The sequence below is a fragment of the Flavobacterium sp. genome (assembly GCF_027533505.1).
GTDB lineage: Bacteria > Bacteroidota > Bacteroidia > Flavobacteriales > Flavobacteriaceae > Flavobacterium.
In genome coordinates, this window is sequence record NZ_JAPZUB010000004.1 from 1 (window position 1) to 57,671 (window position 57,671).

Genomic DNA, 57,671 nt, shown 5'->3' on the forward strand with positions numbered 1-57,671 from the left:
GCTTTAGCACACAACTTAAGAAAGAAAATTGCAGCTTAAAGGCAATTTTAAACTCATTTTAAAATAGTAAACTTTTGATGAAAGTTTAATCAAATAAAAAAACCGTCTCAAAATTTTAGTATTGAGACGGCTTCTTTTTTATTGCTATGTTTTTGTTGTAAGCACCATAATGAGAAGTAAGGACACAAAAAAAGGAGCTGTTTACGAAAACAACTCCTTTTTATAATTTGTATTATGCTTTATGCTTTTTGTTTATTTCCTTTTAAAAGGTAGTATCCGTATACTAAAGAGATAAAAGTTAAAACATACAATTTTGTATCAATAGGGGCAGGTGCAGGGTCACCACCCTCCAATCCTCCACCGTCTTCATCATCCCCGGGCCCTTGGGCAAAGGTGGTCATAGTGTTGAATAAGACTATGCCTAAAACGGTTAAATAAACTAACTTGTTTTTCATCTTTTCAGATTTTGATGGCACAAAGATAGAATCATTTTTTAATAAAAACTTAAAATCATTAAAATAATCGTTTAAATTGGACTAAGAAACGATTAAAGTAATCCTTTACTTATTCTGATTCTGATGTAAAAAATAATTTCACACTAGGATATTTACTTTGCGTCATTTGTATGGTAAAATCAGAATCGGCCAAAAACACTAACTGTCCGTATTTGTCATGGGCTAAAAACTTTTGTTTGATGCGCTTGAACTCGGCAAATTCCTCGTTTTTAGGATCCTCAGGTTTTACCCAACATGCTTTATGAACGGGAAAATTCTCGTAGGAACATTTAGCGCCGTATTCATGTTCTAATCGGTATTGAATTACCTCATATTGTAAAGCACCTACCGTTCCAATGACTTTACGGTTGTTCATTTCCAAGGTAAACAACTGTGCTACCCCTTCATCCATTAATTGATCAATGCCTTTTTCCAATTGTTTTGCTTTCATGGGGTCGGCATTGTTGATGTATCGAAAATGCTCGGGTGAAAAACTTGGAATTCCCTTAAAATTCATTATTTCACCTTCGGTCAGGGTATCGCCAATTTTGAAATTTCCAGTATCATGTAAACCCACAATATCTCCTGGATAAGAGATGTCTACAATTTCCTTTCGCTCGGCAAAAAAGGCATTGGGACTCGAAAATTTTAACGTCTTTTGTAAGCGAACATGGGTGTACGGTTTGTTGCGTTCAAACGTACCCGATACAATTTTTACAAACGCCAAACGGTCGCGGTGCTTCGGGTCCATATTCGCATGGATTTTAAATACAAACCCCGATAACTTTTCTTCCTCAGGCTTCACCAAGCGGGTGTCGGAATCTTTGGGACGTGGACTTGGTGCGATTTCAATAAAACAATCCAAAAGTTCACGTACTCCAAAATTATTTAATGCCGATCCAAAGAAAACGGGTTGTAAATTCCCTTCGAGATAGGCTTCTCGATCGAATTCGGGGTAGACTTCTTGAATCAGCTCTAGTTCGTCTCGTAATTTGGCCGCCGCCTTTTCCCCAACCACTTGATCAAGTTCGTTGCTTTTTAAATCCTTTATTTCAACAACATCTTCAATGTTTTTTCTGCTATCACCACTAAAGAGATTGATATTCTTTTCCCATACATTATAAATCCCTTGGAAATCATAGCCCATCCCGATAGGAAAACTCATTGGCGTCACCTGAAGTCCGAGTTTTTTTTCCACTTCATCCATTAAATCAAAGGGATCTTTACCCTCACGATCCAATTTATTGATAAAGACTAAAATCGGAATCTTGCGCATACGGCATACTGAAACCAATTTTTCCGTTTGTTCCTCAACCCCTTTTGCCACGTCAATTACGACAATAACACTGTCAACGGCCGTAAGCGTTCGATAGGTATCCTCAGCAAAATCTTTGTGTCCAGGAGTGTCTAGGATATTGATTTTTTTATCCTTATAATTAAAAGCTAGTACGGATGTCGCTACCGAAATTCCTCTTTGGCGCTCAATTTCCATGAAGTCACTAGTGGCTCCTTTTTTTATTTTATTACTTTTTACCGCACCCGCCTCTTGAATGGCTCCTCCAAAAAGTAAAAGTTTTTCAGTGAGGGTTGTTTTCCCAGCATCAGGGTGAGAAATAATCCCAAAAGTGCGTCTCCGTGCGATTTCTTGTGTAAAATTCATAGCTTCAAAATTGGGTGCAAAAATAGTGTTTCTTTGCCAAAACCTTATGCAAACCTGGCGGAAAAACAACCTTGAATTGGTGTTAATAAATTTTTGTTAATAGTCGGTTACAACCTTGTGTAATAGTGCTGTTTTGTTACTTTTGTTGATTCATATTTACGCTCTTAAGCGCTTACGAAAAAATAATAATTTCTATGATGCGAATGAAAATAAGCTCTTTACTATTGGTGTTTTTTACCGTTTTGTCGGTACATTCTCAGCAACAAAATACAGCCAAAGAAGTTCTTTTTACCATTAATGACCAACCCTATTACACCGACGAATTTATTCGTGTATACCGCAAGAATTTAGATTTGGTAAAAGATGAGTCTCAAAAAGATTTAAATCAATACTTGGACTTGTACATTGGCTATAAGTTGAAAGTGAACAAAGCTTTTAAATTAGGACTACAGCAAGGAAGTGCTTATCAAAATGAGTTAAAATCGTACCGTACGCAACTTTCTAAGACCTATTTAATGGATTCAAAAGTTACCCAAGCCTTGATGGATGAAGGGTATGATCGTTTGCAAAAAGAAATAAATGCTTCTCACATTTTATTGATGGTAGATGAAAATGCAGCTCCCGCTGATACCTTAGCAGCCTATCAAAAAGCGATGGCTATTCGCGATCGTATTGTAAAAGGAGGGGAAGATTTTGGGGCGGTTGCGGAAGAAACTTCGCAAGATCCTTCGGCAAAAGAAAACAAAGGGAACTTAGGGTATTTTACTGCGTTTCGAATGGTTTATGCCTTTGAAAGCGGGGCGTACAAAACACCTGTGGGTAAAGTTTCAATGCCCGTGCGGTCTCGATTTGGGTATCATTTAATTAAAGTCAATGATATTCGAAATAATCGTGGCGAAATTTCAGTCTCTCATATCATGGTGCTCAAGCCAAAAGAAGGCGAAGATCCCTTAAAAGCCAAAACCAAAATCGATGAAATTTATCAAAAAATACAGCAAGGTGAAAGTTTTGAGGAATTGGCCAAACAATTGTCTGAAGACAAGTCGTCTTCTACGAAAGGGGGGCTGTTGAATAAATTTGCATCGGGTCAGTTGAGTTCTGAAGTTTTTGAAAATGAAGCATTTGCATTAAGCAAAGAACAGCCATTGTCCAAGCCTTTTGAAACGGCTTACGGTTGGCATATCGTTAAATTCAACGAAAAATATCCCTTGCGCAGTAAAGACGAAATGAAGTCTGAATTGGAAACAAAAATTGCACGTGACGACCGTTCGCGAAAAATTAGCGACGCCTTAGCGGTAAAATTGCGTCAAAAGTACCCGATGAAACGCGACAATAAGTTGTACAAAGAATTGGTCAAAACCCTTGACGATAATTTTTATAAAGGAGAGTGGAAAATGCCAGCTGATTTGACCAAATGCCAAGGCACGCTTTTCACCGTAGGGACGAAAGCGATAACAGGTGGCAACTTCTTGGATTTCCTCTACACACAACAAAAAAATGCAGCGGGGTTAAAACCGGTTGCCAAGTTGGCGGACTTTTATTTCGATCGTTTTGCCGATGAGCAACGCGCTTCTTACAATAATGAGAATTTAGAAAACGACCATCCCGAGTTTGCGGCTATCATGAATGAATATCGTGATGGTTTGCTTTTGTTTGATTTGATGGAAAAAGAAATCTGGCAACGATCGAAAACAGATACTTTGGGATTAAACGCTTTTTATGAAAATAACAAGCAGAAATATGTTTGGAAAACGCGTTATGATGCGGAAGTCTTTTCTTCAACACAACCTGATATCATGAAAAAAGTTATGGGGATGTTGAAAAAAGGAGCCACTGCTCAAGCGATTAAAGATAAGTTTAATACGGCCGAAAAATTAAATGTAATGATGTATGATGGGATTTATGAAGAAGGAGTGGATGCGCTTCCCAAAAATGTGAGTCCCGACTTAAAAGTTACCGATGTCTCTCAAAAAGGGGAGTATTATTATGTGGCACGCATACGAAAAGTCATACCTGCGGGGATAAAGACATTGGAAGAATGTAAAGGCCGTGTGACCAACGAATACCAACAATACCTCGAACAAAATTGGATCAACGAACTGAAGAAAGAGTTTACCATCAAGGTGAATAATGATGTTTTTGAACGGGTAAAACAACAAATTAAGAAATAAACATTCATGAATAGTACTTTTTCTATCTTTCGTATCCTCAGTGTTTTTCTTTTTTCCGTAGTAGCTGTATCGGCTCAGGAAATTATCCCCGAAAAACAGCCTGAAAAACCCGTTGAAAATCAGTTTCGAAAAAAACGTATTGACGGTATAGTAGCCACTGTAGGGGATTATAATATTTTGGATTCTGAAATTGATAAAACTTATCTTGAGATTGAAAGTCAAGGGCAATCTACCAAGGACATTACCCGCTGTCAGATTCTCGGGAAATTAATGGAGGAAAAACTGTATGCGCATCAAGCGATTCAAGACTCTATTCAAGTCAAAGATGAGGACGTTAAAGATCGAATGAACCAACAGATTGACTACATGGTAGAACAGTTAAAGTCGATGGATGCGGTGGTTAAGTATTTTAAGAAAGACAACGAAGATGAGTTTCGTACCGAATTGTTTGATATTTTGAAACAGCAACAGTTGGCTTCCGAAATGACTAAAAAAATTGTGAGTGCCGTTGAAATTACACCCGAAGAAACCCGCACTTTTTTTAAAAGTCTTTCCAAAGACGATCTGCCTCTTATCGGTGCTGAAGTAGAGGTTGCCCGAATTGTAATCAATCCCAAAGTGAGTGACGAAGAAAAAAAGGTAGTTATCGATCGCTTAAAGGAGATAAAAAACGAAGTGCTCAACGGTGCAAGTTTTACCACCAAAGCGGTTTTGTATACCGAAGACCCTGGCTCACGTTCGACAGGAGGGTATTACAAAATGAATAAGAAAACTCCTTTTGTCAAAGAGTTTAAAGATATTGCCTTTTCACTTCAAGAAGGTGAAATTTCGGAGCCTTTCGAAACAGAATTTGGATACCATATCATTTATTTGGAAAAAATTCGCGGTCAAGATTTAGAGATTCGTCATATTTTATTAAAACCCAAAGTAACGAGTGCTTCACTTAAAGAGGCGCGTGAAAAAGCGGAGTTGGTGCGTAAGCGTATCGCCGATAAAGAGCTGACTTTTGAAGAGGCTGCCCGTAAGTTTTCGGATGAGAAAGAAACCCGCGCTAACGGAGGGGTGTTAATTAATCCAAAAACGCAAGACACTCACTTTGAATTGACCAAAATGGATCCCGAAATGTACGGCCAAGTGTCCAATTTGAAGGGGGGCGAAATGACACCAGTGCTCTTTGACGATGACGGACGCAACGGAAAACGCTACATCATCATGTCAGTTACTTCCAAAATGGAAGAACATTTGGCTGATTTTAGTAAGGATTACACAAAAATTCGTGAGCTTGCACTAAAAGAAAAACAATTAAAAGCCATTGCTAAGTGGTTTGATGAAAAAATCAAAGAAACGTACATCAAAATCAATGCGGAATACCGCGACTGTAAATTCACCAATAACTGGTTAAAACAATAATTTAAACGCATTCCTATGTCAGACGTAACGGCTATTCAAAATCTTGTTGAAAAACGGAATCAGTTAAAAAACGAAATTGGAAAAGCAATTGTCGGTCAAGAGGCTGTAGTAGATCAAATTTTACTCAGTATTTTTTCGGGGGGACATGCTTTGCTCGTTGGGGTTCCCGGTTTGGCCAAAACATTAATGGTGAATACCATCGCTCAGGCGTTAGGATTGCATTTCAAGCGGATACAGTTTACCCCTGATTTGATGCCTTCTGATATTTTGGGAAGTGAAATTTTGGACGAAAACCGACAGTTTAAGTTTATCAAAGGCCCTGTTTTTTCCAATATTATTTTGGCGGATGAAATTAACCGAACACCACCCAAAACGCAAGCAGCTCTTTTAGAAGCGATGCAAGAGCGGGCAGTAACTATTGCCGGACACAATTACAAATTGGATTTGCCCTATTTTGTATTGGCAACCCAAAATCCCATCGAGCAAGAAGGAACTTATCCATTGCCAGAAGCGCAATTGGACCGATTTATGTTTGCCATCAAACTTGAATATCCCACTTTTGAGGAGGAAGTTCAAGTAGTTAAGTCTACCACCAACGACCAAAAGCCTGAAATTAATGCCTTATTTACGGCCCAAGAGATTATTGATTTTCAGCAATTGATACGACGCATTCCAGTGGCAGATAATGTGATTGAATATGCCGTAAGTTTGGTCAATAAAACTCGACCCAGTGGCGCTATGGCCGATGCTTATGTAAAGAATTATTTGGATTGGGGGGCAGGTCCTCGCGCTTCACAAAATTTAATCTTAGCCGCCAAAGCCCATGCAGCGTTTCAAGGAAAGTTTTCGCCCGATCGTGAAAATGTTCAGGCAGTGGCAGAAGGGATTTTACGTCACCGTATTATAAAGAATTACAAAGCTGATGCGGAGGGAATTACTGAAGAAATGATTATTCAAAAGCTGTTGTAATGGGACGTAAGTTGGTGGCATTGCTTCCAGAATTTCTCCTTTTTGGGGTTGCCCTTTTTTGGTTTCTAGAGCATTACTTGGGTTCGGGAACCGTATTTTATCCTGCTTTAATTGTAGGACTGTGTATTGGCATTAGTATTTTTTGGAAGCAACGAATCCTACGCCTTCTACTTGCAATGGGCGCTTTCGTTTTCGCAGGCTATTACACCTATGTGTTTTTTCAAATTTGGACCAATCGTTCAGAAGGACAAGGCTTAAATACGATGTTGTATTTTATGCTAATTCTTGTCTTAATCACACTATTTTCGGGGATTTCTTTAGTGTTTAAAGCCCTAAAAAAGGAAATGAATTTCTAGGGGTTTTCCCGTAGTTTGTTATTTTTAGTTAAAAAAATCAACTTATTTTAATTTTTCTTTTAATTATTCCCTTTTTAATAAAAATCATATAGCAATACTATGGTTTTTGCAAATTATTTCTTCTGATAAAGATATTTGATTAAAAATTTTTTAAAGAATATCGATTTCGTAAATTTGCGTTGCAAACAAATAAACCTTTATATATGGCTTTTGATATTGAAATGATTAAAAAGGTGTACGCCAACATGCCACAACGTGTCGATAAAGCACGTGCCTTGGTAGGTCGTCCGCTTACACTTTCAGAAAAGATTTTATATGCTCACTTATGGGAAGGAACTCCCTCGCAATCTTTTTCAAGAGGAAAAGATTATGTTGATTTCGCTCCTGACCGTGTCGCTTGTCAAGATGCAACGGCTCAGATGGCCTTGTTGCAATTCATGCACGCTGGGAAATCAAAAGTAGCCGTTCCTACAACCGTTCATTGTGACCACTTGATTCAAGCCAAAGTGGGGGCAAAAACCGATTTAGCGGTTGCCAATTCACAGTCGAAAGAAGTTTTTGATTTTTTATCTTCCGTTTCAAATAAATACGGTATCGGATTCTGGAAGCCCGGTTCTGGGATTATTCACCAGATCGTTCTAGAAAATTATGCATTCCCAGGCGGTATGATGATTGGTACTGATTCACACACTGTAAATGCTGGAGGTTTAGGGATGCTAGCAATTGGTGTGGGTGGTGCCGATGCAGTTGATGTAATGTCGGGTATGTCATGGGAGTTGAAGTTCCCTAAACTAATTGGAGTGAAACTAACCGGTAAATTGAACGGTTGGACGGCTCCCAAAGACGTAATTTTAAAAGTGGCCGATATCCTAACCGTAAAAGGAGGGACAGGAGCAATCGTTGAATATTTCGGCGAAGGAGCTATAGCAATGTCTTGTACAGGAAAAGGAACCATTTGTAATATGGGTGCCGAGATCGGAGCTACCACTTCAACTTTCGGATATGATGATTCGATGCGTCGTTATTTGATTGCCACAGGGCGCCAAGACGTAGTTGATGCTGCCGATCAAGTGGCCTCCTATTTGACTGCCGACCCTGAAGTATATGCAAATCCTGAAACGTACTTCGACCAATTGATTGAGATCAATCTATCGGAATTGGAGCCCCATATCAACGGGCCCTTTACACCTGATCGCGGAACACCTGTTTCAAAGATGAAAGATGAGGCCGCTAAAAATGGTTGGCCTTTGAAAGTAGAGTGGGGGTTGATTGGTTCTTGTACCAACTCTTCCTACGAAGATATGTCGCGCGCAGTCTCTATTGTGGAACAAGCTGTAGCGAATAATATTACCCCAAAAGCAGAATTTGGTATTAATCCGGGTTCAGAGCAAATTCGTTACACCATTGAGCGTGATGGTATTTTGGCTGCTTTTGAAAAAATGGGAACTAAAGTATTTACGAATGCTTGTGGTCCTTGTATCGGTCAATGGGATCGTGAAGGAGCCGATAAAGGCGAGAAAAACACCATTGTGCATTCGTTCAACCGTAACTTTTCGAAACGCGCCGATGGAAATCCAAATACCCATGCTTTTGTAACCTCCCCTGAGATGGTGGCCGCTTTGGCAATTTCTGGGCGTTTGGACTTTAATCCGATTACCGATACGCTATTGAATGATAACGGTGAAGCCATTAAATTAAATCCACCGGTAGGCGATGAATTGCCCAACCGAGGTTTTGATGTAGAAGATGCAGGATATCAAGCGCCTGCTTCTGACGGAAGTGCTGTTGAAGTGGTGGTATCGCCCACGTCAGAGCGTTTACAACTGTTGGATCCTTTTTCACCTTGGAACGGTCAAAACATTACGGGCGCAAAATTATTGATTAAGGCGTTTGGAAAATGTACCACCGACCACATTTCGATGGCAGGTCCATGGTTGCGTTTCCGTGGTCACTTGGATAATATTTCCAATAATATGTTGATTGGTGCGGAAAACGCTTTCAATGGAAAAGCAAATTCAGTGAAAAATCAGTTGACAGGCGCCTATGATGAAGTGCCAAAAGTACAGCGTGCTTACAAAGCGGCCGGTATTCCATCGATTGTAGTAGGAGACCAAAACTATGGTGAGGGATCGTCGCGTGAACATGCAGCTATGGAACCAAGACACTTAGGCGTTTCAGCTGTTTTGGTAAAATCATTTGCTCGTATTCACGAAACCAATCTTAAAAAGCAAGGGATGTTGGCACTAACGTTTGCTAATGAAGCTGATTACGATAAAATCCAAGAAGACGACACGTTCAACTTTGTGGACTTGACAGCATTCGCTCCAGGGAAGCCCTTAACCATTGAAGTAGTTCACGCTGATGGGTCTAAAGATACGATCATGGCGAATCACAGTTACAATGAGGGTCAAATCGAATGGTTTAAAGCGGGTTCTGCCTTGAATCTTATTGCTGCCGCTGGGAAAGCCTAAACGGTTAGTAATACATTTGCAATAAAAAAACGCCCCTTGCACAAGGGGCGTTTTTCGTAATAACCTAAAACAAAATATAATATGAGCATTATTCTTCAATGGCAATAGCACTTTGTGCTGTACTCGTGGGAACGTCGGGACGAACAGGTCTGTAAACCTCGGTTATGCCATTGCTCCGCACGACCGTATCATAATGAAATTCTACAGAGGTCAACCGATCGATTTCTTTGATGATACAACTTCCCGATACTTTAGCACCCTCAACTTCAAGCGTAATCCATGCGCCAGAGGTAGGTTTGTTTTGGGTAAAGTATTGAAACATCGCTTTGGAAATGGATTCCACCAAGTCTGCTCGTGCATGAAAGGTACTCACGATTACCGTGTGACCGCTCTGGTATCGAACAATGTATTCCATACCATTTTTACCATAAGCATAAGGCTTGATCGAATTACCTTGTGCAAAACTTTGTCCCATACTCATCATCCCCAGAATAAGAATGATAATGTATCGCATAGATTCGTAGGTTAAGTTACAATTCGATTTGGGGCAGAATTGTTTAAACTTGTTTACTTTCCTGAATCAAGTGTACGAACAAAATCGATAAAATACAAATAAAATCGACAAATGGTAATAAATGATATTATTTGTAATATAAATCTTATTTTTTACAAGATGAGGCAAAAAAAATCCCCCGACAAGGAGGAGTTTTCAATACGATTTAGCATAGGGATTACCCTTGATGCATTCGGTACAATTCGGTGATGCCATTCGGCCATTCGATTTTTTCAAAGTGAAATTCGACAGCCGTTAGTTTTCCTTTTTTAGTTACAATACATTTGCCCGTAACTTTTGCAAAATCACCATCGATAGTCACCGTCACGGGACCCGAATCATTATTTCGTAATTCATCCCAATAATATTGGTACACTTTATTGGCGATGTCTTCTTTGATACTTAGTTTGGAGTTGTACGTGCTTACAATTATGGTCTCTTTGGGAGAGGTGGCAATGAGTTCCATGCCATTGTAACCGTAGCGATACGTTTTGACACATTGTTCTTTACAAGTGCTTTGTGCTGATGCAAAGGTAGCAAACAACAGGAGCATTAGCGTGGTGCATTGTTTCATAGTTAAGTAGTTTGGGATCTAACTTGGGGCGAATTTAAAAAAATAATTTAGATAAAAAACAATAACTCGGTGAATTATAGCATTTTTCAGATTATTTTATGAAAAAAGTCCGACACTTCTTAAGCACCGGACTTTTTTTTTGAATTAATAACTATTAATAGTACGTATAGCGTCGTACTTTGGAAATGTATTTCGCTAGGCGTATCACCTGATGACTGTATCCATACTCGTTGTCATACCAAACGTATAAGACAATATTTTTTCCATCGCCTGAAACAATAGTAGCGTTGCTGTCATAAATGGATGGTGCTGAAGTGCCTACAATGTCAGAAGAAACCAACTCGTTGTTGAGTGAATATTTGATTTGCTCTACCAATTCCCCTTCTAAGGCATATTTTCGCATAATGTTATTGACTTCCGCTACCGTAGTCGTTTTTCCTACTTCCAAATTCAAAACGACCAATGAACCATTGGGTACGGGAACACGAATTGCATTGGAGGTTAGTTTTCCAGCCAAACTTGGCAAGGCTTTAGCAACAGCACTCCCAGCTCCCGTTTCGGTTATTACCATATTCAGGGCTGCGGCTCTTCCACGACGGTATTTTTTGTGCATGTTATCGACCAAATTCTGGTCGTTGGTGTAGGCATGAATCGTTTCTAAGTGTCCTTTTACCACACCAAGGGTATCTTCAATGGCTTTTAAAACTGGGGTAATCGCGTTGGTAGTACATGATGCCGCGGAATAAATTTTAACTTCATCCGGATTATAATCATTATGATTTACCCCGTGAACAATATTGGGTACGCCTTTTCCTGGCGCTGTAAGCAATACTTTTTCAACCCCTTTGGATGTCAAATGTCTTTTTAACGCTTCTTCCGTAGTAAACGCTCCTGTATTATCAATAACGAGCGCCTCTTCAATTCCGTATTGGGTATAATCAATTTCCTCGGGACCCGCAGCGGTAATGATATGCACTGTAGTTCCATTGATGATAAGGGCATTATTTTCGACATCGGCTGAAACAGATCCTTCAAAATCGCCATGAACAGAGTCGTACCGCAACAAGGAAGCTCTTTTTTCCAATGACTGTGCATCGTTGCGGTCACGGGTAACAATAGCACGTAAACGCAATTGTTCCCCTTTTCCAATTTTACTCATCATTTCTCGAGCGAGCAAACGACCAATACGTCCAAAACCATATAAAACCACATCTTTAGGCTTGATTTCCTGCGATTTTTTGGATTCCTTTAAACGATCAATCACAAAAGCACGCGGATCATGCACCGCATTAGTGTCCATGTGGAATTCGTAAGTAAGCTTTCCAATATCAATGCGTGAGGGCGGTAAATCAAGATTCGATAAGGCTTTGGCAATTTCAACAGTATCAAAAACATTTATTGGTTTTTGAATGAATTCCCCCGCATATTCATGCAAGTTCATTACATCGCTTACATTTCGATTCAACAAAGGATTGCGGAAGAAGATTAACTCTATGGATTTGTCATACCATAAATCACTCACAATTTTGATGATGTCGATGGCTGCTTTTCTTCGGTCAACTTGAAAAGCAAGTTCCTTTTCGTACTGTTGGTTTGTTGTCATGATTGAAAAGATAAGGTGGAGTTGTGTTTTAAAATTTGGTGCAAAAGTAATCAACTATAACGTTTTCGTAAAATAAATTGAAACATTTTTTTCAAAAAAAATAGCCACCCGTCTGTACGAATGGCTACTGCGTTTTTTTGAAGATTTTGGTTAGATTATAAAGCGTAAAATCTGACCGTTTTTGGTGAGTAAACGCACACTCGCTCCCTCGCGGTCATCTTTGTTTCCGAGCATTTTGGAAACCGCCTCTACATCCGCTGCATTCGTATTGTCAATGCTCAATATAATGCTTCCCACCAATTCATCTTTGTAGGGTAGTAATCGCTCATTGGTCACATTTTTAATCCGCACTCCCGATTCAATATTGTACCGTTTTTTATCGGCAGCCGACAGATTTTCCAATTCTAAGCCTCTAAATTCTGTATTAATCACATCGTTCTTGACTAAGGTTACCGGAATTACTTTGGTTTGCCCTTCACGAATCACCGTTACATTAATTCGGTCGTTGGGTCGTTTGGTATTCAAATACCCCGTTAATTCAGGATAGGTAGTTATCTTTTGGTTGTCCAATTTTACAATAACATCTCCTTTTTTGATGCCTGCTTTTGCCGCTCCCGAATTTTCAATCACATTAGTTATGTAATAGCCTTCCGTTTGCTTGATGCCCAACTCTTTGGCCCGAACCCCATTCAATTCATTTCCAACAGCGCCCAAAACACCGCGTTGTACATTCCCAAACTCCATGATGTCTTCAATGATTTTTCGGGTAATGTTGGAGGGTACAGCAAAAGAATATCCCGCATAACTTCCCGTAGGAGAAGAAATCATGGTGTTAATTCCAATCAACTCGCCACGCGTATTGACCAATGCACCTCCACTGTTTCCTGGATTTACCGCCGCATCTGTTTGAATAAAGGATTGAATACCATTGGTGTCCAAATTACGCGCTTTGGCCGATACAATCCCCGCTGTTACTGTTGAGGTTAAATTGTACGGGTTACCTACCGCCAACACCCATTCGCCAACACGAACTTGATCAGAATCGGCGAAGGTGGCATAGGGGAGTTTTTCATCGGCGTCAATTTTTAACAAAGCAATATCCATTTTAGAATCGGTTCCAATTAACTTCGCCTTATACACTTTTTTATTGTTTAAAGTGACTTCAAGTTGATTGGCATCTTTGATCACGTGGTTGTTGGTCACAATATAGCCGTCTTGCGAAATAATTACACCCGAACCGGTACCGATTTGCTCTTGTTGAATCCCGCCGCGCGCGCCATAGAAAAATTCACGAATCGGGTCGTAAACTGTGCGAACCGAAACATTTTTAACGTGAACTACCGTATGTACCGCTTGATCGGCTGCCGCAGTGAAATCTATATTTTCTGCGCCCAAGGTCACATTGCGTGAGCCATATTGGGGTGCCATGGTTACAATTGAATTCCCCTTGCGTTGGGATTCAAAAAACAGTTTATACCCTACCAACGTAGTGGCTCCACTTACAATGGCTATAAATAATAATGCACTATATCGTTTCATTTCTTTAATTTTTATCTACTATTTAACCTCAAAATTATAAAATTATTACCCGGTCATTTTTCCTTTAACGCTCGTTTAACATTGTTTGGCGTGCCTTTAATATTTGTAACTTTGTACTTTAGGTTCGTATAAAAATGACTATTCCCTTTTACAAATACCACGGCACAGGAAACGACTTTATACTGATTGACAACCGTCAACTCACGTTTCCCAAAAATGATACCAAAACCATCCAATATATGTGCAACCGACGCTTTGGCATTGGTGCCGATGGGTTGATTTTGTTGGAAAATGACAATTTGACCGACACGTCTGCCGAAAAGGTCGATTTTAAAATGGTGTATTATAATGCCGACGGACAAGAGAGCAGTATGTGTGGAAACGGAGGGCGTTGTTTGACCGCATTTGCCAAAAAGTTGGGCATTATCCATACTTGTGCTACATTTTTGGCAGTGGACGGTTTGCATCATGCAACGATTTCCGATTCAGATGTGGTCTCACTACAAATGATAGATGTAAACGAAATTTCGTTTCAATCCGATTATGTTTTTCTCAACACGGGTTCACCGCATCATGTAACCTTGGTCGACGATTTGGATCAGCTTGATGTTAAAAAAGAAGGGGCAGCTATTCGGTATTCAAAATTGTACGGACAGGCGGGGAGTAATGTCAATTTTGTGCAACCATTGAGCGATAATCATTTTCGATTGCGAACCTATGAACGGGGAGTAGAAGATGAAACGCTGTCTTGCGGAACGGGGGCTACAGCGGTTGCTATAGCCATGCAGGCGCTGGGAAAAACGCATGCCTCTTTGATTGATTTAGCGGTAGAAGGCGGGAAGCTACAAGTTTCCTTTACGGTGGTGGACGGAAGATACACCCAAGTGCATTTGATTGGGCCTGCTACATTTGTATTTGAAGGAAAAATAGAACTCTGATGCAAACATTACAAGGACATTCGGTTTATCTACGTGCTTTAGAGCCTGAAGATTTAGAGTTTTTATATGCTATTGAAAATGACGAATCCATTTGGGAAGTGAGCCATACCCTCACGCCTTACAGTCGGTTTTTGATTCGGCAATACCTCGAAAACGCGCATCACGATATTTTTGAAGCCAAACAACTTCGTTTAGCCATTTGTTTACAAGGATCGGCCACGGCGATTGGTTTAATTGATCTTTTCGATTTTGACCCAGTGCATCGACGTGCAGGAATTGGCATCCTTATCAAAGATGAAGAGGATCGCGGGAAGGGCTTAGGTAAAGAAGCGCTAGAGTTGCTCATAAAGTATGCTTTTCATCACTTGCAATTGCATCAGGTCTATGCAAATATCGGTGTAGAAAATACCGCAAGCACCGCTCTTTTTACTACATTTGGCTTTCAAAAAATTGGCCTGAAAAAAGATTGGATTTATCGAAACGGGCAGTATTTTGACGAAGCACTTTATCAATTGATTCAAAACAAAAACAACGAACATGTTCGCGAATAAGAAAAAACTACTTTACATCCTTGGAGGTTTGGCTTTGCTTATAGGAATAGCGGGTTACCTGCGTTTTTTTGCTTCCAATACTACTTTCAATGAAAATGAGAAATGGGTTACTATACCTACAGGCTCTACTTTTGAAGATGTCAAAAAAATAATGGCGCCCTACATCAACGGTATGGGCGGTTTTGAAAATATGGCGGCGCTTCGTCGGTACGATAAAAATGTGAAGCCCGGTCGGTTTTTATTGGAGAAAGGAATGGGGAACTTCGGTTTGGTAGCCGCTTTACGTCACAACAGACCAGTAAAGCTAACCTTCAACAACCAAGAACGTTTGGAGGATTTGTGTGTGCGTTTTAGCCAACAAATAGAACCCGATACGACCCAACTTTTGAGGGTGTTCCGGGATAGTGTATTTTTAAAAGAAAATGGTTTTACCAAAGAAAATGTGATGGCGATGTTCATTCCCAATTCGTATGAATTTTATTGGAATGTTTCGGCGGAGAAATTTCGCGATAAAATGCTTCAAGAATACAAACGTTTCTGGAATGCCGATCGGCTGGCTAAGGCCGAAAAACTTGGGATGTCTCCTGTTGAAGTGATTACACTGGCCTCTATTGTTCATAAAGAAACAGTAAAAAAAGATGAACGTCCTCGCGTTGCTGGGGCTTATTTGAATCGTATAAATCAAGGTATGCCATTGCAAGCCGATCCCACAGTTATTTATGCATTGAAATTAAAATCCAATGATTTTACGCAAGTAATCAAAAGGGTCTTGTTTGCCGATTTATCGATTGATTCACCCTACAATACGTATGTATATGCAGGGTTGCCTCCAGGACCTATTGCCATGCCCGATATCTCTGCAATTGATGCTGTCTTACAACCCGAAAAACATAATTTTATATTTTTCTGTGCTAGCGTAGATCGTTTTGGGTACCATGAGTTTGCATCTTCATATGCCGAACATCAAATCAATGCAAAACGCTACGCCGATTGGATTAATTCAACAGGTACAACGCGATAACCATGTTCCGGTGGTTGCTTTTATTTGTTGGACTCTTCGCGGGGAGTTTGCATGCGCAACAAGAATCGTATTCGTTTCTAAAACCATCAGATACCTTACATATTCCCCGAAGAAATGCCGTTGTAATCACCACTGCTGGATTGGGGGCAACCGCATTGGTTGGTCTTCATCAATTATGGTATAAAGGGTATCCCCAATCGCAATTTCATTTTATAAATGACAATAACGAATGGCTACAAATGGACAAAGCGGGACATGTATTTTCCTGTTACCATTTAAGCCGGTTAGGTGCCGAGTCGTTTCGTTGGGCAGGGATGACGACCAAAAGTCAGTTGCTTTATGGGTCGGCCTCCGCTTTAGCCTTTATGACTGCTGTTGAAGTTTTTGATGGATTCTCGGCCGAATGGGGAGCCTCATGGGGCGACATCATTGCCAATACTTCTGGAACGGCTTTGTATGTGGGACAAGAATTACTGTGGAAAGAGCAACGAATTGTACCCAAATTTTCCTTCCAACAAACCCATTTTGCGCCCCAACGCCCCACTATTTTAGGCTCAAGTTTTCAAGAGCAACTGCTTAAAGATTACAATGGTCAAACGTATTGGTTGTCGTTTACTTTAGCCGATTTTTTTAAATCTTCAAAAATTCCACCTTGGTTGTGTATTGCTTTGGGATACGGAGCCGACGGTATGCTCGCCGGTCGCAGTGAGTCAAAGGCATTTTTGGCGGGGGGCAATGACACGCGTCAACGACAGTTTTATCTTAGTTTGGACATAAATCTAACGAAAATACGCACAAATAATAGGCTTTTAAAAACCCTTTTTTCTGTTTTTAATGTGGTGAAAATTCCAGCGCCAACCCTTGAATATCAAGCCTCCGGAAAGTGGATTGGGCATTGGATTTATTTTTAAGAATTAATTAACTGCCTGATATTCAAGTTTTATATTAAAAAAGGTCGTATATTTGCCCCCGCTAATCAAGTGGTGACAGGACTTGGAAAACACACTTTATGATCAGAAAATGGACGTATTACCTTACCATTTTACTTGTTATCGGATTTATTAGTTCCGCATTCAAACCTCTCAATGTCGAAGCACACGATTGGTTTCACATTAGTGAAGATGAGGAATTGTTGTATCAATATCCTTCTTTAAATCCCTCAGATTACACCCACAATGCCATTCCTTTTACAGGGAAATATTTTATCGGTTTCCGCGAAGCACTTGCTTTTAAGGAATCGCAGGGCAATTACCGAAAAGTGAATACCAAAGGATTTATGGGGAAGTACCAATTTGGAACACAAACCTTAGCCTCGATAGGTGTCCATAATCCTTCTGCCTTTATGCGCAGTCCAGAAATGCAAGAAAAAGCTTTTGTGGCTTTGTTGAAAAAGCACAAATGGATATTACAGGACGAAATTAAACGCTATCGCGGAAAGACCATTGATGGCGTGTATGTTACGGAGTCGGGTATTTTGGCAGCGGCTCATTTGGGTGGACCGGGTTCGGTACGCCGATTTTTAGAGTCGCAAGGAAAACGCAAATGCCATGATGGTTATGGTACTTCGGTGAAAACCTATATGAAACGATTCGGGGGCTACGAAACCCACCAGATTAAAGCGGAGAAAAATCCGAAAGTAAATTAATTAAGAGAACCTCCTTTAGGAGGTTTTTTTATGCGTTTTTGTGAAGAATAAAGAGGGTAGGGCGCTTGTCAAGGTCTACTTTATTGCGTTTCCAATCGGCAATTCGTAAGGTTTTGATGTATTCGGTGGGAAGCGTAATATCGGTTGCCACACAGAGTAAGGTGTTGGGATGCAATGTTTGCATCAAATCGTCCATGAGTTTATTGTTTCGATACGGTGTTTCGATAAATAATTGCGATTGATTGCGTTCTTGAGAGAGACGTTCCCAGTTTTTTAGGGTAGCTTTTTTATCATTTTTATCAATGGGTAGATATCCGTTAAATGCAAAACTTTGGCCATTCATCCCACTAGCCATCAACGCCAGCAAAATCGAGGAAGGACCCACCAAAGGAATGACTTGTATGCCCAATTCGTGTGCTAATTTTACAATAACAGCACCCGGATCGGCAACGCCTGGACAACCGGCTTCACTCATTAAACCTACCGATATTCCCTCCAAACAAGGTTGTATCATTCCGCGATGTTCCTGTACATCCGTATGTTTGTTTAAGGTGTAAAGGTGTAAAGAAGGTTGCGGTTTTTCAGGAGCAATTTTTTTGATAAATCGACGAGCCGTTTTCTCATTTTCAACCACATAATAATCTAAGGTTTCTACAGCCCGTTGTACTGTAAAAGGCAAGACTTCCATAGGGTTGTTTTCGCCCAATGGTATAGGAATAAGGTATAGTTTGCCTTTAGGATTTGATTCCATCAACTCGATTTTTCCAATAAACGTTGGGCAATAATATCGGTGGCTTCGTCAAGCATTTCATAGACCATGTCGAACCCATTTTGCAAACCGTAGTACGGATCGGGAACGTCAACATTGTCGCCGGGGAATAAGGCGTTTAGAATCAAATCGACTTTCTTTTTATGGGATTCGTTTTTTGCCAAAGCAATCACATCGTCGTAATTGGAATTATCCATCACGAAAATATAATCAAAGGTGTCAAAGTCACGAGAGGTAAATTGTCGGGCGCGTTGTTGTGCTATGGAAAGACCGTTTTTCTCCGCAGTGGCTATGGAACGCGCATCCGGTTGACGGCCTACATGGTAATTTCCTGTACCCGCCGAGTCTACGATGAATTTGTCTTGTGGTAATTTAGATGCTAAAAGACCCTCCGCCAAAGGAGAACGGCAAATGTTTCCTAAGCAAACCATCAAAATTTTTACGGACATGATACTAGGCTAAGAATTTCGCACAAAAGTACGAAACCCATCTACAACGACAACTTTTTGTTGATATCTTCCACAAACTTTTTAAACTGTTTGTCGGTAGCGACAAGGTTGTCAACCGTTTTACAAGCATGCAAAACTGTGGCGTGATCGCGATCACCAATTTTAGCCCCAATATTGGCTAAAGAAGCTTTGGTAAATTTTTTAGCAAAAAACATAGCCAATTGGCGCGCTTGTACCACATGACGTTTGCGCGTTTTGGATTGTAACGTGTCAATATCCAGTTGGAAATAATCGGAAACTACTTTTTGGATGTAGTCGATTGAAATCTCACGTTTCACATTTTTCACAAACTTTTCGACAATGCTCTTCGCTAAATCGAGGGTAACTTCTTTTTTGTTGAAAGATGATTGCGCAATAAGGGAAATAATGGCTCCTTCCAATTCTCGTACATTGGATTTAATGTTTTGAGCAACATATTCCACGATTTCATTGGGCATTTCTACGCCGTCGCGGAACAAAATGTTGCGTAAAATCGATACGCGTGTTTCATAATCGGGTTGATGAAGCTCTGCGGAGAGTCCCCACTTAAAGCGCGACAACAACCGTTGCTCAATGTCTTGCATGTCGACAGGCGCTTTGTCCGAAGTCAAAATCACTTGTTTTCCATTTTGATGCAAGTAGTTGAATATGTGGAAGAATACATCTTGTGTTCCTGATTTACCCGATAAAAATTGAACATCATCAATAATCAAAACATCAATGAGTTGATAAAAATGGATAAAATCATTGCGGTTGTTCTTTTTTACCGAATCAATATATTGTTGGGTAAACACTTCAGCAGAAATGTACAATACCGTTTTCTCAGGATATTTATCTTTAATTTCTACCCCAATCGCATGTGCCAAATGGGTTTTTCCCAAGCCAACGCCTCCAAAAATCAATAAAGGGTTAAACGAGGTTCCCCCCGGTTTATTGGCTACTGCCAAACCAGCCGAGCGCGCCAAACGATTGGAATCGCCCTCCAAGAAGTTGTCAAAACTGTAATTCGGATTTAACTGCGATTCGATTTTGACGTTGCGAATGCCCGGAATCACAAACGGATTTTTAAGTTCAGGATTCAAGTTTTTGAAGGGAGCATCGACATTTTGAGATTTAATAGGACTACGATGCGCACTAGGCAACTGTTCCGTAAACGGCTGTTTGTTGCCGTACGTGTTTTCCATCTTAATTTTATACAGTAACTTTGCGTTTTTCCCTAGCTCACGGGTCAGGGCAACTTTTAACAGCTTTACATAGTGTTCCTCTAGCCATTCGTAAAAGAATTTACTAGGAACTTGAATGTATAACGCATTATCAGTAAGTTCAACGGATTTGATCGGTTCAAACCAAGTTTTGTAAGCTTGCTCTTGAATATTGTCTTTGATAAAAGACAGACAATTTTCCCATACTGATTGCGCAGTTTTACTCATAAATCTGTTAAAATTAATACTTTAGTTAAAGGTTCTGTTGCTGAGGAAAAGTGGGAAAAATATCCCTGATTTTGGGTTAACAAATATGTGAACAATTTTGGTTAAAAAAAAATTAAACCCTATTGATTTTTTGAAAATATTGTTGTAAAGAAAACAAGAATCATAGATTAACAGCATAAAAATATAGATGAAATTAAACGAAGTACAAATTCGCGTTCGCTACAGCGAAACCGATCAAATGGGGGTGGTGTACCATGGGAGTTATGTCCCGTATTTTGAAATTGGACGTGTGGAATGGCTTAGAAATCAAGGGATTTCTTATAAAGCGTTGGAAGAGAGCGGTGTGGCATTACCCATTGTTTCCATGCACATCAATTACAAAAAACCGGCCCGCTACGACGATCTGCTCACGGTCATTACACGATTACGGCAATATAAAGGGGTAAAGATTGAATTTGATTGCGAAATCCGCAGTGAATCCGATGAGTTATTAACAACTGCTCATTTTATCCTTGTTTTTGTCGACGTAAAAACAGGACGCCCCATCATTCCCCCCGCCGAAGTTTTAGCCATTATTGACTCCGTTTCTTAATCGATCAATTCCCATGTAATATCGTGCCAAGCTGCAAGAACTCCCTGCAACTTTTCTACGTTCTTTTTGCGGGTAGCGACAATCATCTCACAGCGCATTTCGTGCGATTGATGGGTAATGGTTAATTGGTGTTCCTTAACCAAACGCATCACTTTGTTGAGCATGGGGTAATCAAAGCCTATTTTAAACGCAACATCGATTGTACGTTCTTCAATTTGTGCCGTTTCCAAGGAGCATAGAGCCGTCATACGATAGGCTGTCATGAGTCCACCAACGCCCAATTTAATGCCGCCATAATACCGAACTACTACCACTAACACATTGGTGAGATCAAACGACAACAACTGTCCATAAATAGGCATTCCAGCGGAGTTAGAAGGTTCCCCATCGTCGTTGGCACGGTACTGTTTTGTCTCCGCGCCCAATTGATAAGCGTAACAAAAATGAACCGCCCCCAGATGTTCCTTTCGCAGTTGTTCAAGATACGTTTTAACTTCCGCTTCTGTTTTTACAGGAAACGCATAGCCCAAAAACTTACTCTGTTTTTCTTTAAAAAGAACCGGTGCCGTCGCAGCAGCAATAGTACGATACGTATCCTTCAAGGCACAACTAGTTAAGACCGCAAAAATATAAAGTTTATGGAGAATATGGGCGTTACCTTCGGCCCGGGCTTTCGGGAGTCGCTGCCCTCGTACCTCAGGCGAGCTTCAACAATCCCTCAATCCCTAACGCGGTTATGTGCAAATGAGGCAATGTGTCAATGTGTCAATGTGTCAATGTGTAAAAGTGGAATGAGTTTAAAAGTGTAGTAGTGTATAAGTTACAGGGGTTCAATATTCAAATTCCAAATCACAAATTCCAAATCACAAATTCCAAATCACAAATTCCAAATCACAAATTCCAAATCACAAATTCCAAATTCCAAATCACAAATTCCAAATTCCAAATCACAAATTCCAAATTCTAAATTCCAAATCCCGACAACCAACAACCGACAACCAACAACCAACAACCGACAACCAACAACCAACAACCAACAACCAATAACCAACAACCTGCTTCTACAACGGAAACTCCTTATGCTGAAACAACTCGGTCACGTCTTCTTTACCTACTTGTAAGTTCCATACATACAAGCCCAAGGCTTCCGCAGCGTCGGTGTTGACTTTTTTGTCGTCGATAAACAAAGTCCGTTTGGGCGACAGATCGTATTTGTTCAGGATGTGCGTGAAAATCTCGGGCTCGGGTTTGCGCATACGCATTTCGTAAGAGTAGAACACCTTTTCAAAACAATTGTAAAAATCGGTGTAAAACGACATGCCCACGGTATGTTCAAACCGACTGATGTGAATTTCATCGGTATTGGTCAACAAAAACAACCGGTACTTTTTGGAAATCATCTGTAAAAACTCCAAACGCTCTAAAGGAAATTCCCCAATAATAGTATTCCACGCGTCTCGTATCTCTAATAAACTTGCTTTGGGGATGTAGCGCTGAAAAGATTCCAAAAACTGCTGTTCGGTAATTTTGCCTTTTTCAAACAAATCATTTTGTGCAATTAAATCGTCATTAGGACCGTCTAATCCCAATTTTTTAAAGGCTTCAATTTGCGCTTCTTTCTCCAAATTGATGAAGATATCGCCAAAGTCAAAAATGATTGCGTTGATCATAACGGTAATACCAATTTAGGTTGTTGTTCTCTATTTTTTCACTCCAAACCGGAAGGGCTTCAAATCGGGGCGCAGGAATCCCTTGTCCCCATTGTTCCGCACTTTCAAAAACCCGAGCTTCATCCCATAATCCTGCATCAATAAAGAGCTGCAAGGTTTTTGCCCCTCCTTCAATAATCACGGATTGCAGTCCTTTTTGGTATAAAATTCGTGCTATTTGTTGCGGGAGTGAACCATCAAATATACAATTTTGATACGCAACTCGGTTGTCCAACAAACTTTTTTTAGCCTCCGTGATCACCAAAGTAGGTTGTGTTCCATCCAAAACACGATAGGAAGGGTCAATTTTTCCCTCACGATCCAAAACGATACGAACGGGAGCATTTCCAAACCATTCTCGGGTATTCAACTGCGGATTATCATCCACTACCGTTTTGGTTCCCACCAAAATAGCCTGCTCTTCACTACGCCATTGATGCACTTTTTGACGGGCATAGGCATTGGAAATCCAAACGGGTTTTTGGGCCTCTTTTTCCAAAGGGGCTATAAAACCATCGGCCGTTTGAGCCCACTTCAATAGAATATAGGGGCGGTGCTCGTTATGAAAGGTAAAAAAACGACGATTCAAGCTTTGGCATTCGCGTTCCAATACCCCTACCACCACGGTTCGCCCTGCTTCACGGAGTTTTTGAATGCCACGACCCGCCACGGCTGCAAAAGGATCTACAGTCCCCACCACCACGGTCGGAATCCCTTTTTCTAAAATTAAATCACTACAAGGAGGCGTTTTTCCAAAGTGATTGCACGGTTCCAAACTCACATAAATTGTAGCTTCTTTCAGGAGTTCAGGATTCTTAACCGACCGCACCGCGATGACTTCAGCATGAGGCTCACCTGCTTTGCGATGCCAACCTTCGCCAATAATCCTGTCGTTTTGAACAATCACGCTGCCCACCATCGGATTCGGATAGGTTGACCCTAAGCCATTTTCTGCCAATTGCAAGCACCGTTGCATGTATTTTTCATGTATCTTCACCCCACAAAAATACGATTACCTCGCCAATGAAATCCATATCGATACGTAAAATTCAACCTAGTGATAACGCAGCCATGGCCAAGGTGATTCGGACTGTTTTTGAACAGGAAGGCTACCCACTTACCGGTACAGCCTATGCCGATCCACAGTTGGATTCCCTCTACGAAACGTATCAAGTCCCCAAATCTTTGTACTTCGTAATTGAATTCGAAGGCCAAATACTGGGCGGTGGCGGCATAGCTCCGCTGGATAATGGAGATGCGACCACCTGCGAATTGCAAAAAATGTATTTTCTACCCAATATTCGCGGTAAAGGCGTGGGCCAACAATTGATTCAACAATGCCTAACAGCGGCAGTTCAACTAGGCTACCACCACTGTTATTTGGAAACGTTACCCCAAATGAAAACCGCCCAACATGTATACCAAAAAATGGGATTTACCTATTTGGATGCCCCAATGGGAAGCACCGGACATACCAGCTGTCCCGTATGGATGATAAAATCACTCTAATTATGGAAATACGTCAATTGAAAGCACAATTTGAAACGCAATTGAGTGCGTTGTATGATCCCGAGGAAGCGCGTCGTTTCTTTGAATTGTTGCTTGAAGCTTATGAGTCTAAAAAGCGGATTGATTTGGTACTTACTCCCGATTTAACTACAATGCAACCCGAGCGATGGCAAGCGGCATTCGAAGCGCTACGACGGTTTGTACCGATACAATACATTATAGGCGCCACCTATTTTTATGATTTACACTTGGAAGTGACCCCCGCCACCTTAATTCCTCGCCCCGAAACAGAAGAGCTAGTGGCATGGATACTCCACGATTTGCCCAACACTACAGGGACGATACTTGATATCGGGACGGGGAGTGGGTGTATTCCCATAGCGATTGCAAAAAACTGCCCTCAAGCTTCCGTCACAGCAATCGATATTGCTGCCGATGCCTTGGCTGTTGCCCAACGAAATGCGCAACGAAACGCAGTAAACGTGCACTTTATACAAGAAAATGCTTTAGATACTGACGCGATGGAAGTTCGCTTCAAGGCTCAATTTTTTGACTGTATTGTCTCCAATCCGCCCTATGTTCGGCAATTGGAGAAACACGAAATTCAACCCAATGTTTTGGAACACGAACCCCATTTGGCCTTGTTTGTCGATGATGAAGATGCGCTGTTGTTTTACCGCCGTATCGGACAGTTTGCGCTCAATCATTTAATACAAGGAGGGAAGCTTTACTTTGAAATAAATCAATACTTGGGCGCCGAGACGCAACAATTGATGAAACAACTCGGATTTTCATCGGTAACTTTGCGAAAAGATTTGTTTGGAAACGATCGAATGTTGCGGTGTGAACGCTAGTTATTCATAGCGAAGTGCCTCCACAGGGTCAAGTTTGGACGCTTTCAATGCTGGGTACAATCCGGAAACAATCGCCACAATAAAACTGGTAATAAAGGCAGCAATCATGGCCATCCATGGAATGGTAAAGGCAAAATCAAAGAAGGAAGCAAAAATATAGCCAATTCCTATACCCAAAAGCATGCCCACCAATCCACCCAACTGCCCAATGACAAGGGTTTCCATAAAAAATTGCCATGCAATCGTGCTTCGTTTGGCCCCTAGCGATTTCCGAACCCCAATTTCCCGAGTACGCTCCGTGACCGATACAATCATAATGTTCATCAAGGCGATTGACGACCCCAAAATGGTCACCAAACCAATCACAAAAGCCGAGATATTCAAGGTTCCTGTCATCGTTGCAATTCGTTGCACCAAATCATCACTGCGCGAAATCCCAAAATTATTGTCCTCCACCGGATTCAAATGACGCACGCGACGCATCGTTAAACGCGCATGGTCTATGGCGGCATCCAACATCTCTTGGCGCATCACCATGGTGCTTAATGTATAATTGATATTGGGTGCCGAAAATAATGAGCGCGCAATCTGAATCGGGATCATCACCCGCTGGTCTTGATTGTTACCAAAGGTCGATCCTTTTTCTTTGAGAATTCCGATTACGCGAAACTTAGCCCCGCGAATGGTTATAATTTTGTCAATCGGATGGGTCACGTCTTTCAACAGTCCTTCTTTCACAAAATCATTGCCCAGCAAGCATACATAGGCATTATTGGTGATGTCAAAAACATTGAAATTTCGCCCCTGAATCACTTCCGAACCCGTGTTGGGAACATAAAATTCATCCACGCCCAAGACTGAAATGGCTGGCTCCGTTTTTTCGTTTTCATATTTTACCTCTGCCTTTGCTGTCGCTGTAAAATAAACCGCCGTTTGAGTCGCAGGATAGTCGTATTTTTCTTTAAATGCTTTGGCATCGGGATAGGAGATAATCGGATTTATTTTCTCGATCTCACCACCGCCGCGACGACGTGAGGTAAATTCATATTGATTAATATTGAAGGTGTTTGATCCCATAGCCGCAAATTTCGAATTCAACGTATTGTCCAAAGCGGCCACCACGGTCAAAATCCCCACCAAAGCCATAATTCCCAAGGCAATGATCAAAATCGTCAGCACAGTGCGTAACAATTGCGAGCGAATAGCCCCCAATGCAATCTTTATATTTTCGCGAAAAACTCCATTCATCGTATTGCATAAGTAGACTGGGATGCCATTTTGTTACAAGAATAATTTATATTTTTTGGGCGTTGGCCGGGCTTTTGGCAGTCGCTGCCCTCGTCACCTCGGGCGAGCTCCAACAATGCCGCAATCCCTAACGCACCGGTGCTGCGCTACAACGCCCCAAAAATGTTGAAACAGTCTTTGGGTTACGTTTGTGAAATATCCGATATTTGCAACGGTTTCAATGAAAATACCTCACCCTTATGGCTCAAAAACCTGGACTTCCCACGGGAACACGCGATCTTTCATCCAATGAAGTGACCAAACGCAATTACATTATGAATGTCATGCGACGTCATTTTGAATGTTTTGGTTACCAACCTATTGAAACACCTTCGTTTGAAAATGCATCAACCCTAATGGGCAAATACGGCGATGAAGGCGATCGCTTGATCTTTAAGATTCTGAATAGCGGCAATTATTTCTATGATAAAAATCGAATTCAACTCCCCGAATCGTTAGAAGCATTATTGACAAACTCGGCCGAAACTATTTCGCTCGAGCAACGGGTAGAACTCAATCGGTTTACCGCCAAAATTTCCGATAAAGCCTTGCGTTACGACTTAACCGTGCCTTTTGCGCGCTATGTAGTTATGCACCAAAATGAATTGGCCTTACCGTTTAAACGCTATCAAATGCAACCCGTTTGGCGTGCCGATAAACCGCAAAAAGGTCGTTTTCGTGAGTTTTACCAATGCGATGCCGATGTGGTAGGATCGACTTCTTTGTGGCAAGAAGTAGAGTTGTTGCAACTGTATGATGCGGTATTTCACGATTTGGGTTTGCAAGGGGTGACCTTAAAACTCAACAACCGCAAAGTGTTGTCGGGTATTGCCGAAGTAATCGGTGCTTCCGATAAATTAATTGATTTTACGGTAGCTTTAGATAAACTAGACAAAATAGGAGAGACCGGAGTGAAAGACGAGATGTTGGCCAAGGGTATACCCGCCGCTGCGCTCGATAAAGTACAACCGCTGTTCTCGTTTTCGGGTTCGTTTTCGCAGAAATTGACCCAATTAGAAACGCTATTACATACTTCGGAGATAGGATTAAAAGGAGTAGAGGAGTTGCGTTTTATTGGCGAGCACGTTCAAAAGTTAGGATTACAGCAAGCCACATTAGAATTGGATGTAACTTTGGCCCGTGGCTTGAACTATTACACGGGTGCGATTGTTGAGGTCGCTGCTCCCCAAGGCGTTCAAATGGGTTCCATCGGTGGTGGTGGTCGTTACGATGATTTGACGGGAATTTTCGGATTGAAAAATGTGAGTGGTGTTGGGATTTCTTTTGGGTTAGATCGAATTTATTTAGTCCTAGAGGAACTGAATCTTTTTCCTGAAACGCTGCGTACCGCTCCCCATTTTTTGTTTTTAAACATTGGCAACCAAGAGGCTGAAGTGGCGATGCATGCCGTTACCGCATTACGCCGACAAGGAATTAGTGCCGAACTTTATCCGGATGCAGCCAAGTGGGATAAGCAATTTAAATATGCTGAAAAGCGCGGCGTTCCTTATGTCATTCGATCGATTGAAAATGAGGTGTATTCCGTTAAAAACATTGCTACTGGTGAGGTGTTAGCTTGTTCTTGGGAGCAACTTACGGCATTATAATCCCCTGAAATAAATGAAAAATCACGTTATCATAACGTGATTTTTTAGCGCATAAAAATGGAAAAGCCACACTGATCAGGTGTGGCTTTTCGCGTCGTCAAATCAAAAATTGTTTAAACCCTAATTAAAAACAATCTTTTTCGAGGTGGTTCCTTGGTCTGAGATGGCTTTGGCAATGTACGTTCCTGCGCTGATCCCGCGTACAGGAATTTGGATTTGGGTTTGATCTTGCCCCGTCACCTTGTATGCCATTACTTCTTGTCCCAACATATTGTAAAGGACCACTGTATGTATCGTAGCGTCTGCTACATAATTTTTAATTGTTAATTGTGTATTGTTTTGGGAATACACCATTTGCACTCCATTTTGTAACGCATGGTCATCGGTATTTAATGCTGTCGTGTTTTTGAAGGCCAATACATAGCGATTATCGGTATTGCCTTGGGGTACCTCCACGACAAAAGGCTGGTCAGTGATATCATGGAAAACACCATCCTGTTGGTCTAAAATATAATACCGTTGCGATGAGGATAGGTTTTCAACTTCATCAATGGTAAATTTGACTTCACCCGTTACATAAGCCTTCACACCTATAGGATACATCGTATTGATGTCAAAATAATCTACTCCTTGAATCACCAATCGTTTGCTATTGGCCACAAAATATACATCGTTATTTTGATTGTCAATGGTTTCAGCGTCATATCCATAATCATAATCAGGAGAGGCCAAATCTTCCATAAAACCTAACAAGATGTTGCGGTGGTAATTGTCTTAGGAAGTCATTCCCAAGCGTAAGCGAGCATATTGATCGGTAACTACGGGGTCTTCCTCGTTATTTCCAACATAGTTTTGGGTTGTATTTCCATGACGGAATAACGTATTGGAAGCGGCATTATCTTCTCTAATGAAGGTACGATGACTATTCTGGAAAGTAACGTTTCCACCTGTAGCCGATCCAACGACAAAGAATCCTTGTCCTACGGGAATGTATCGTCCTGGAATTTTAGTGCTCGTTCCTACGCCGTTTATCCCAGCAGGGGCAGTTGGTCCTACACCATCTGTTAAATTGCGTACGGAATACCCACCTTGATACCCTGTTAAGTTATGGGTATTATTGCTACTAGCATGTTCCCAGAAATACAGTGTCCCTGTTGTACTACTGCTATTTGTACCAATAAATAAGTTGGCATCTATCGCGGAAGGATACGGATTTCCTGTAAGATTTAAATTACTTGCAGCAATCGGAATTGTAATGGTTCCGTTATTGGGTTTCCCAACAAAGGTTAGGTTTTGAGTTGCACCCGCTGCTCCACTTCCTTTTAATGTAAATCCTTCTCCGGTATTCAATGATCCATTGGCTCCCACGGATTGCCAATTGGCATAACTGTTGGTAAGGTTTTGAAACTTGAATATCCAATAGTTGCTAAGGGTAATTGGGGCCGTTGGCGAACCATTCAAGCCATTGGTCCATGTAATATTTTGTAGGGTGGCAGTGGTACCGTCTTTTAATACACTGTTTACTGTAAACGTTCCATTGTTAACCGTGGTATTAATTGCACTCACGGGTGAACTCCAATAATTATAATTAAATCGGTTACTTGTTCCTTGTTGGTCGCGTTCGATAGCACCAGCACTGGTCACGTCAAGTTCACTTGCATTGGTTTGAATGAGTTGCGAGCGCCCTTGTAAATCCAAAACACCATCAATTTTTAAATACCAACCGTTTTGCATACGCGTGTCGTTGTTCATAGTCACTCTAACTCCTGGATTGATCGCCATTCCGAGGTCGGTGCTGTTGGTAGTTTCTGTGATATTGTGACGTACATCGATGATATTCCAATCAAAATTGAGTACATCATTACCGTTAATATCGCGCGTGGGGTCGTTAACAGCAGTGGCCAAACTGCCTGTTCGTACGGTGACATAGGGCATTGGAGCTTCTTGCGGCGCAATAGCTTTTACATTAAACAAACGCAAGCCCGATCCAGAATCAATGGTTGGGGTCGTGAAGTTATCGGCAATATCTCCACGGTAGGCATCCATTCGATAGTAACGTAATAGCGTTGCATAGTTAAGTGACCCCACATTTAGGGGAATGAATGTACCGCGAACTTGTGCGCTGTTGTTAAAAATTTCTTGGTTAATGATGCGTTGGTATTGGGTGGTAGAAAGATTGGTATTGAAGACCCGAACTTCATCCATTTTTCCAAAGAAAAACATATTGCTAGCGCCAGGATTTCTCCCTAAGGTTAAATTGCTAGCATCGGCATTGATTGCTCCCGAAACACTGAAGGTTTGAGGGTCGCCATTAACAAAAATGGTTAACGTTCCGGCTCCTAATGTGATTCCTACATGGTACCAACGGCTCGTATCTAAGGTTGCAATATTGGTGTACGCATAAGCATTCCCATTGATGATCGCTTGTAGTTGTCGGGTTGCACTTACACGAAGGTAACAATTGTTTTGACCCACGATAACCCCTGTTCCAGAAAAAGAAGGATTTAACGATATCCATGCCATTAGGGTCAAGTTTGATAAACCTCCTAGAATAGGCGTATCTTGTGCAAAATCATTTCGGCCGTCAAAAGAAAGATAGAGTTTTTGATCTAGATTTCGAGGGGACCCCCAAAGACTAGAGTTAGTGTCGAATGTATCTATAAGACCATCCGTATCGCCATCAGCCCATCCATCAATTCGTCCGTCATTGTTCGCATCTAAAGAAGTATAAAGTCCGCTTCTAATATCAAAGGTACCGTCTGCATTGGAATCCAATTGCAAATAGTCACCAACGCCGTTAGCATCGGTATCTTGGGCATATTCTTTGGCACTAACGCCAAATCCAGTGAGGTTATCATGAATGTCCATGATTCCATCTCCATCGGCATCTACGTAATCTCCTGTTCCGTTTCCGTCAATATCCCCATCGCCAAAGAGGATACCCGCTTCATCGGTGTCAAATAATGAATCATTATCACTATCAAGGTCAATGTAATTTGGAACAGCATCTTCATCAGTATTAAGAACGACATACGTTCCGCCTGAAATCATTGCCTCGATATAATCATTGTATCCGTTGTTGTTGGCATCGGCCCATCGTACTGAACTAGTTTTATCAAAAGTACCCGTTTGGTTGCTTAAGTTGCGGAAACCATTTTCTTCAATATCAGGAATACCATCATTGTCAGAATCTAAGTCATTGACATCGGCCACTCCATCACTATCAGAGTCAATACAACTTTGGTTGATGGTAATTTGAATATCATCAATAAAGTTTCCTACCGATTGATCGCCAGAGGCGGTAGGTCCTGCTTGAAAGGTCAATACAATTTGGCGCATCCCTGCAGGAATAGTATAGGTTCCCGAATAGGTCGCCCAAGCGGTATTTCCTGAAACCATTGTGACAATAGGAGTCGAGGCTAAAGCATTGGCCAATGAAGAGCCAAATTTCACAAAAGCCGTATCGGTTCCGCTTCGACCACGGTGACGAATAGACCAGTTAATGGTTCCTCCAGCGCCATTCAAACAAAATGTTTGAAAAAGTACTCCAGGAACATTGGCATTTAACTCAGCAAATTGATTTCCAGCCGCAGCGGGCACGCCATTAAATCCTGTGCTCCATATTTCAATCACATTTTCAGCACTGGTTTGCCAGCCTGTGACATTGGCTGTAGGCACAAAGGCAAACGAATTGGCGGGTATGACAGGTGTTTCGAAACTTCCGTTCTGAAAAGGGTCGAAGGTACAAGTTCTACATTCATCAATATCGCGAATGCCGTCGTTATCGTCGTCTGAATCTAGACCAGCATCGATAGAGTCGCCATCTACATCGTTGATTCCACCACCAGAAATACTATAACTAAAGGTAGGGAAATTAGGGTCATTAGTAGTAAAAGATAGTGTCGCATTGCGATTTCCAAAGGCACTTGGGTTGAAAGTAACGGTAAATGTAGTACTGCTTCCGCTGTTTACCAATGCGTTTGGAGCCGCAGTCACAGAAAAATCACCCGCATCTGATCCAGTGATCGTCAATCCTGAAATGGTTAATCCAGCTTGACTCGCAGTATTTTGAAGGGTATAGGTTCGACTGAATGTTCCGTTGGCAATATCAATACCTCCATAAGATGTATGGTCTGTAATGGCTGGAGTTGTATCTCCGTTCGTAATCGTGTTTCCGTTTCCTAGAACGACTAAGGTAGGAACTGCATAAGTAATACGTATTTGTCCATTACCACCATTACCCCCTCGGTGGGAACCACTACATTACTTCCTCCGCCGCCACCTCAGGGAACAGCACCATCGCTACCGTTGTCTCCTGTTGAACCAGCACCTCCGGCACCTCCACTGTTAGCGCCATTTCCTCCATTTCCACCGCCAATACTAGTACCTGCAGCACCATGATTACCGTTAGAAGTGGCTTGATTACCCAAACTACTTGAAGCTAATCCGCGGTTGGTTGGAGCGGAAGTTGAATTGTTATTTCCTCTGCTTCCTGCATGACCTAGCGTTCCAGAAGTATTGTTAGTGGGAGCTGTGTTGGCTCCTGTAGCATTAAACCAAGAATTTTGACCATTCCCTGCCGTAGCAGTTGAGTTTGCAGTAGCACCCGCCCCTCCACTACCAACAAAATAGAAATAGGTTGTATTTGGAGTTACGGTGTGAACGCCGCGGGCATAAGCACCACCACCACCACCTGTACCTCCATTATTATTTAAGTTATTACTGCTACCTCCACCACCGCCGGCTCCCCAAGTTTCAATCGTTACCGAAGTAACTCCTGGAGGTACGGTAAAAGAACCGCTACCCGTAGTGTTAATAATGTCTGTTCTAGTTTGAGCTAACACAAGTGTTGTCACTAGTAAAGCTAGCAAAAGGGTTAACCTTTTAAACGTCAGGAATAGAGTTGTTTTCATGACAGTAGGCGTTTGTTTTTTTTTATTTGATTTGACACCACAAATATAGAAACGGATTTTAAAAATAATCGACAAAATACATAAATAATCGACGAAATGCATTTAATGCAAATATAAAGAAAATATTTTTTACAAAAAAAGCCATTGTTGTAAATTAACTTTTTATGTAAATGGAATGGAAGGAAAGTAAAGTGAAGTAAAGTGAAGTAAAGTAAAGTAAAGTAAAGTGAAGATTGCTTTAACGGTGGGCAAAAAAAAAACAGCCTGAGTGAAATCAGACTGTTTTTTAAACAAGTAGCGAGGACGGGAGTTGAACCCGTGACCTCAGGGTTATGAATCCTGCGCTCTAACCGACTGAGCTACCTCGCCAGGACGTGCATTGACCCGTTTGTCAATGCGGGTGCAAATATATAATTAATAAAGATGTCTGCAAATTATTCCTTTCAAAAAAAAATATTTTTTTTAAAGTGAAATTTCTCAAATTAATTATATATTTCGAAAAAAAATAGATTATGGCACAAAAAGTACGCTACGAGATTGAGTTCCCCATAAATTCCTCACCTCAGTTACTTTATCAGTATATTTCAACCCCATCTGGATTACAAGAATGGTTTGCCGATACCGTGAATTCTCGAGGTGAATTTTTTACATTTCACTGGGAGGATACCGAGGAACATGCCCGATTGGCTTCCAAAAAAACAGGAGAGAAGGTTCGCTTCAAATGGGTAGATGAACAAAAGAAAGATACCGAGTATTTTTTTGAATTACGTATCCTAGAAGACGAAATCACCAAAGATGTTTCCCTAATGGTTGTCGACTTTGCCGAAGAGGATGAGGTCGATGAGTCCAAACAATTGTGGGAAAATCAAGTTTCCGATTTGAAGCATGTAATTGGTTCCGTGTAATTGTCTTTTACTTCCTATATTTGTCCCTCCAAAAAAAGAGGGATTTTTTATGTTTAATTTTAACGGAACTTTAGTCGATCAATCAACTGTTTTTTCATCCTCCAATCGCGCACTTTTGTTTGGTGATGCTTTGTTTGAAACCATTAGGGTAGTTGATGGAATCCCCTATTTTTGGGAAGATCATTACTTTCGTTTGATGGCCTCCATGCGTATTTTACGAATGCGTATTCCCGGCACGTTTACCATGGAGTATCTTGAATCGCAGTTGAAAAGTGTGGTTGCACCGGAAGGGCCTTTTCGGGTACGCCTTACCGTGTATCGCAATGAAGGGGGGTATTACACTCCTACAACGAATACGGTTTCCTTTTTTATAGAGTCAACACCTCTTGCCTCAATCGATTATATTCATGAGGAAACTCCTTGTATCGCCGATTTGTACAAAGATTTTCATGTCCCCAATCACTTATTGTCCACCCTAAAAACGACCAACCGGTTACTTAATATTGTTGGAGCTGTCTATGCACAAGAGAATGAATTAGATACGTGTATCGTACTCAACGAACAAAAGCGGGTAGCAGAAGTGCTTAACGGGAACCTATTTATGCTTCAAGGGAAAAAACTAGTTACGCCGCCACTAAGCGAAGGCTGCTTAAATGGCATTCTTCGAAAACAAATGCTAAAAATGGTAACCGCTCAATCGGAATGGGAAGTTGAAGAAGCACCGATATCCCCTTTTGAATTGCAAAATGCCGACGAGTTATTCTACACCAATGCCATTCAAGGCATTCGTTCAATTACTCATTACCGGAAAAAAGAGTTTGTCACCACCCAAGCACAAGCATGGACGGTACAACTAAATCAATTAGTTTAGAATTGGATTCTCAGGGGCATTAGACCATAAAACGTAGTCACCCCCAAGTTCTAAAATTTTTTCTTTCCAAAAATCATGGGAGGACTTACTTAAAATAGTTTGCTTGTAGCTATTTGAACAAACTATCCATGACTGCGATTCGAGCTCTTGCTCCAATTGTTGTGCCCCCCAACCTGTATACCCCAAGAAGAAGCGAATGTTGTCTTTTTGGATGGTTCCATTGTTGAGCAATTCTTTGGTGCGCTCAAAATCACCACCCCAATAAATCCCTTGAGAAATCTCAATGCTATTGGGTAATAAATCAGGTATATTGTGAATAAAATAAAGATTGTCCTGCTCCACAGGGCCACCGTTATATATGGTGAACGAAGCTGAAATATCGGGGATTAAATCGTGTAACGCGTAGGATAGTGGCTTGTTAAGAATAAAACCCACGGATCCTTCAGGATTATGATCTGCTAATAATATAACCGATCGATTGAAGGAGAGATCCCCAATAATGGAAGGTTCTGCAATTAATAACTGTCCTTTTTGTAGGCTTTCGGTTGACATTATTAAGCAATTTTAACTAAAAGTACAAAAAATATTTAGGAAGTCAATGTTTAATAAAAAAAAATCACGGTCGAAACCGTGATTTTTGATGATATCGGGTAACAGAAATTAGTTTACAGAACCTTCTAATTCAGCACCTGCTTTAAACTTTACTACATTTTTAGCAGCAATTTTGATTGTTTTACCGGTTTGTGGGTTTCTTCCTTCACGAGCTGCTCTTTTAGATACAGACCAAGAACCGAAACCTACCAATGAAACTCTTCCACCTTTTTTCAAAGTAGCCCCTACATTTCCTAAAAATGACTCTAAAGCTAATTTAGCAGCTGCTTTGGAAATTCCAGCATCAGCAGCAATTGCATCGATTAATTCTGACTTGTTCATAATAATAGTTATTAATTGTTGGTTAAACTTAATTGTTAATCATAACAAATTTAGTAGAAAATCCACAGCATGCAACTGATTACACGTATTTTCGATTAATTTGTTGATAACTCAATTTATTTGTTGATAAACAGCCTCCAAAAGTATAAAAATCTAGTGTTTATAGGGTCTCCCAATTACTCTACACGGCATTGTGAACTAAAGTGCATACCATTCAATACCTCTTGGGCCGTCATTTTTTTCTTACCGGGAAATTGCAGGACTTTAATTTTCAAGTACCCATCAGGAACGACAACTTCGATTTCCTTTTTACTCGTTTTCCACTGTCCCACCTTTTCAGTGTGCGGTGTTTCTATAAAAACCGCTTCATAAATTTTAATGGCCCAACGCGTTTCTCCATCGATTAGATGACACCACGCCACAGGGAAGGGCGATAATCCCCTAATTTGGTTATATACCTCTTTTCCTTTTTTATGAAAGTCCAATTGGCAGTTTTCTTTGTTCAATTTGTAAGCGGTCTTTAATTCACCTGTTTCAATTTGGGGAACTGTGGCCACATCGCCTTGTGCAATGCGCTCCAAGGTTTCAAGCACAGCTTCTTTTCCCAATACCATCAAGCGGTCGTGTAAACTTCCTGTGTTTTCCTCAGGGTCAATCGCCGTTTTTTTCGACAAAATCATGGCCCCCGTATCTATTTTGTCATCGATAAAAAAGGTCGTCACTCCCGTTTCGGTCTCCCCATTAATAATAGCCCAATGGATCGGCGCCGCTCCCCTATATTGAGGTAATAAAGAAGCATGTAAATTGAAGGTGCCCCATTTCGGCAAACGCCAAACGACCTCTGGCAGCATGCGAAACGCCACCACAACGTGCACATTAGCCTTCCAAGCCTCCAAAGCCGCAATAAAATCCGGGTCTTTTAAGTTGGTAGGTTGCAACAATGGCAACCCATGCGCTATAGCATATTCTTTGACCGCCGAAAATTTAAGCTGTTGTCCACGACCTGCGGGTTTGTCGGCGGCAGTAACTACCCCCACAACGTGCAATCCTTGTTGGACAATAGCTTCCAAGATCCCGACCGCAAATTCGGGCGTACCCATAAATACAATTCGTAATGATTCCATTTTACAATAATGTATACGTGTTGTCGGGAAGTAAACGAATACGCTCGGCTTCCAACAACGATTGAAGTGCAAAGATAAGCGCCTCTTCGGGTTGTGAAAGTATTTCTTGTAATTCTCTTGAACTATAGGGACGTTGTTGTAACAATCGCAATAGGGCCTCAGGCAGATCGCCCAATTCGAGGGTCTTTTTTCGGGGTGCAATGCAGGTCGAACAGTGTTCGCAATCGGCTGCCTCTTTTTCTCCAAAGTAAGCCAATAGTATGCGTTGGTTGCATTGGCTCGTGTTTTCGGCATAGGCCAACACCGATTTTAATTGGGATACTTTCAATTCGTTTTGCGCAATCAAATACTTACTTACGCGATTTATCGTATGCGCATCTTCTCGAATCGTCGTAAAGGTGAGTTGGGCATCATTGGTTTTTGTATGCACAGTCGCCAATTCGTGTTGCTGAAGCTGCTGCAAAACCGCCAATACGTTGGTTTCTGTAACTCCCGATTTTCGAGCTACCACCGATAAATTGATGGCCGTCATTTGGTCATATACTCCCGGATGGGTTCGTAAAAGGGTAACGATAACCGGCTCCTGCTCGGGATGCAAACTGCTGTAGCGTATCACCTCTTTGGAGGGAACAATAAACTGTAAGGTTAACTTCTCTGAAAACTCTTGCGAAAGACTCAAAATGCCTTGCCGATCCAAAAATTGCAAGGCTTGATAGGTGCGCGCCACAGGTAAATTGTATTTGACACAAAAACGGTGTAAATTAAAACCAAACGTTTCGTCCAAGCCCTCGCCGTAGGCAATTTGCAAGTCGGCACACAATTTTTGATACACTTGCGATAAAAACGGTTTGTCGGGTAAGACCCCCAAAAACTGTTGCTCCGCTTGCAATCGATCGGAGGCGTTGGCCAACAAAATGGCATAGGCTTTCGATCCATTGCGCCCCGCACGTCCCGCTTCTTGATAGTAATTCTCCAAATTGGGGGGTAAGTTATAATGGAATACAGTGCGCACATTAGCTTTGTCAATACCCATTCCAAAGGCATTTGTCGCGACCATGACCTGTTTTTTTTCCTCCATCCACCAACTCATTTGCCGCTCTTTTTCGGCAGGCGATAATCCCCCGTGGTAAAACGTCGCTGTTATGCCCATCGCTTCCAGCTGTTGCGAAGTGTGTAAACACGATTTTCGATTGGACACATAAACCAAAGACGGTCCAGGGTATTTTTGTAAAACATTTTTAGTAAAATGCAATTTGTCTTCAGGCGCATAAACCATGTAAGCCAAATTCGATCGGGCAAAGGACTTAGAAAAGACATTCGCTTGCTCCAAAGCCAATTGCGCAACAATATCGGCTTGAACCCGCGCCGTAGCGGTTGCCGTTAGTGCCAAAAATGGAACTTTGGGAAAATGAATCCGCAAATCCGAAATCTTTAAATACGCGGGACGAAAATCATGACCCCATTGCGATACACAGTGCGCTTCATCAATGGCAATGAGATGAATAGGTAAGGTTTTTAGCCGCGATAAAACGATTTCATTTTGCAAACGTTCGGGCGATACATACACTAATTTGTATCCCCCAAATTGGGCATTGTCAAGTACATCAATAAGTTCCTCAGTAGGAATACCTCCTGTCAACGCCATCGCTTTGATGTTCCGCATTTGGAGCTGCTGTACCTGGTCTTTCATCAATGCCACCAAAGGCGAAATCACCAATACAATCCCCTCACGAACCAAAGCAGGCAGTTGGTAACACAACGACTTTCCACCGCCCGTAGGCAACAACGCAAAGGTGTCACGACCCGCTAAAACCGACTCAATAATCGCTTCTTGCGGTTCACGAAACGCATCGTAATTCCAGTACTGTTTTAAAATATCATGTAGGCTACTCATGGGTCATTGCGCAAACGAGCAACACAAAGATACAGGAATATTACAACGCATTCAGGATAAATGCCACCCGATCGGCTACAGGGCCCACGGGAACTTCCATCGGACTGTATCCAAAATGGCGGTAGGTTTCTTGCAAATGACGGTAAATCAACTGTGCTTGTTCAAAATTCTCGTAGCGCGCTTCATCACTGACATAAATGGCCTCCCATGGGGGTAAAATAAAGACTTTATCATACCGATGTTCCGTACTAGCTTCCTCAAAAAAAGCAGGGTAACTGTCGCCGATATAGTGCATGTATGCCAAAATATCGGGAATACCACGGTCCAGAAAAATTGGGGATTTGGCTTCCGCTTGGGCCGAGAAGAATTGCTTTTTTCTGCCCTCAAGCAACAATTCACTAAACAACAAGGGCTGCTCCAAAAACAGTTGTTCAATTCCTTGCTCACGCGCCTCCAACGTAATTTGACGCGATATTTCAGGGTAACAACAATGCCCATTGGCAACCATATGCTCAATAATAGTTGTTTTTCCCGTGCCCGGACCACCCGTAATGACGATAAGTTGAGGTTTCATTTTTAAACAAAATAAGCCGCAAATGTATCGAATTGTCCTCGCATTTACCTACTTTAAATGTCAATTTTTTGTTCGGTATAGCGCTGTTTAGGGCGTGTCCCGAAAGGAAGTTTCCTGCGATTTTTTTGGGTAAGCAAAGGGTCGGGACCGGGCTGTCGGGAGTCGCTTCCCTCGTCCCTCAGGCGAGCTTCAACAATCCCTCCATCCCTCACGCAATGGCAACAAAGAAAAAAAGTAATTTCGGGAATAACTCATGGGGCGTAATTCCCTTTAAAAAGCATTGAAAAACTAACCTCAAATAGCGTATATTTGCCCTTATTTAATGATGATGGATAAAAAAACGGAAGCTTTTTACATTCGCCTCAAAGAGGAATTGCAAACCACTTCTACTTGGCCGAGTGTGTATTTATACAAATTTATTGTCCCTACCGATACGCAAAAAATTCATGCGGTAGAGAACGCCTTCGACAACCTCGGAGCTGTCATTAAAACCCAACAGTCTAAAAACGGTAATTTTACCAGTATTTCGGTCAATGTCGTGATGGAATCTCCCGACGCTGTAATTGCCAAATACCTAGAAGTATCCACCGTGGAAGGCATAATATCCCTTTAGTATGGTACCAAAATACATCAAGGAAAATGCACACGATACCGTGCAACACCTCGAATACAACGCCGAACGATCGCCATTATTCATTCCCGAATACGGCCGTCATTTGCAAAAACTAATCGATCACGTAGTCGCAATCCAAGACCGTGACGAACGGAATCGCGCCGCACGTTATGTGATTAACGTCATGGGCACTTTGAATCCACATTTACGGGATGTACCCGATTTTCAACACAAATTGTGGGATCAAATCTTTATCATGTCCGATTTTCAATTGGATGTCGATTCACCCTATCCGATTCCTACACGCGAAGTGATCAACCTCAAGCCCGATCCACTCCCGTATCCGCAGAAAAATCCAAAGTACCGCTTCTACGGCAATAACATCAGCTCTATGATCGAGGTAGCCAATTCGTGGGAAGAGGGCGAACTCAAAAGTGCGCTAATCATGGTAATCGCCAACCATATGAAAAAATCGTATTTGAGTTGGAACAAAGATACCGTCACCGATCAAGTGATTTTTGAACATCTTTATGAAATGTCTGGTGGGCGCATCAATTTGTCACAAAGTGCCGAAGAGTTATCGACTACCAACGATTTGATTCGCACCAACAAAAAAATGTCCAACAAGGCACAACCCCCGATGCAAAAACACAAAGGCGGATTCAAAAAGAATTTGAATAACGGAAAGAAATTCATCAAAAAAAACAATAACAAAAATTAATAGAAAACGGCCATAAGGCTTTTTACTACACCATGGGAACATTCAAAATTGAAGGCGGTATCCGCTTGAAAGGAGACGTTACGCCACAAGGCGCCAAAAACGAAGCATTACAAATTTTATGTGCCGTTTTACTCACCCCCGAAAAAGTAACCATCAATAACATCCCCGATATTATTGACGTTAATAAGTTAATTACGCTCTTAGGAAACTTGGGGGTAAAAATTCAAAAAAACGGCCCCGGTTCGATTACTTTTCAAGCCGATGAAGTCAATGTGGGCTACCTCGAAACCGAAGCTTTCAAAAAAGAGGGCGGGTCGTTGCGCGGTTCCATTATGATTGTCGGCCCCTTGTTAGCGCGTTTTGGCAAAGGATACATTCCTAAGCCGGGAGGTGATAAAATTGGTCGCCGCCGTTTGGATACACACTTTGAGGGCTTTATCAACTTGGGCGCCAAGTTCCGTTACGAGCGCGAAGACCATTTTTATGGGGTTGAAACGCAAGAGCGCTTGAAAGGAACCTATATGTTACTGGACGAAGCCTCAGTGACTGGAACCGCCAATATTGTGATGGCAGCCGTGCTTGCTGAGGGTGTCACGACCATCTACAACGCTGCCTGTGAGCCGTATTTACAACAATTGTGTAAAATGCTCAACTCCATGGGAGCCAAAATTACCGGCGTGGGTTCCAACTTACTCACCATTGAAGGTGTAGAACGGTTGGGAGGCTGCGAACACCGTATTCTTCCCGATATGATTGAAATTGGAAGTTGGATCGGTCTTGCCGCCATGACTCGCAGCGAAATCACAATCAAAAACGTAAGTTGGGATAATTTAGGCGTCATTCCCAACGTGTTCCGCAAATTAGGAATTACCTTAGAGCGACGAGGCGATGACATTTACATTCCTACCCATGAAAATGGCTATGAAATCAAAACCGATATCGACGGTTCGATTCTCACCATTGCCGATGCACCGTGGCCCGGATTTACGCCCGACTTGTTAAGTATTGTATTGGTTGTAGCTACCCAAGCCAACGGCGATGTGCTTATCCACCAAAAAATGTTTGAAAGTCGTTTGTTCTTTGTCGATAAATTAATCGATATGGGTGCCAAAATTATGTTGTGCGACCCGCACCGTGCGGTGGTCATGGGACACAATTTTAAATCGCAATTAAAAGCAACCACCATGTCATCGCCCGATATTCGTGCGGGGATTTCCTTATTGATTGCGGCTTTATCGGCCAAAGGAACGTCAACGATTCAAAATATTGAACAAATCGACCGCGGATACGAGCGTATCGACGAACGTTTGCGCGCTTTGGGGGCCAATATTGTACGCGTTTAAATTCATAAATTCCAATAGTTGAAATTCCAAATTCCAATAATTGAAATTCCAATAATTGAAATTCCAAAGTCCAATAGTTGAAATTCCAAAGTCCAATAATTGAAATTCCAAATTCCAATAGTTGAAATTCCAAATTCCAACAGTTGAGATTCCAAATTCCAACAGTTGAAATTCCAAATACCAATAATTGAGATTCCAAATTCCAATAATTGAGATTCAAAATTCCAATAGTTGAAATTCCAAATTCCAACAGTTGAGATTCCAAATTCCAACAGTTGAAATTCCAAATACCAATAATTGAGATTCCAAATTCCAATAGTTGAGATTCAAAATTCCAACAGTTGAGATTCCAAATTCCAACAGTTGAAATTCCAAATACCAATAATTGAGATTCCAAATTCCAATAGTTGAGATTCAAAATTCCAATAGTTGAAATTCCAAATTCCAATAATTGAGATTCCAAATTCCAATAGTTGAAATTCCAAATTCCAAAAGTTGAAATTCCAAATTCCAATATTGAAATTCCAAATTCCAATAGTTGAAATTCCAAATTCCAAAATGTAACTAGTAGTTTTGGAGTTTGGAATTTCTTTTTTGTAATTTTTTTGTATCCATGGAAACCTATATCATCATCATTCTTTGTATTGCAGCTTTTTTCGCTGGATTTGTCGACGCAGTCGTGGGGGGCGGTGGGTTGATTCAAACCCCCGTAGGATTAATTTTGCTGCCCAATGAATCCGTAGCCACTGTGGTAGGAACACTTAAAGTCCCTGCGTTTAGTGGTACTTTCATGGCCGCACGCCAATACATTCAACAAGTTGCCTTACGTTTGAAGTTGCTAATTCCGATGGCAATCGTAGCCTTTTCAGCGTCTTGCTTGGGGTCATGGTTGTTGACACGCGTTCACAATGCCTTTATGAAACCTGTGTTATTCATTGTGCTTATCGGGATTGCGGGGTATACTTGGGTGAAAAAAGATTTTGGGCAACGCAGCGCGCCTACCTTTTCTCCGTTTAAAATGAAAATCATCGGACTTCTTTTGGCTTTGGTAGTCGGTTTTTATGACGGATTTATCGGTCCAGGTACAGGAAGTTTTTTAGTGCTAGGGTTTATCGTATTGCTGGGTTTTGATTTTTTACACGCTTCCGCCCATGCCAAAGGGGTCAACTTGGCAACCAATTTAGGGTCAATTCTCCTTTTTATCACCAAAGGGAAAATTATTTGGAGTATCGCAATCCCCATGGCTTTTGCCAATGCATTGGGCGGATGGGTAGGCGCCAAAACTGCCGTAGCCCGCGGGAATCGATTTATTCGTCGCGTATTTATGCTTGTGGTAGTGACTACCTTACTTCGTTTGGCTTGGGATGTTTTTTAGTTATTCTACGATATTTAAGAATTTCAATCCAAAGATTACCGCATCACTTACAAAGCCACTTTGGTACGAACGAACATAATCGATGCGTAAGATTTTAAATTTTTTGAAACCTAAATTATCCAAACCAATGGTGAATTCGTGATAAGGGGCGCGATTAGGCACCGACAAATTATGGTAGCCCAATACCAATTGTGTATTTAGTTTTTGAAGCAAAGGAATTTTATTCATCAAATACCCTTGGTCGTTGTGCTCCATATGCAATTCAATAAAAGCATCGTTGGTACTAGCACTATAATAAGGTAAATTATTAAAAACATTGGTATAGCGTCCACCGCCGGCCACGTGCGTTTGATTTCCATTAAAATGTTTAAAATCGGGAAAAGCAATGTTTTCGGCATTGAAAAATTTACCCGATTTGAGGTTGTAAACGAATTCTCCTTTATTACCCAAACTTAATTCTTGGTAAATACGCGCCGATACAAAGTCAAATTCGTATTGTTTTTCACTTGCTGCAAATCCTTTTTCGTAGGTTACAAAAAGCGTAGGGTAGTCGTCGTTCCCAATAGTAAATTTTCCATCAGGTCGGGTCCAATATTTTTGCCCAAAATTAAAACGCCCTGTAAACGACGCTTTCATCAGTTGATGACGCGTAAATGCTGGGGTCAACTCATCAAAAGGCAATAATGGATTGTTTGAGGTGTAACGATCATTCGATTTAACGGTAGCTTGAAAAGTGGTATTGAACAGCGGCTTTCGATCGGCGTATTCCACAGTGGCGTTCAATCGGAATCCGTTGACAATTTCACCACTGTATCCCACGGAAATCGCATTTTTCTCATACAATTTCATAAAGTTATTTTTAAAAAAGGAGGAGGCGATCGAGTTAATGTTGTCGGTTATCGGATTGGCAGGGTTGAACTGATTAACGGTGGACCCTCCGTTGATGACCAAAAACGAATTGCGGATGTTGTCTAATTTTTGGGTGTAGGAAGCCGAAAAACGCAAACGATCTTCTGAAAATCCATAATCCAAACGCGTACCGATGCGGTAAAAAGTTCGTTTATCCTCATTGCGTTGCGTGTAGTTGAAACCGATTTGAGTTTTCCATCCTTGAACGGTATTGAAGGCGGTATTGAAAGCCGGTCCTTCATACGAAAACGAGCGATTTTTGAATGAATTCGAATAGGTATATCCCATTAGTACATCCATCCATTTGAATTTATTTCGTTTTCGATCGATAGAGTCTAAATAAGGTTGTGATTTGCGTTTGGTTTGTAACATTTCTTTTTTGACATAGTCGGTGCTTTCCTCGGACGTCAGGGGTACAGGACGAATGGTATTCCAAAACGTATCGTCTTTTTTGTTGGCATTTTCCTCAAACTTTAGGACTTCGGCGGTAAATGTGCGGCGTTCTATTTGTTTTGGGAAATCAAAATTAGAATAGACATAAGTAAATCGGCCGTTGAAATTGAACCCAAACATCCCCGCATCAAAATCCAAGGTTTGCGTGTTTTTGCTCCACACCTTGGTTTTGTTGTTGTAGCTAAAACTTTGTTTAAAATGCAGGGTGTTTAGCGCCGGATTTTGGGATTGACTTCCTTTAATGCTCAAGTCTATCGCATAAATGGCATAGTCTTGATCTTCGATATAAATGTATCCTTCAAAGGCAGGTTCGCTCATGCGTTTGGGCGTCACTTTAATCTTATTTATAAGGTGATTGTTTTCGTCGGCAAACGAGCCTTCAAAGGTATAACGGTAATAATTGAGGGCATTGTCGGCAATAGGAGAGATCGCCTTAGCATTGATTTCAATGTAATTTTCATAAAAATCAAAGTTAGCTTGCGCCGCATTGTTAAAGCTAAAGCCATTGTCTTGACCACTTACTTTAGAGGCTACAATCACTTCCTTCAATTTGTCGGGTTTTTGAAAGGTAAGTTTGGACACCGTTTCCGATAGGTAAAGGATACCACTTCGCGTGGAGTCGATAACTTCATCCAAGAAATCAATTTTTTGTCCCATAAAGGTCTTCGGAAGATTTTTCACCCGAAAAATTCCTCTGGAATAGAAATCACAGGTGTATTGTCCTGTTTTGCTCCCATTGGCTTTGCGATTAGCGATGGCTTGTTTGATAATGGCAATGGCAGGATTTGCTTTAGCATCGATGACTACTTCGTTCAGCTGAATGTCTTCCGTTTGTAAAACCACGTCAAGGATTTCACTTTTTCCGGTATACTCCACAACACGCTTTTCGGTTTTATAGCCTAAAAATTGAAACAGGATTACATACGTCCCATTTTGCTTGGGATAGATTTCATAATGACCGTTATCGTTGGAAGTGGTACCTATATAGGTGTCTTGTACGTATATGTTGGCAAAGGCAATGGGTTGCCCTTTACTGTCGGAAACTTTTCCTTTGATTTGGCTAAAGGTGAATGTACTCCAAAGTACAGCGAGTGTAAAAATGATGTTTTTCATAGGGTTAGTGCAATAAACTTTGAACAGCTAAGGTGTAACTTTTTAACCCAAAACCCACGATAACTCCTGCGGCATGTGGCGCAATATAGGATTGATGCCGGAAGCTCTCGCGTGCATAGGTGTTGGATATATGTACTTCAATAACCGGAGTTGTTACACCTTTGACCGCATCGCCTATACCGATAGACGTATGTGTATAAGCTCCCGCGTTCAAAATAATGGCGTCAAATGTAAAACCACATTCATGGATACAGTTAATGAGTTCTCCTTCGATATTGCTCTGAAAATAGTGAAAAGCCACCCCGGGGAACTGTGTTTTCATGTCGCGCAAAAACGATTCAAAATCTTGATTACCATATAGCTCAGGTTCGCGTTTGCCCAACAAGTTGAGGTTGGGACCGTTGATAATCATCACTTGCAAAGGTTTATTCATAGTTGTGTAGGGATAATTTAATATCATTTTTACCTAATAAAAGTACACTAATTCCGCATTTTGAGAAGCATTTTTCTTTTTTTTCTATTTTTTGGAATACGTTAAAAAGTGCTAAATTGGTTTAACAATTTGTATTTGAATGTTTTAAACGAATGTTAATGTTGACAACTATGTTAACAACTATGTTAACAACTCCGTTTTTGAGTTAAAAAGTTTCCCCTAAGAATCGTTTTAACTTTGTCTCAATAATTTTAAACAAAATAGAACATGAAAAAAATTATTCTTTCTCTAGCTGCAGTACTTGCATTTTCTGCTGCTAATGCTCAAGACAAAAAACAAGGTACAGAAGGTTTTGCAAAAGGTGACTTATTCGTTTCCGGTGCAGTTACTTTGTCAAATGAAAAAACTGGTGATAACAAAGAAAATGCTTTCTTGTTTGAGCCAAGAGTAGCTTATTTTGTAACAGAAAACATTGCTGTTGGAGCTAAATTAGGTTTTGGTTCAGACAAATCTGAAGCTGGTTCAATAACTACTCAAGACAGAACTGCATTTACAGTTGGAGCTTTTGGACGTTATTACTTTACACCTGCTTCTAAATTTTCATTATTTGCTAACTTAGGTTTTGATTTGAACAATTGGGAAAACAAGCTTAATGATGCAAAAGAAAAAGAATTTCAAGTTGGTTTAGGTTTAGGTATGAACTATTTCGTGTCTTCTAACTTTTCTTTAGAAGCTGGTGTAGGTGCATTGACTTACTCTTCTAATGATAATGGAGGAAATGGTGCAGACAAAACTAATACTTTAAGTTTTGGTGGTGACTGGAGAGCAGTTACTTTCGGTGTAAACTATAAGTTCTAATTCTTTCTTTTGAATACAGAAAGCCATCCTTCGGGGTGGCTTTTTTGTTTTGTATCTTTAGGCCATGCAATGGAAAGCGTATCTTAAATCCTATAATGATTACCTGCGATTAGAACGCGGGATGTCACCCAATACCTTAGCAAGTTATCGCTTTGATTTGGAACGGCTTTGTGCTTTTTTGGCCGAACATCATCCTGAAGTTTCGCCATTAACCATAACGTCACAACACATACAGGCTTTTGTCTATGCCGTTTCCAAAGAATTGAATGCACGATCACAAGCCCGATTGATCAGTGGACTCAAGTCTTTTTTCAATTATCTACTTGTTGAAAATCTCCGCGGGGACAGTCCGATGGAATTGATTGAAGCACCGCGTTTGGGACGTAAACTTCCCGATACCTTAAGTACGGTTGAAATTGATCGTTTGATTGCCGCTATTGATTTGTCCAAACCTGAAGGCGAACGTAACCGAACTATGCTAGAAGTGTTGTACGGCTGTGGGTTGCGCGTATCCGAACTCGTTACCTTAAAAATTTCGGACATTTTCGCTGACGAAGGTTTTTTAAAAGTAACGGGAAAAGGAAATAAACAACGTTTTGTACCCTTGGCCACCTTTACCTTACAATGTATTGAACGGTATCGACGTGAGGTTCGCGTTCATGTTCCCATTCAGAAAGGATTTGAAGATACATTATTTTTGAATCGTAGGGGGAAAGCCCTTACCCGTGCGATGATTTTTACCATAATTAAAGACTTGGCGCAAGCTATCCATTTACAGAAAAAGATCAGTCCACATACCTTTCGACACTCCTTTGCTACCCACTTGTTGGAAAATGGCGCTGATTTACGGGCCATCCAAATGATGTTGGGGCACGAGTCGATTACCACCACCGAAGTATATGTGCACTTAGACCGTAGGCATTTAACCCAAATAATGCATCACTATCATCCACGAAAAAAATTTAAGTAAATAAATTCGAACAAAACAACTCTTTTTTCGATAGTTGCGTGCATTTTATCGATAAAAATGTACTTTATATCGAATCTTTTGTTAAATTTGATTTCACTTTTTTACCTCCTCAAGTAGAAAAATGAATCCAAACGCCCCAAAACCTACGACTATGACCACAAACTTAGCCGCCAACCCTCGGTTTAGTGCTGTACAGTACAATTATCATAAGCGGATATTAAATCTGATTCCCGATTTAATATTTCAAATATCCGTTACTGCGCAGCAAGAGTTTTTCTTTACCTATCTCAACAAAAGCATTATTTCTTTTTTTGAAGTCAATCGCTTTGAAATTGCAGGGAACCCTTTAGAAGTAATTAAAAATCGCATACATCCCGAAGATTGGGATGATTTTTTGCAATCCATTATCAAAGCCAAAGACAGCAGTGAGCATTGGAACCATGAGTTTCGCGTGGTGCTACGTACCCGAGGGGTTTTATGGTTTAAAGCGAAGGCAACTATTGATATTGATGAAAATGGCGACGCTATATTTATCGGAAGTTTAACCGATATTACCGATATAAAGCAACGAGAGTTTCGCATTATCGAATCGGAAGCACGCTATCAATTTGCCTTGGAAGCCTCTAATAATGGCGTTTGGGATTACAATGTAGCCACCGATCGGGTGTACTTTTCTAAAGAATCGCTGGCCATCTTGGATTTTGATGCTAGCGATAATTTGGTGACTAATTCCAAGTGGGATGAGCGTATTCACCCCGATGATTACATACAATACAAACAAGAAATCGCAAACCATAGTAATGGACAAACTACGTATTTTGAGAATACCAAACGAGTCCTTACCAAGCATGGTGTGTATCGATGGATACGAAGTAAAGGAAAAGTAATTGAGCGCGATGCACAAGGCAATCCGTTGCGAATTATAGGGGTGCATACCGATGTTACTTCTGAAAAAGAGGAAGAACAAGCGTTGCAAGCCCATATGGAGATTATCTCCAAACAAAACAACCGATTGCTCAACTTTGCCCATATCGTATCGCATAACCTTCGCTCGCATACGGGCAACTTTAAGATGTTAATCAATATTATTGATGAAACGGACGATCCTCAGCAAAAAGAGGAGTGCTTTGGCTTTTTGAAAACCACTTCAAAAGCCTTGTCCGAAACCATCGATCATTTAAAAGAGCTGGTTGACATTCAGAGTACAATTATTCATAAGAAAGAGAATTTGAATTTAAATGCTTTTTTAAATCATACCCTCGAACTTTTAAGTAAAGAAATTAAGGACCATAACGTAAATATCGTAAATTTGGTAGATGCTAAAGAAACGGTACAATTTAATCCAGCCTATTTGGAAAGTATCTTTTTAAATTTTACCACCAATGCCATTAAGTATGCGCATCCCGACAGGCAACCTGAAATTCGGTATTCGCTTCAAAAGGAGCATGGAAAATTGGTGCTGCTTATCCAAGACAATGGCGTGGGGATCAATTTGGAAAAATACGGAGAGAAATTGTTTGGCATGTATAAAACGTTTCATCAGCATCCTAATGCCCGTGGTATCGGCTTGTTTATCACTAAAAACCAAATCGAATCTATGGGCGGCAGTATCGAAGTAGAGAGTCAAGTTAATGTAGGAACCACTTTCAAAATCAACTTTTCGAATGAAATTCAATAATATTTTTGTCGTGGATGACGATTTAGTGTATCACTTTGTCATTAAAAAATTATTTAATAAATGCAATATCGAAGCGGAGGCTCAATTCTTCTTTAACGGATTGGAAGCGATTGACGGGTTGAAAAATGTTTTGAAAACCGAAAAAGAACCCGATTTAATTCTCCTAGACATCAATATGCCTATTTACGACGGATGGCAGTTCTTGGACGAATTTCGAAAGCTGAAAAACAATATGTCGAAAGATATCACGGTATATTTGGTCAGTTCTTCCAACGACTCCACCGATATCGACCGTTCAAAGCAGTACAAAGAGGAAGTAAAGGATTATTATTTCAAACCTATTACGACCAAAGAATTTGAAGAAATGCTAACCAGTGCCGGTTAGTTGATGTAAAAAAAGGGAACATCAATGAAGAGTTCCCTTTCTTTTTTTAGTCCTACTTTTTTATTTGGCAATATTCACGGCGCGTGTTTCACGAATTACCGTAATCTTCACTTGACCTGGGTAGGTCATTTCCGTTTGAATTTTTTGTGAGATTTCAAACGAAAGTTTTGCAGCCATATCGTCGGTTACTTTTTCACTTTCCACAATCACACGCAATTCGCGACCCGCTTGAATGGCATACGCATTTTTCACCCCATGGAATCCAAAAGCAATAGCTTCCAAGTCTTTCAAACGCTGGATATAGGAATCCAATACTTGACGACGGGCTCCCGGACGTGCTCCAGAAATCGCATCACAAACTTGGATAATCGGAGAAATCAAATACTTCATTTCGATTTCATCGTGGTGTGCACCAATAGCATTGCAAACTTCTTCTTTCTCACCATATTTTTCAGCCCATTGCATTCCCAACAAGGCGTGTGGTAAATCACTTTCGGCGTCGGGTACTTTACCGATATCGTGAAGTAAACCAGCACGTTTGGCTAGTTTTACATTCAGCCCTAATTCAGCGGCCATTATACCACACAACTTCGCTACTTCGCGGGAGTGTTGCAATAAGTTTTGACCGTAAGAGGAACGGTATTTCATGCGGCCTACAATTTTAATCAACTCCGGATGCAATCCATGAATGCCTAAATCAATCACCGTACGTTTTCCTACCTCGATGATTTCGTCTTCAATTTGTTTGGTTGTTTTCGCCACGACCTCCTCAATTCGTGCAGGGTGAATACGACCGTCGGTTACCAGTTTATGCAAAGATAAACGTGCAATTTCACGACGTACAGGGTCAAAACACGATAGAATGATAGCCTCAGGGGTATCGTCTACAATGATTTCCACACCTGTTGCCGCTTCCAACGCACGAATGTTACGCCCTTCACGACCAATGATGCGTCCTTTCACGTCATCGGATTCGATATTGAAGACCGAAACACAGTTTTCTACCGCTTCTTCCGTACCTACACGTTGAATTGTGCTGATGATCACTTTTTTTGCTTCTTGTTGTGCGGTTAACTTAGCTTCTTCGATGGTTTCTTGGATGTGGGCCATGGCTTTGGTTTTAGCCTCCGCTTTCAAACTTTCCACCAGTTGTTCTTTGGCCTCTTCTGCCGACAATCCTGAAATAACTTCCAATTGTTCTACTTGACTTTTATGCATCTTATCTACTTCTTGATGCTTTTTGTCTAGGATTTCAATCTTGGTTTCGTATTCTTTGGCCTTAGCTTCAAAATCATCGTTGAGTTTTTTGGTTTTGGCCAATTCACTAGATACTTGCGATTCTTTATCGCGGATGCGTTTTTCAACTTCAGCCATTTTTTTGTCTTTGGCTAAAATCTCTTTTTCATGCTCGGCTTTCAATTCTAAAAACTTCTCTTTCGCCTGCAGTAATTTGTCTTTTTTCAAGTTTTCAGCTTCCAAACTGGCATCTTTTAAAATCGATGCAGCTTCTTTTTTGGCATTCTTAATCAAAGCGGAGACATTGCTGCGCTCCAGCATTTTGGCGACACCAAAGCCGCCGGCTAATCCGACCACTAGGCCGATTATTACTTCTACTATACTCATGGTTTTGTAAGGTTATATATAAAAAAAGCCCACATTAGTTGCTTGTATAAACTCGTAAAGACAAGTTTTGAGCTAGCTCGCTGTTCTGGCTTCCCGTCGGGCGGGCATGCTATAGTAGCGACGATTTGCTCATTTGAATTTGTTAGTGTTGAGTTTACCAAAAATGAACTAATGTAGGCAGTATTTTAATCTAAAAGAACGTTGTTTCTAGCGGTTGAGATAGGTTTCCAAAGCATTATTCAAACGGGCTAATCGGTCAATTGATTCTGTATCAACTACCGTATCGACTGATTTTTGCTGTTCCAATTGCGAGGCAAACTGTAAGGCACACATAGCCAAAACGTCTTGTTTGTCCCGAACGGCATAGTTTTCCTCAAACTGTTTAATCATTGCATCGATTTTTTTGGCTGCACTGCGCAAACCCTCCTCTTGACTCATGTCAACAGTGAGCGGATAGACACGGTCGGCTATCGATAACTTGATTTTCAGTTTATCGTTCATATTTAATCAGCCAATTGGGCAATGCAATAGTCGATTTCTCGAATCAGCGCATTGATTTTTAGCTTGGTATCTCGTTTATATTCTTCACTGCCTAATAACGAATTGGTCATTTTGAGCGCTTCAAAATCCTTGATAAGCTGGGCATGAGTGGCTTGTTGTTGGGCTAAACTTTGCGCTGAACCCTGCAACTGTTGCTGTAATGCGCGGTTTTTTTGTTCTAAATCGTCCACCTTGGCACACAATCGCAACACTTTTTTTTCCAGTGCATCAATGATTTCTTTGATTTCACTCATGGGTGACGCCTTTCGTTACTTAATCCCACAAATTTATAACTCTCGGGGTATTTAACCAATAAAAACGACAAAAAATACAATTTATTTTGAAGCGCTTGGCTAAACTTTTGCGATTCAGTATTTTGTAAATTCTTAACAGCAAATGTTTTCATCTCCCATTCTCTTTTGCTATTTTAGCCCAAAGACCTTTTTTTATGCGCAGTTTGCTATTTTTTTGGTGTTCAATTACTTACTTATTCGCTCAGCCGTATCCACAAGATTATTTTCAATCTCCGCTCGCGATACCCTTGCAACTTTCTGGTAATTTTGGAGAATTACGGCCCCATCATTTTCATGCCGGATTTGATTTCAAAACACAGCAACGCGAGGGACTACCGGTGTATGCTGCCGCCGAAGGGTATGTTTCACGCATTAAAATTGCAACCAATGGCTATGGAAAAGCGGTATACATAACGCATCCCAACGGGTATACTACCGTGTACGGACATTTGCAAAAGGCGGTTGGAGTTTTTGAAGCCAAAATTCAAGCCTTGCAATACGAAGCGAAGTCTTTTGCCGTAGAAGCTTATTTTAAACCTGGGGAACTGCCCGTCAAAAAAGGGGAACTCATTGCGCTATCGGGCAACACGGGCGGTTCAGACGGGCCTCATTTGCATTTTGAAATTCGCGATTCCAAAACGGAGCAAATTATAAATCCCTTGTTTTTTGGATTGGTTATCCAAGATTCCAAAGCGCCTACCGTAGCCAATGTGATGGTCTATCCTGTTGGTCCCGATGCCGTAGTAAATGAATCCAAACGGCCGGTATTGTTGAGCCTATCTTTGCAAGCTGATGGGACGTATATTGCCCAAAAAATCCAAGCTTCGGGGACACTTGGTTTTGCCATCAATGCCTTTGATCGCGATGACGTGTCGTTCAACAACAATGGAACTTACCAAACCCGTTTGTACCATAACGGCCAGTGTAATTTTGAAGTTCTTTTTGATCAAATGGCCTTTGATGAAGCCCGCTATATCAATGCGTATATCGATTATGAACGCTTCAAAAAAACAAAGCAGCGTTTTCAAAAATTGTTTTATAACTATCCCTACGCTTGGTCCAATTTGCGCAATGTCAAGGCGGGGGGACTCCTTACGGTAACCCCTAATATGGCGACCACAGCCCGTATTGAAGTGGCTGATTTTAACGGGAATCAAACCGTAATCACACTGCCCATCTCCTATTCCAATGCGCCTGCAAAAATAGCCGATCCAACACTCAAAACACCGTATTTTATGAAGTGTCAAACCGATGCCTTGTTTGAAAAAGATAACGTTTCGGTGTATTTTCCAGCGAAAACCTTTTACGATGATTTTTATTTTCAATTTGACGTAAAAAACAATCAAGTTCAGTTGCATGAGGATATTGTTCCTTTACACCAAAATTTTACGCTAACTTGGAAAAACGAATCAATTCCTGCCGCATTACGAGCCAAAACTTACATCGCAACCGTTCAAGGGAATCGTTTTGGGTATAATCCCACTCAAGTCGACGGGGCTACTTTTACGATGCGTACCAAAACATTGGGTAAATTTCAATTGGTTCAGGATGTATTACCACCAAAAATAGCTTGGTTCAAACCACCCAAAAGTAAAGACTGGTCTGGTTTAAATGCGTTGCAACTCACGATTTCCGATGAGCAATCAGGGGTGGCCAAAGTCAATGGGTATCTCAATGGCGAATGGGTGTTGTTTGAGTACGATCCGAAGTTAAAACGGATTACTCATGTTTTTGAAGAGCGATTTTTGAAAGCGGGAAACAATAATTTGAAAGTCGAAGTCGTTGACCATGTTGGAAATTCAACTATATTTGAATCCACGTTTAACCGAAATCCAAAAAAATAACTCATTTTGTCGTTATCCAACTATTTCATTGGTCTATTGTTCTTGGCAGTAACCACAGTTTCCATGGCACAAACCGGAAAGATCACGGGTGTGGTTTTGGATGAAAACAACAAACCTATTGAAGGCGCCAATATATCCTATGATATGATCTCCGTAACTTCGGATGCCAATGGATTTTATGTGCTTGAAATTCCAGCCGACCGCAAGATTACCGTTCGTTTTAAACACGTTGCCTTTAAGTCCATTACCGCCAATTTTCAAGTAAAACCCCAAGAGATTCTCGAATTTAACCCTGTAATGGATAGTGAGCAAGAGCAACTCGAAGGGGTTGTTATCACTGGCGTTCGTCCCAGAGCGCGCGGGATTATTAGTGTGGACCCGCAAGTAGTACGGCGTATTCCCGGCTTGAATGCTGGAGTCGAAAATGTATTGAAAATTCTTGGAGCGAGTTCGAACAGCGACATGAGTTCACAATACAGCGTTCGCGGTGGAAATTACGACGAAAATTTGGTGTATGTCAATGAAATTGAAGTCTATCGCCCGTTTTTAATTCGCTCGGGTCAACAAGAAGGATTGAGTTTTGTAAACAGTGATTTGACCCAAAAAATTGATTTTTTTGCTGGAGGATTTGAAGCGAAATACGGCGATAAAATGTCCTCAGTGCTAGACATCACCTACCGTAATCCTGAGAAGTTTGGCGCTTCGATGGAAGCTAGTTTTTTGGGTGGGGCCGTATCAGCTGAAGGGATTTCAAAAGATAAAAAATGGAGTGCTATTGGTGGATTACGCTACCGTGACAACTCTCTGCTCGTGAACAGTCAGGAAACGCAAACCAATTTCCGTCCGCGTTTCATGGATGCTCAGGTGAATATCAATTTTATGCCCGGAGGCAAGTGGAACCACAGCTTTCTTGGAAATGCTTCGTACAATCGCTACAATTATCAGCCTTTGACCCGCCAAACGAATTTTGGAACCTTGGACGAACCTATTGCTTTGCAGATTTTTTACGAAGGACAAGAAGACGACCGTTACCAAACTTTATTTGGCGCCTTCAAATCGGTGTATCAAGCCAATGAGAATACGACATATAAAATTATTGCTTCGGCTTTTCATACCCAAGAACAGGAATATTTTGATATTGATGCCTCGTATTTTTTAGGTGAAGTGGATGCCAATATTGGATCGGAAACTTTTGGGAATGTCACTTTTAACCGCGCCATTGGGTCGCAATTGAATCATGCTCGCAACAACCTCGATGCGTTGATCATGAACTTTGAAATTAAGGGGTCGCACAACGAAAATCGCAAGCATCGCTTTGATTGGGGGGCTAAGTTCACCCATGAGAATTTCAGAGATCGTTTGGTGGAATGGGAAGTTATTGACTCGGCCGGTTTCTCGATTAATCCTCCGGTGGTGGATATTCCAAATGATCAGCCCTATAATCCTTATGTGGGTCCGTTGGTTCCTTTTCAAAATGTACGGGCCACCAATTTTGTCGATATCAACCGAATTTCAGCGTTTGCGCAATGGAACACCAGAACGCGTGTTCGACGCGGCATGTTGTATGCTACAGCAGGCGTTCGGGCACACAATTGGACCGTTTCGGGGCGTGGTCTAGAAACCGTAACGCAAACCGTATTTAGTCCCCGGGTGCAACTCGCCTACAAGCTCGACAATAAAGACATGTTGTTTCGATTTTCCACAGGATTTTATTACCAGCCCCCGTTTTACAGGGAATTACGCGATATGAGTGGGGTAGTGCAACCACGGGTAAAAGCCCAACAGTCCGTACATTTTGTGTTGGCCAATGATTACGGATTTACCATGTGGAATCGTCCCTTTAAATTGGTTTCAGAATTGTATTACAAGGCCATGGATGATGTGAATACCTATACCTTAGAAAATGTACGTATTCGATACCGAGCCAACAACGATGCGGTAGCGTATGCCTATGGATTGGATGTTCGTTTGAACGGTGAGTTTGTCAAAGGCACCGAATCGTGGTTTACCTTTGGGTATATGAAAACCGAGGAGAATCAAAACAATCGGGGCTACATAGCGCGTCCTACGGATCAACGGTTGAAGTTTGGAATTTTGTTCCAAGACTACATGCCCAATATTCCGAATGTAAAAATCTACATGAATATTGTGTATAACACGGGTTTACCAGGAGGCTCTCCTTCCTACGCCGATGCTTATCTCTATCAAACGCGCTTACGGGATTATCGTCGTGCGGATGTGGGCTTCTTTTACGTGTTTACCGAACGAAATGCACAACGTGCCGCTAGTCATTGGTTGCGAAAATTCCAAGATTTGTCGTTGGGATTTGAAGTGTTTAATATGTTTAATAATCAGAATGCAATCACCAATACTTGGGTTCGCGATGCTTACACTAAAAATCAATATGGAATTCCTAATTTTATGACGACGCGTGTGTTCAATCTCCGATTGACGGCCCGACTCTAATTTGAAGTGCTTATGAAACGATTGACTTTTGCCTTGTCGCTATTGCTTTTGGTAGGTTGTAAAGAAACACCACCGCAGCCAAAAGTAATTTATTCCAAAAGTTCGACTCCCAAAACGGAAGCGAAAAAAGACGGTACTTTATTAACATTGTGTGATTTGCCCGTGCAATTTCCTGGTACCTCGGTGTTGTTATTTCCGGTGGGTGAGGTCGCTTTGAATGAAGGGAGTAAAGGCGGTGCAGACTTTAGCAGTAGTCGCTATGACAGCGGGGTAAGTTATCAAGTGTCGAATACCAGTGAGTTTGAAATTGCCGGCAATCTCTCCAATGTTAAGTTTCAGGTGAGTCCCAAAGATTCCTTACGTTCCCTAACCAACAAACCGATACGTATAGAGCGTATGGCTTATTTGCACGGCTTGGCCGAAAAGGGGAAGGCGAAACTCTTGGTTTATGAAGTACAAGACAGCGATACCAATCAAGATGGAGTAGTCAACGCCAACGATATTCGCAGTTTGTATGTGAGTACCCTTGAGGGGCAAAATTTTACCAAACTCACCACGGAATATCAAGAGTTGATTGATTGGAACTGTTTGGAAGGTTTAGGGCGCTTGTATTTTCGGGCTATTGAGGATTTGAATAAAA

Annotated in this window: 55 protein-coding genes and 1 tRNA gene (1 of these 56 running past the window's edge); 27 read left to right on the forward strand and 29 right to left on the reverse strand. The window is 41.2% G+C overall.

What is annotated here, in order from left to right:
* Positions 1-239 precede the first annotated feature (239 nt).
* Both O9316_RS01005 and O9316_RS01010 read right to left on the reverse strand, forming a co-directional pair.
* Positions 240-455, reverse strand: a complete 216-nt coding sequence (locus O9316_RS01005; protein ID WP_298204459.1) for a hypothetical protein — start codon at positions 453-455, stop codon at positions 240-242.
* 109 nt (positions 456-564) lie between these two features.
* Positions 565-2,154, reverse strand: a complete 1,590-nt coding sequence (locus O9316_RS01010; protein WP_298204457.1) for a peptide chain release factor 3 — start codon at positions 2,152-2,154, stop codon at positions 565-567.
* Between the two features lie 194 nt (positions 2,155-2,348).
* On the opposite strand from O9316_RS01010, the gene O9316_RS01015 reads away from it, so the two are divergent.
* The 5 genes from O9316_RS01015 to O9316_RS01035 all read left to right on the forward strand — a co-directional run bounded on the left by O9316_RS01015 (position 2,349) and on the right by O9316_RS01035 (position 9,531).
* Entirely contained in the window at positions 2,349-4,325 is a 1,977-nt protein-coding gene (locus O9316_RS01015; protein WP_298204456.1) for a peptidylprolyl isomerase, read from the forward strand.
* Between the two features lie 6 nt (positions 4,326-4,331).
* The gene (locus tag O9316_RS01020) at positions 4,332-5,735 is read left to right on the forward strand and encodes a peptidylprolyl isomerase (RefSeq protein ID WP_298204455.1); all 1,404 of its coding nucleotides are present in this window, start codon (positions 4,332-4,334) and stop codon (positions 5,733-5,735) included.
* 15 nt (positions 5,736-5,750) lie between these two features.
* Positions 5,751-6,704, forward strand: coding sequence for a MoxR family ATPase (locus O9316_RS01025; protein ID WP_298204454.1), 954 nt, complete (start codon positions 5,751-5,753; stop codon positions 6,702-6,704).
* Positions 6,704-7,060, forward strand: a complete 357-nt coding sequence (locus tag O9316_RS01030; RefSeq protein WP_298204453.1) for a hypothetical protein — start codon at positions 6,704-6,706, stop codon at positions 7,058-7,060. Before O9316_RS01025 ends, O9316_RS01030 begins: the two co-directional genes overlap by 1 nt.
* 203 nt (positions 7,061-7,263) lie before the next feature.
* Positions 7,264-9,531, forward strand: a complete 2,268-nt coding sequence (locus tag O9316_RS01035) for an aconitate hydratase (protein ID WP_298204452.1) — start codon at positions 7,264-7,266, stop codon at positions 9,529-9,531.
* Positions 9,532-9,619: 88 nt separating this feature from the next.
* Here the strand turns inward: O9316_RS01035 and O9316_RS01040 are convergent, their stop codons facing one another.
* The 4 genes from O9316_RS01040 to O9316_RS01055 all read right to left on the reverse strand — a co-directional run bounded on the left by O9316_RS01040 (position 9,620) and on the right by O9316_RS01055 (position 13,800).
* Positions 9,620-10,045, reverse strand: a complete 426-nt coding sequence (locus tag O9316_RS01040) for a hypothetical protein (RefSeq protein WP_298204451.1) — start codon at positions 10,043-10,045, stop codon at positions 9,620-9,622.
* A 217-nt stretch (positions 10,046-10,262) separates the two neighbouring features.
* A complete protein-coding gene (locus O9316_RS01045; protein WP_298204450.1) occupies positions 10,263-10,658 on the reverse strand; it encodes a hypothetical protein in 396 nt (131 codons plus the stop codon).
* 154 nt (positions 10,659-10,812) lie between these two features.
* Positions 10,813-12,261: a glyceraldehyde-3-phosphate dehydrogenase gene (locus O9316_RS01050; protein WP_298204449.1), complete on the reverse strand. Its 1,449-nt coding sequence runs from the start codon at positions 12,259-12,261 to the stop codon at positions 10,813-10,815.
* Between the two features lie 150 nt (positions 12,262-12,411).
* Positions 12,412-13,800, reverse strand: a complete 1,389-nt coding sequence (locus O9316_RS01055) for a trypsin-like peptidase domain-containing protein (RefSeq protein WP_298204448.1) — start codon at positions 13,798-13,800, stop codon at positions 12,412-12,414.
* A 134-nt stretch (positions 13,801-13,934) separates the two neighbouring features.
* Here O9316_RS01055 and dapF point away from each other — a divergent pair, with 134 nt between their 5' ends.
* The 5 genes from dapF to O9316_RS01080 all read left to right on the forward strand — a co-directional run bounded on the left by dapF (position 13,935) and on the right by O9316_RS01080 (position 17,955).
* A complete protein-coding gene (gene dapF / locus O9316_RS01060; protein WP_298204447.1) occupies positions 13,935-14,738 on the forward strand; it encodes a diaminopimelate epimerase in 804 nt (267 codons plus the stop codon).
* Positions 14,738-15,289, forward strand: a complete 552-nt coding sequence (locus O9316_RS01065; protein ID WP_298204446.1) for a GNAT family N-acetyltransferase — start codon at positions 14,738-14,740, stop codon at positions 15,287-15,289. Before dapF ends, O9316_RS01065 begins: the two co-directional genes overlap by 1 nt.
* Positions 15,276-16,310, forward strand: a complete 1,035-nt coding sequence (gene mltG, locus O9316_RS01070) for an endolytic transglycosylase MltG (RefSeq protein ID WP_298204445.1) — start codon at positions 15,276-15,278, stop codon at positions 16,308-16,310. Before O9316_RS01065 ends, mltG begins: the two co-directional genes overlap by 14 nt.
* 2 nt (positions 16,311-16,312) lie before the next feature.
* On the forward strand, positions 16,313-17,221 hold the full coding sequence (locus O9316_RS01075; protein WP_298204444.1) for a DUF2279 domain-containing protein: 909 nt from the start codon (positions 16,313-16,315) through the stop codon (positions 17,219-17,221).
* 98 nt (positions 17,222-17,319) lie between these two features.
* Complete coding sequence (locus tag O9316_RS01080) at positions 17,320-17,955, forward strand: transglycosylase family protein (RefSeq protein ID WP_298204443.1); 636 nt, start codon at positions 17,320-17,322, stop codon at positions 17,953-17,955.
* Between the two features lie 28 nt (positions 17,956-17,983).
* Here O9316_RS01080 and O9316_RS01085 read toward each other — a convergent pair whose 3' ends face one another.
* Genes O9316_RS01085 through dnaA form a run of 3 tightly spaced genes read right to left on the reverse strand, consistent with a single transcriptional unit; the run spans position 17,984 to position 20,642 of the window.
* Positions 17,984-18,706 (reverse strand): SAM-dependent methyltransferase, encoded by a 723-nt coding sequence (locus O9316_RS01085; protein ID WP_298204442.1) that lies wholly within the window; start codon positions 18,704-18,706, stop codon positions 17,984-17,986.
* Positions 18,706-19,173 (reverse strand): low molecular weight protein-tyrosine-phosphatase, encoded by a 468-nt coding sequence (locus O9316_RS01090; protein ID WP_298204441.1) that lies wholly within the window; start codon positions 19,171-19,173, stop codon positions 18,706-18,708. The genes O9316_RS01085 and O9316_RS01090 overlap by 1 nt, the downstream gene beginning before the upstream one ends.
* 41 nt (positions 19,174-19,214) lie before the next feature.
* Positions 19,215-20,642 carry a chromosomal replication initiator protein DnaA gene (gene dnaA, locus O9316_RS01095; protein ID WP_298204440.1) on the reverse strand — a complete coding sequence of 476 codons (1,428 nt, stop codon included), beginning with the start codon at positions 20,640-20,642 and terminating at the stop codon, positions 19,215-19,217.
* Positions 20,643-20,829: 187 nt separating this feature from the next.
* Here dnaA and O9316_RS01100 point away from each other — a divergent pair, with 187 nt between their 5' ends.
* Positions 20,830-21,234 carry a thioesterase family protein gene (locus tag O9316_RS01100; protein WP_298204439.1) on the forward strand — a complete coding sequence of 135 codons (405 nt, stop codon included), beginning with the start codon at positions 20,830-20,832 and terminating at the stop codon, positions 21,232-21,234.
* Here the strand turns inward: O9316_RS01100 and O9316_RS01105 are convergent.
* From O9316_RS01105 to ribD, 3 genes are all read right to left on the reverse strand, one after another.
* On the reverse strand, positions 21,231-21,836 hold the full coding sequence (locus O9316_RS01105; protein ID WP_298204438.1) for a YigZ family protein: 606 nt from the start codon (positions 21,834-21,836) through the stop codon (positions 21,231-21,233). The two genes, O9316_RS01100 and O9316_RS01105, sit on opposite strands and share 4 nt — an antisense overlap.
* Before the next feature lie 459 nt (positions 21,837-22,295).
* A complete protein-coding gene (locus tag O9316_RS01110) occupies positions 22,296-22,904 on the reverse strand; it encodes an HAD family phosphatase (RefSeq protein WP_298204437.1) in 609 nt (202 codons plus the stop codon).
* Positions 22,882-23,940, reverse strand: coding sequence for a bifunctional diaminohydroxyphosphoribosylaminopyrimidine deaminase/5-amino-6-(5-phosphoribosylamino)uracil reductase RibD (gene ribD, locus O9316_RS01115; RefSeq protein ID WP_298204436.1), 1,059 nt, complete (start codon positions 23,938-23,940; stop codon positions 22,882-22,884). Before ribD ends, O9316_RS01110 begins: the two co-directional genes overlap by 23 nt.
* Before the next feature lie 26 nt (positions 23,941-23,966).
* Between ribD and O9316_RS01120 the strand changes: the two genes are divergently transcribed.
* Both O9316_RS01120 and prmC read left to right on the forward strand, forming a co-directional pair.
* A complete protein-coding gene (locus O9316_RS01120; protein ID WP_298204435.1) occupies positions 23,967-24,452 on the forward strand; it encodes a GNAT family N-acetyltransferase in 486 nt (161 codons plus the stop codon).
* A gap of 2 nt (positions 24,453-24,454) precedes the next feature.
* Positions 24,455-25,306 (forward strand): peptide chain release factor N(5)-glutamine methyltransferase, encoded by an 852-nt coding sequence (prmC, locus tag O9316_RS01125; protein WP_298204434.1) that lies wholly within the window; start codon positions 24,455-24,457, stop codon positions 25,304-25,306.
* Here prmC and O9316_RS01130 read toward each other — a convergent pair whose 3' ends face one another.
* Positions 25,307-26,554, reverse strand: coding sequence for an ABC transporter permease (locus O9316_RS01130; RefSeq protein ID WP_298204433.1), 1,248 nt, complete (start codon positions 26,552-26,554; stop codon positions 25,307-25,309).
* 239 nt (positions 26,555-26,793) lie between these two features.
* On the opposite strand from O9316_RS01130, the gene hisS reads away from it, so the two are divergent.
* A complete protein-coding gene (gene hisS / locus O9316_RS01135) occupies positions 26,794-28,200 on the forward strand; it encodes a histidine--tRNA ligase (protein WP_298204432.1) in 1,407 nt (468 codons plus the stop codon).
* Between the two features lie 120 nt (positions 28,201-28,320).
* Here hisS and O9316_RS01140 read toward each other — a convergent pair whose 3' ends face one another.
* The 4 genes from O9316_RS01140 to O9316_RS01155 form a co-directional block, all read right to left on the reverse strand.
* Entirely contained in the window at positions 28,321-28,941 is a 621-nt protein-coding gene (locus tag O9316_RS01140) for a T9SS type A sorting domain-containing protein (protein WP_298204431.1), read from the reverse strand.
* Positions 28,942-28,974: 33 nt separating this feature from the next.
* Complete coding sequence (locus O9316_RS01145) at positions 28,975-32,421, reverse strand: LamG-like jellyroll fold domain-containing protein (protein WP_366941507.1); 3,447 nt, start codon at positions 32,419-32,421, stop codon at positions 28,975-28,977.
* Between the two features lie 62 nt (positions 32,422-32,483).
* A complete protein-coding gene (locus O9316_RS01150; RefSeq protein WP_298204430.1) occupies positions 32,484-33,113 on the reverse strand; it encodes a glycine-rich domain-containing protein in 630 nt (209 codons plus the stop codon).
* A gap of 295 nt (positions 33,114-33,408) precedes the next feature.
* Positions 33,409-33,482: transfer RNA gene (locus tag O9316_RS01155), tRNA-Met, on the reverse strand.
* A 143-nt stretch (positions 33,483-33,625) separates the two neighbouring features.
* Between O9316_RS01155 and O9316_RS01160 the strand changes: the two genes are divergently transcribed.
* Complete coding sequence (locus O9316_RS01160; protein ID WP_073363287.1) at positions 33,626-34,018, forward strand: START-like domain-containing protein; 393 nt, start codon at positions 33,626-33,628, stop codon at positions 34,016-34,018.
* A gap of 49 nt (positions 34,019-34,067) precedes the next feature.
* Positions 34,068-34,889 carry an aminotransferase class IV gene (locus tag O9316_RS01165; RefSeq protein ID WP_298204386.1) on the forward strand — a complete coding sequence of 274 codons (822 nt, stop codon included), beginning with the start codon at positions 34,068-34,070 and terminating at the stop codon, positions 34,887-34,889.
* Here the strand turns inward: O9316_RS01165 and O9316_RS01170 are convergent.
* The 5 genes from O9316_RS01170 to O9316_RS01190 all read right to left on the reverse strand — a co-directional run bounded on the left by O9316_RS01170 (position 34,881) and on the right by O9316_RS01190 (position 39,414).
* Complete coding sequence (locus tag O9316_RS01170) at positions 34,881-35,441, reverse strand: YqgE/AlgH family protein (RefSeq protein WP_298204385.1); 561 nt, start codon at positions 35,439-35,441, stop codon at positions 34,881-34,883. The two genes, O9316_RS01165 and O9316_RS01170, sit on opposite strands and share 9 nt — an antisense overlap.
* A gap of 108 nt (positions 35,442-35,549) precedes the next feature.
* Complete coding sequence (locus O9316_RS01175; protein ID WP_073363284.1) at positions 35,550-35,822, reverse strand: HU family DNA-binding protein; 273 nt, start codon at positions 35,820-35,822, stop codon at positions 35,550-35,552.
* 176 nt (positions 35,823-35,998) lie between these two features.
* Positions 35,999-36,946 (reverse strand): methionyl-tRNA formyltransferase, encoded by a 948-nt coding sequence (fmt, locus tag O9316_RS01180; protein ID WP_298204384.1) that lies wholly within the window; start codon positions 36,944-36,946, stop codon positions 35,999-36,001.
* A 1-nt stretch (position 36,947) separates the two neighbouring features.
* Positions 36,948-38,840 carry an ATP-dependent DNA helicase RecQ gene (locus tag O9316_RS01185; RefSeq protein ID WP_298204383.1) on the reverse strand — a complete coding sequence of 631 codons (1,893 nt, stop codon included), beginning with the start codon at positions 38,838-38,840 and terminating at the stop codon, positions 36,948-36,950.
* A 40-nt stretch (positions 38,841-38,880) separates the two neighbouring features.
* A complete protein-coding gene (locus O9316_RS01190; protein WP_298204382.1) occupies positions 38,881-39,414 on the reverse strand; it encodes an AAA family ATPase in 534 nt (177 codons plus the stop codon).
* Positions 39,415-39,736: 322 nt separating this feature from the next.
* Between O9316_RS01190 and O9316_RS01195 the strand changes: the two genes are divergently transcribed.
* The 3 genes from O9316_RS01195 to murA are packed head-to-tail and all read left to right on the forward strand — an operon-like array spanning position 39,737 to position 42,091.
* The gene (locus tag O9316_RS01195; protein WP_298204381.1) at positions 39,737-40,027 is read left to right on the forward strand and encodes a DUF493 family protein; all 291 of its coding nucleotides are present in this window, start codon (positions 39,737-39,739) and stop codon (positions 40,025-40,027) included.
* 1 nt (position 40,028) lies between these two features.
* On the forward strand, positions 40,029-40,748 hold the full coding sequence (locus tag O9316_RS01200) for a DUF4290 domain-containing protein (RefSeq protein WP_298204379.1): 720 nt from the start codon (positions 40,029-40,031) through the stop codon (positions 40,746-40,748).
* A gap of 32 nt (positions 40,749-40,780) precedes the next feature.
* Positions 40,781-42,091, forward strand: coding sequence for a UDP-N-acetylglucosamine 1-carboxyvinyltransferase (murA, locus tag O9316_RS01205; RefSeq protein ID WP_298204378.1), 1,311 nt, complete (start codon positions 40,781-40,783; stop codon positions 42,089-42,091).
* Between the two features lie 2 nt (positions 42,092-42,093).
* Here murA and O9316_RS01210 read toward each other — a convergent pair whose 3' ends face one another.
* Both O9316_RS01210 and O9316_RS01215 read right to left on the reverse strand, forming a co-directional pair.
* Positions 42,094-42,378 carry a hypothetical protein gene (locus O9316_RS01210; protein WP_298346890.1) on the reverse strand — a complete coding sequence of 95 codons (285 nt, stop codon included), beginning with the start codon at positions 42,376-42,378 and terminating at the stop codon, positions 42,094-42,096.
* A gap of 39 nt (positions 42,379-42,417) precedes the next feature.
* Positions 42,418-42,648: a hypothetical protein gene (locus O9316_RS01215; RefSeq protein WP_298346893.1), complete on the reverse strand. Its 231-nt coding sequence runs from the start codon at positions 42,646-42,648 to the stop codon at positions 42,418-42,420.
* Positions 42,649-42,704: 56 nt separating this feature from the next.
* Between O9316_RS01215 and O9316_RS01220 the strand changes: the two genes are divergently transcribed.
* Positions 42,705-43,466, forward strand: a complete 762-nt coding sequence (locus O9316_RS01220; RefSeq protein ID WP_298204859.1) for a TSUP family transporter — start codon at positions 42,705-42,707, stop codon at positions 43,464-43,466.
* On the opposite strand, the gene O9316_RS01225 is transcribed toward O9316_RS01220, so the two are convergent.
* Positions 43,467-45,941 (reverse strand): DUF5686 and carboxypeptidase regulatory-like domain-containing protein, encoded by a 2,475-nt coding sequence (locus O9316_RS01225; RefSeq protein WP_298204860.1) that lies wholly within the window; start codon positions 45,939-45,941, stop codon positions 43,467-43,469.
* Between the two features lie 4 nt (positions 45,942-45,945).
* Positions 45,946-46,362: a type II 3-dehydroquinate dehydratase gene (gene aroQ, locus O9316_RS01230; protein ID WP_298204913.1), complete on the reverse strand. Its 417-nt coding sequence runs from the start codon at positions 46,360-46,362 to the stop codon at positions 45,946-45,948.
* A gap of 279 nt (positions 46,363-46,641) precedes the next feature.
* On the opposite strand from aroQ, the gene O9316_RS01235 reads away from it, so the two are divergent.
* From O9316_RS01235 to O9316_RS01250, 4 genes are all read left to right on the forward strand, one after another.
* Complete coding sequence (locus O9316_RS01235; RefSeq protein WP_298204861.1) at positions 46,642-47,232, forward strand: outer membrane beta-barrel protein; 591 nt, start codon at positions 46,642-46,644, stop codon at positions 47,230-47,232.
* A gap of 64 nt (positions 47,233-47,296) precedes the next feature.
* Positions 47,297-48,202: a site-specific tyrosine recombinase XerD gene (gene xerD / locus O9316_RS01240; protein WP_298204862.1), complete on the forward strand. Its 906-nt coding sequence runs from the start codon at positions 47,297-47,299 to the stop codon at positions 48,200-48,202.
* A gap of 151 nt (positions 48,203-48,353) precedes the next feature.
* Entirely contained in the window at positions 48,354-49,880 is a 1,527-nt protein-coding gene (locus O9316_RS01245) for a PAS domain-containing sensor histidine kinase (RefSeq protein WP_298204863.1), read from the forward strand.
* Positions 49,867-50,265, forward strand: coding sequence for a response regulator (locus tag O9316_RS01250; RefSeq protein WP_298204864.1), 399 nt, complete (start codon positions 49,867-49,869; stop codon positions 50,263-50,265). Before O9316_RS01245 ends, O9316_RS01250 begins: the two co-directional genes overlap by 14 nt.
* 60 nt (positions 50,266-50,325) lie before the next feature.
* On the opposite strand, the gene rny is transcribed toward O9316_RS01250, so the two are convergent.
* The 3 genes from rny to O9316_RS01265 all read right to left on the reverse strand — a co-directional run bounded on the left by rny (position 50,326) and on the right by O9316_RS01265 (position 52,682).
* Positions 50,326-51,888: a ribonuclease Y gene (rny, locus tag O9316_RS01255; protein ID WP_298346896.1), complete on the reverse strand. Its 1,563-nt coding sequence runs from the start codon at positions 51,886-51,888 to the stop codon at positions 50,326-50,328.
* A 207-nt stretch (positions 51,889-52,095) separates the two neighbouring features.
* Positions 52,096-52,389 carry a cell division protein ZapA gene (locus O9316_RS01260; RefSeq protein WP_073363264.1) on the reverse strand — a complete coding sequence of 98 codons (294 nt, stop codon included), beginning with the start codon at positions 52,387-52,389 and terminating at the stop codon, positions 52,096-52,098.
* A gap of 2 nt (positions 52,390-52,391) precedes the next feature.
* Entirely contained in the window at positions 52,392-52,682 is a 291-nt protein-coding gene (locus O9316_RS01265) for a hypothetical protein (RefSeq protein WP_298204865.1), read from the reverse strand.
* A 194-nt stretch (positions 52,683-52,876) separates the two neighbouring features.
* Between O9316_RS01265 and O9316_RS01270 the strand changes: the two genes are divergently transcribed.
* The 3 genes from O9316_RS01270 to O9316_RS01280 all read left to right on the forward strand — a co-directional run.
* A complete protein-coding gene (locus O9316_RS01270) occupies positions 52,877-54,565 on the forward strand; it encodes a M23 family metallopeptidase (protein ID WP_298204866.1) in 1,689 nt (562 codons plus the stop codon).
* A gap of 63 nt (positions 54,566-54,628) precedes the next feature.
* The gene (locus O9316_RS01275) at positions 54,629-57,031 is read left to right on the forward strand and encodes a TonB-dependent receptor (protein WP_298204914.1); all 2,403 of its coding nucleotides are present in this window, start codon (positions 54,629-54,631) and stop codon (positions 57,029-57,031) included.
* 12 nt (positions 57,032-57,043) lie between these two features.
* Positions 57,044-57,671 carry the 5' portion of a hypothetical protein gene (locus O9316_RS01280; RefSeq protein ID WP_298204867.1) on the forward strand. 95 nt of this gene lie beyond the right edge of the window, so the window shows 628 of its 723 coding nt (coding positions 1-628); its start codon is at positions 57,044-57,046; its stop codon lies off the right edge, out of view.

Excerpts from the sequence above, each read along its gene's own strand:
- O9316_RS01005 (WP_298204459.1), bottom strand. The coding sequence starts at position 455 with ATGAAAAACAAGTTAGTTTATTTAACCGTTTTAGGCATAGTCTTATTC.
- O9316_RS01010 (WP_298204457.1), bottom strand. The coding sequence starts at position 2,154 with ATGAATTTTACACAAGAAATCGCACGGAGACGCACTTTTGGGATTATT.
- O9316_RS01015 (WP_298204456.1), top strand. The coding sequence starts at position 2,349 with ATGATGCGAATGAAAATAAGCTCTTTACTATTGGTGTTTTTTACCGTT.
- O9316_RS01020 (WP_298204455.1), top strand. The coding sequence starts at position 4,332 with ATGAATAGTACTTTTTCTATCTTTCGTATCCTCAGTGTTTTTCTTTTT.
- O9316_RS01025 (WP_298204454.1), top strand. The coding sequence starts at position 5,751 with ATGTCAGACGTAACGGCTATTCAAAATCTTGTTGAAAAACGGAATCAG.
- O9316_RS01030 (WP_298204453.1), top strand. The coding sequence starts at position 6,704 with ATGGGACGTAAGTTGGTGGCATTGCTTCCAGAATTTCTCCTTTTTGGG.
- O9316_RS01035 (WP_298204452.1), top strand. The coding sequence starts at position 7,264 with ATGGCTTTTGATATTGAAATGATTAAAAAGGTGTACGCCAACATGCCA.
- O9316_RS01040 (WP_298204451.1), bottom strand. The coding sequence starts at position 10,045 with ATGCGATACATTATCATTCTTATTCTGGGGATGATGAGTATGGGACAA.
- O9316_RS01045 (WP_298204450.1), bottom strand. The coding sequence starts at position 10,658 with ATGAAACAATGCACCACGCTAATGCTCCTGTTGTTTGCTACCTTTGCA.
- O9316_RS01050 (WP_298204449.1), bottom strand. The coding sequence starts at position 12,261 with ATGACAACAAACCAACAGTACGAAAAGGAACTTGCTTTTCAAGTTGAC.
- O9316_RS01055 (WP_298204448.1), bottom strand. The coding sequence starts at position 13,800 with ATGAAACGATATAGTGCATTATTATTTATAGCCATTGTAAGTGGAGCC.
- dapF (WP_298204447.1), top strand. The coding sequence starts at position 13,935 with ATGACTATTCCCTTTTACAAATACCACGGCACAGGAAACGACTTTATA.
- O9316_RS01065 (WP_298204446.1), top strand. The coding sequence starts at position 14,738 with ATGCAAACATTACAAGGACATTCGGTTTATCTACGTGCTTTAGAGCCT.
- mltG (WP_298204445.1), top strand. The coding sequence starts at position 15,276 with ATGTTCGCGAATAAGAAAAAACTACTTTACATCCTTGGAGGTTTGGCT.
- O9316_RS01075 (WP_298204444.1), top strand. The coding sequence starts at position 16,313 with ATGTTCCGGTGGTTGCTTTTATTTGTTGGACTCTTCGCGGGGAGTTTG.
- O9316_RS01080 (WP_298204443.1), top strand. The coding sequence starts at position 17,320 with ATGATCAGAAAATGGACGTATTACCTTACCATTTTACTTGTTATCGGA.
- O9316_RS01085 (WP_298204442.1), bottom strand. The coding sequence starts at position 18,706 with ATGGAATCAAATCCTAAAGGCAAACTATACCTTATTCCTATACCATTG.
- O9316_RS01090 (WP_298204441.1), bottom strand. The coding sequence starts at position 19,173 with ATGTCCGTAAAAATTTTGATGGTTTGCTTAGGAAACATTTGCCGTTCT.
- dnaA (WP_298204440.1), bottom strand. The coding sequence starts at position 20,642 with ATGAGTAAAACTGCGCAATCAGTATGGGAAAATTGTCTGTCTTTTATC.
- O9316_RS01100 (WP_298204439.1), top strand. The coding sequence starts at position 20,830 with ATGAAATTAAACGAAGTACAAATTCGCGTTCGCTACAGCGAAACCGAT.
- O9316_RS01110 (WP_298204437.1), bottom strand. The coding sequence starts at position 22,904 with ATGATCAACGCAATCATTTTTGACTTTGGCGATATCTTCATCAATTTG.
- O9316_RS01120 (WP_298204435.1), top strand. The coding sequence starts at position 23,967 with ATGAAATCCATATCGATACGTAAAATTCAACCTAGTGATAACGCAGCC.
- prmC (WP_298204434.1), top strand. The coding sequence starts at position 24,455 with ATGGAAATACGTCAATTGAAAGCACAATTTGAAACGCAATTGAGTGCG.
- O9316_RS01130 (WP_298204433.1), bottom strand. The coding sequence starts at position 26,554 with ATGAATGGAGTTTTTCGCGAAAATATAAAGATTGCATTGGGGGCTATT.
- hisS (WP_298204432.1), top strand. The coding sequence starts at position 26,794 with ATGGCTCAAAAACCTGGACTTCCCACGGGAACACGCGATCTTTCATCC.
- O9316_RS01140 (WP_298204431.1), bottom strand. The coding sequence starts at position 28,941 with ATGGAAGATTTGGCCTCTCCTGATTATGATTATGGATATGACGCTGAA.
- O9316_RS01150 (WP_298204430.1), bottom strand. The coding sequence starts at position 33,113 with ATGAAAACAACTCTATTCCTGACGTTTAAAAGGTTAACCCTTTTGCTA.
- O9316_RS01160 (WP_073363287.1), top strand. The coding sequence starts at position 33,626 with ATGGCACAAAAAGTACGCTACGAGATTGAGTTCCCCATAAATTCCTCA.
- O9316_RS01165 (WP_298204386.1), top strand. The coding sequence starts at position 34,068 with ATGTTTAATTTTAACGGAACTTTAGTCGATCAATCAACTGTTTTTTCA.
- O9316_RS01170 (WP_298204385.1), bottom strand. The coding sequence starts at position 35,441 with ATGTCAACCGAAAGCCTACAAAAAGGACAGTTATTAATTGCAGAACCT.
- O9316_RS01175 (WP_073363284.1), bottom strand. The coding sequence starts at position 35,822 with ATGAACAAGTCAGAATTAATCGATGCAATTGCTGCTGATGCTGGAATT.
- fmt (WP_298204384.1), bottom strand. The coding sequence starts at position 36,946 with ATGGAATCATTACGAATTGTATTTATGGGTACGCCCGAATTTGCGGTC.
- O9316_RS01185 (WP_298204383.1), bottom strand. The coding sequence starts at position 38,840 with ATGAGTAGCCTACATGATATTTTAAAACAGTACTGGAATTACGATGCG.
- O9316_RS01190 (WP_298204382.1), bottom strand. The coding sequence starts at position 39,414 with ATGAAACCTCAACTTATCGTCATTACGGGTGGTCCGGGCACGGGAAAA.
- O9316_RS01195 (WP_298204381.1), top strand. The coding sequence starts at position 39,737 with ATGATGATGGATAAAAAAACGGAAGCTTTTTACATTCGCCTCAAAGAG.
- O9316_RS01200 (WP_298204379.1), top strand. The coding sequence starts at position 40,029 with ATGGTACCAAAATACATCAAGGAAAATGCACACGATACCGTGCAACAC.
- murA (WP_298204378.1), top strand. The coding sequence starts at position 40,781 with ATGGGAACATTCAAAATTGAAGGCGGTATCCGCTTGAAAGGAGACGTT.
- O9316_RS01220 (WP_298204859.1), top strand. The coding sequence starts at position 42,705 with ATGGAAACCTATATCATCATCATTCTTTGTATTGCAGCTTTTTTCGCT.
- O9316_RS01225 (WP_298204860.1), bottom strand. The coding sequence starts at position 45,941 with ATGAAAAACATCATTTTTACACTCGCTGTACTTTGGAGTACATTCACC.
- O9316_RS01235 (WP_298204861.1), top strand. The coding sequence starts at position 46,642 with ATGAAAAAAATTATTCTTTCTCTAGCTGCAGTACTTGCATTTTCTGCT.
- xerD (WP_298204862.1), top strand. The coding sequence starts at position 47,297 with ATGCAATGGAAAGCGTATCTTAAATCCTATAATGATTACCTGCGATTA.
- O9316_RS01245 (WP_298204863.1), top strand. The coding sequence starts at position 48,354 with ATGACCACAAACTTAGCCGCCAACCCTCGGTTTAGTGCTGTACAGTAC.
- O9316_RS01250 (WP_298204864.1), top strand. The coding sequence starts at position 49,867 with ATGAAATTCAATAATATTTTTGTCGTGGATGACGATTTAGTGTATCAC.
- rny (WP_298346896.1), bottom strand. The coding sequence starts at position 51,888 with ATGAGTATAGTAGAAGTAATAATCGGCCTAGTGGTCGGATTAGCCGGC.
- O9316_RS01260 (WP_073363264.1), bottom strand. The coding sequence starts at position 52,389 with ATGAACGATAAACTGAAAATCAAGTTATCGATAGCCGACCGTGTCTAT.
- O9316_RS01265 (WP_298204865.1), bottom strand. The coding sequence starts at position 52,682 with ATGAGTGAAATCAAAGAAATCATTGATGCACTGGAAAAAAAAGTGTTG.
- O9316_RS01270 (WP_298204866.1), top strand. The coding sequence starts at position 52,877 with ATGCGCAGTTTGCTATTTTTTTGGTGTTCAATTACTTACTTATTCGCT.
- O9316_RS01275 (WP_298204914.1), top strand. The coding sequence starts at position 54,629 with ATGGCACAAACCGGAAAGATCACGGGTGTGGTTTTGGATGAAAACAAC.